This window comes from Pantoea rwandensis, from assembly GCF_002095475.1.
Taxonomy (GTDB): Bacteria; Pseudomonadota; Gammaproteobacteria; order Enterobacterales; family Enterobacteriaceae; genus Pantoea; species Pantoea rwandensis.
Map to the genome: position 1 here is coordinate 1 of NZ_MLFR01000021.1, position 57671 is coordinate 57671.

A 57671-nucleotide genomic window follows, 5' to 3' on the forward strand; every position below is an offset into this window, starting at 1 on the left:
ATCAAGTTTAAAGTTGTAAGCCGCTCCTCGAGCGGGTCGTTAGCTCAGTTGGTAGAGCAGTTGACTTTTAATCAATTGGTCGCAGGTTCGAATCCTGCACGACCCACCACTATGTAGAAAGGCGCCCTAAAGGCGCCTTTTTGCTTTTCTGCGTTTCTCAAATCTGTGACTCTCAAAATTTAGCCGTTATGGCTGCAGGTCCGTGCGTCAGCCCGTCAAGGCGGGACGGATCGCGCAGGAATCTCACATCCCTGTGGATCGGCCTCGCCATCCATGGCTCGGACGCTTCGCTCTTCCGCTCCCGCCTTAACTGGCTTATGAGGCTGATCGCTGCTTCATAAAAAGTGCATAGATGTGGCATGAAGGCGGTGATGAGGGGCGGTGGAGTAAAGCATCCGGCGCAGGGATGCGCTGGCTGAGCCTACAGGGATGTATTCACGGCGACTTTACGCAACCGCCCCTTATTGCCGACTGGAACGCTCAGGTTTATTTCTTGCCCGATTTATCCGGCGTCAAACTCTTCCAGATATGCAACACCGCATAGCTGCGCCACGGTCGCCATACCTGCGATAACTGTTCCGCCACTTTGGCACTTACCCCGCCGAGATTATTACGAATCGCAATATCCTCTTTAGGGAACGCATCCGGCCAACGTAGGGCGCGCATCGCAATATAACTCGCTGTCCATGGCCCCACGCCCTTTAATGCCAGCAGTTGCTGCTGCACCACGTCAGGATTCACCGCGCCATTAAAGCGCAGCGCACCGGAGGCGCAGGCCTGCGCGAGCGCCTGAATCGCCTGCGAGCGAGCACTCACGATGCCGAGGCTGGCAATATCATCAATGGTGGCTGTCGCGAGAGATTCCGCCGTAGGTGGTAAGCGAGAAAGCTCAGGCCATGGGGTTGCAAGTGGCTCACCAAAACGCTCCGCCACGCGGCTACTTAGGGTTGTGGCGGCTTTCACAGTCACCTGTTGACCAAGAATCGCTCGCACACCCAACTCAAAGCCGTCAAACGCTCCAGGAACGCGTAATCCTGGATAGCGTGCCAGACTGTCAGTTAACAACGGATCCTGGCTTAGCTGCTCGCTGATGCGCTGTGGTTGGGCATCCAGATCAAACAGGTCGCGCAGGCGACGCAGCAGGGCAGGCAGAACCGGTGTTAACGTCGTGGTGAACTGTACTTTGAGTGCCTGCTTCTCAGGCAGATGGCTGACGCGCACCCAGCCCCGACAGTTGCCTAGGGCCACGGTGCGGTGATAAGCCCCTTCGTTGACCCACTCCACCTCTTTCATCACACGCTGTTGCAGAAAATCGAGTATCGCATCCCAGTCATAGGGCGGACGATAGCTGAGACGCAGCTCAGCGCTCTCTTGCACCGTTGCCATACTCTCGGGCTGACTTTGCTTACGCAGGCGCGAGGGCGTCATACGATAGCGTGCCTGAAACACATCATTGAAACGGCGCAAACTGCGAAAACCACTGGCGTAGGCGATTTCGGTGACGGGTAGCGAGGTCTCGGTCAGTAACTGCTTCGCCAGTAGCATACGGCGCGTTTGCCGCAACTCGATTGGCGAGACGCCCAGCTCCTGTTGTACGACGCGGCGCAGTTGGCGCTCACTCAACGCAAACTCACTGGCAATCTCGGCAAGTGTCTCTTGCTCTTCCAACAAGCCCTCTTCAATACGTCGAATCAGGCGGTCGGCGATGCGGTGATGGCTGTCCACCGGCGCGAACCCTGGCGCTAATTCAGGGCGGCAACGCAGGCAAGGACGGAAGTGCGCTTTTTCAGCGGCTTCAGCGCTGGTGAAAAACAGGCAGTTTTTCTGCATCGGCGCTTTTACCGGGCAAATTGGTCGGCAGTAGATGCCCGTTGAGGTCACGCCGACGAAGAAGACGCCATCAAAGCGGCTATCGCGCGAGGTCAGCGCCTGGTAAGCAATGTCAGGATCAAACATCATCATCTCCAGCAAATAAAACGCATCGTCGCGCAAGTGGCTGAGCAAAACTCGCTGCTTTCGGACAGCTAACCAGTTTATGCTCATGGCCGAAAACAGCCAGTTTATCGTGGAAGAAGTGCGATAATGACGCACTGATTTACGCCGGAGGTGCACTATGTATCATGCCAAAATCATCCCCACACCCGTGGGCGAACTGACGCTGATCGCGACTGACAAAGGTTTGTCAGCGATTTTGTGGGAGAACGAAGGCTCCCAGCGCGTACCCTTGAAGCCGATTAGTCGCAACGACCTACACCCCATCTTGTGCGAGGCCGAGCGCCAGCTACGGGAGTATTTTGCGGGTGAACGCCAGCAGTTTGATATGCCCTATGACACGGTCGGCACCGAATTTCAGAAGCAAGTCTGGCAAGCGCTGCTCACGATTCCCTTTGGTGAAACACGTAGTTACCTGCAAATTGCGCAGCAGATCGGCAATCCTAAAGCGGTGCGCGCGGTTGGGGCGGCGAACGGTAAAAACCCGCTGTCGATAATGGCACCCTGCCATCGTGTGATTGGCAGTAACGGTAAGCTCACAGGTTTCGCGGGTGGTTTGGACGTCAAAGCCTTCCTGCTGGAGTTAGAAAGCCCGCAAAAAGCGTTAGGCGGCCTGTAAGTCGCATAAAAAAGAGACGACACTCTCGCGCATTTCCGCTATCGTGTTTAGCATATAAAACACGATAGCGGTTTTGATGCCGCATCATCGCTTTAATAGGCGATTTTGTTAAATTGAGAAAACGAGATCCGTGTCATGAGCCTAATGTTCGATCCTGAAAGCGCGATTTATCCTTTCCCGCCGAAACCGGCGCGTCTAAGTCAGGACGAAAAGTCCCATTACATCTCTGAAATCAAACGCTTACTAAAAGAGCGTGATGCGGTATTGGTCGCGCATTACTACACCGACCCTGAAATTCAGGCGCTGGCGGAAGAGACCGGCGGTTGTGTCTCGGACTCACTAGAAATGGCGCGCTTCGGCAGCAACCATCCGGCGAAAACGCTACTGGTGGCCGGGGTGCGTTTTATGGGCGAAACCGCGAAGATCCTCAGCCCAGAGAAAACCGTGCTGATGCCGACCTTACAAGCCGAATGTTCTCTGGATCTCGGTTGCCCGATCGAAGAGTTTAACCGTTTCTGTGACGAGCATCCGGATCGTACTGTCGTGGTGTATGCCAATACCTCCGCTGCCGTGAAAGCGCGTGCAGATTGGGTGGTGACTTCCAGCATTGCGGTGGAGCTGATCGAACATCTCGACAGCCTCGGAGAGAAAATCATCTGGGCGCCCGATCGCCATCTGGGCCGTTACGTCACCCAACAGACTAAAGCAGACGTTCTTTGCTGGCAGGGCGCGTGCATCGTGCATGATGAGTTCAAAACCCAAGCCTTGCAGCGCATGAAAACGCTCTATCCAGAAGCGGCAGTCCTCGTCCATCCTGAATCCCCGCAGGCCATCGTCGATTTGGCGGATGCGGTGGGTTCCACCAGCCAGCTGATTCAGGCAGCGAAAAACTTGCCGCATCCGCAAATGATCGTGGCGACCGATCGCGGCATCTTCTACAAAATGCAGCAGGCAGTGCCCGATAAAGAGCTACTGGAAGCGCCAACAGCGGGCGAGGGTGCCACCTGTCGTACCTGTGCGCACTGCCCGTGGATGGCGATGAATGGCCTGCAAGCAATAGCAGAAGGGTTGGAGCACGGTGGCAGCGAGCATGAAATTCATGTTGACGACGCACTGCGTGAAGCCGCATTGATACCGCTTAACCGCATGCTAGACTTTGCAGCACAACTCAAACTCAAGGTGAAAGGGAACGCGTAAGCGGCTTTCATACAGGTGCAGATCATGGACTTCTTCAGCACACAAAATATTCTGGTTCACATCCCTATTGGCGTCGGCGGCTACGACCTGTCGTGGATAGAAGCTGTGGGTACGATTGCGGGGCTGCTGTGTATCTGGCTCGCCAGCCAGGAAAAGATCATCAACTACTTCTTCGGGCTGATTAACGTCACGCTGTTTGCAGTGATCTTCTTCCAGATTCAGCTGTATGCCAGTTTATTGCTGCAGCTGTTCTTCTTTGTTGCCAACGTCTACGGCTGGTACGCGTGGAGCCGACAAAACACCGCCAATGAAGCAGCACTCAAAATTCGCTGGCTGCCGTTGCCAAAAGCGCTCGGTTGGGGCGCGGCGTGCGTCATCGCCATTGCGCTGATGACGCTGTATATCGATCCGGTATTCGCTTTTCTGACCAAAACCGCCGTCGGTATCATGCAGAGTCTCGGCCTTAACGTGACGATGCCACAACTGCAGCCGGATGCATTCCCGTTCTGGGATTCCTGCATGATGGTGTTATCGATTGTGGCGATGATCCTGATGACGCGTAAATACGTCGAAAATTGGCTGCTGTGGGTAGTGATCAACGTGATTAGCGTAATGATCTTTGCTCGCCAGGGCGTGTACGCGATGTCGCTGGAGTACGTAATTCTCACCTTGATTGCGCTTAACGGTTCGCGTCTGTGGATGCAAAGTGCGCGTGAGCACGGGTCACGCGCATTGTCGAATTAATGATGGTGGTGAGCGTGGCCTTCCAGCGCAGCATGTTCATGGTGATCGTGCTGCGCTGAACTATTTACAGCACAGAGTTCACAATCCGGTCCCACACATGGCTGATACTCCATCTGCACTGTGGCGTGGGCAATTTGATAATGTTGATGCAGATACTGGTGAATGCTGCGCAGCAACCCGTCATGATCGTATGGCGGAATTACCTGCACATGCAGCGTCAGCACCGGCTTCTCACCCACTTGCCAGACATGCACGTGATGCACATTGCGCACTTCCGCAATGTTGCGTGTCAACTCGCGCGCCAGCTTATCGACGTTAATGTTGCTCGGTGCGCCTTCCAGCAGTTCGTGCAAACTTTCGCGCAGCAGTGACCAGGCACTGCGTACCACCAACAAAGACACCAGCAAGGACAGAATCGGGTCAATCGGTGTCCAGCCGGTCAGCATAATGATCACCGCGGCGACAATCGCGCCCACAGAGCCAAGTAGATCGCCCAGCACATGCAGTGCCGCGGCGCGCACGTTAAGGTTCTTCTCTTCACTGCCTCGGTGCAGCAACCAGAACGACAGCAGGTTGGCCAACAAACCGGCGATGCCAATACCGAGCATCAATCCGCCAGCAACAGGCTGAGGCTGATAGAAACGGCGCAGCGCTTCCCAGACGATGAGCGCCGTGATCACCAGCAGCGCGATAGCATTGATGAATGCTGCTAGCGTGGTCAGCCGCAGTAAGCCAAATGTATGACGTGCGTTGGGCTTGCGCTGGGCAAATTGCACCGCCAACAGCGCCATCAATAACGCCGCTGCATCGGTGAGCATATGCCCGGCATCGGCCAGCAGCGCCAGTGAACCTGAAACCACGCCGCCAATCACTTCGACAACCATAAACAGTGCAGTGATGCCAAATGCTGCTGCTAAACGTGAACGGTTGCCGTTATGCTCGCTGTGAGAATGAGTGTGTGCCATAGCTTTCCAGTTGTTCCAGTAACCTGTTCGTTAATGATATCAGTAAATTGAGCGCATCAGCGTCCACCTGCTGCTGTTTCGCACGCTCGATCAGTTGCTGGCACGGCTCAGCGATGTGATCCATACCCAATAGCAACCAACTGCCTTTCATGCGATGCGCGGCGCTCTCCAGTGCCGCCCAGTCACCTTTCTCACTGGCATTGAGCAGCGCATCGCGATCCTGCTGTAATGTTCGTTGCAGCGTCTGGCAGATGCGGGGAATGAAGGCGTCATTATGCTGTGCCAGAATCTGTAGGCTTTCAGGTAAGCGACTGAGGGGATCGGCCACCGCACGCGCCAGCAGTGGCGCCAAATCCGTCAACGTAATCGGTTTCAGTAACAAAGCCTCATGCTGCTGCAGCGTGAATTTCAGCAGTTGCACATCAGCCGAACAGAGTATGCGCAATGCGGGGCTGAGGCGATGCCGCTGACGACGGCGCAATATACGCAGCAGTGATAAGCCATCCGGTCGAGGCATCATCTGATCGATCAGCAGCACATCAAAGGGCTGATGCGCATCGGCGCGCAACAAGCTGCGCCCTTCCTCAAACAATTCAGCGGTGATACCAAAATGGGCTAATTGCTGCTGCATCACCAACAAATTGGTGGGATGGTCATCGACAATCGCCACACGCAGATGGGGGTAACGCGGCCAGCTATCTCGATGATCGGCCGGAACGCTCTCGCACACCTCCAGCGGCAATTGAACGTTCACCTGAGTGCCTTTGCCAGGTTCTGAGGTGAGTGCCAGGCTTCCCCCCATACGCTGCACAATCTCGCGACAGATAAATAAGCCTAAACCGCTGCCCTGCACCGCATGGCTTCTGCCTGATGGAGCCTGATACCAAGGCTCGAACAGTTGCGCCTGCTCATTCAATGGGATCCCACTGCCGCTATCGGCGACGGTGAAGTAAATTTGATCATCCACCTGCAGTGTTAATCGCACTTCACCGCTACGCGTAAATTTGAGTGCATTCGCCACCAGATTGTTGACCACCTGCTGTAAACGGTCGCCATCCAACATCACCCAAGCGGGCAGCGGTGTTAGCGCTTCAACAATCAGCACCGGTCCTGCGTCGCGCATCAGTGGATGGTAGAGCTGTTGCTGCTGTTGCAGCCAGTGCGTCAGATTAAGCGGGCGCGGTGTCAGGCGGAAACTCTGATTCTCAATGCGCGCGTGATCTTGCAGATCGTTGAGCAGGGCCATCAGTGAGCGAGCGCTGCTGTGCATCAATGTCAGCCGCTCGCTGGGATGTTGCTGTTGCTCCAGCTCCAGCAGGCCCAAAATGGCCTGCATCGGTGTGCGTAGCTCATGGCTGGCTGTGGCAAGGAATTGGCTTTTGGCCGCGTTGGCGCGTTCGGCTTGTTCACGCTGTAGCCGATCTCGACGCTGTTGCAGGTAACGGCGTAGCAACAGAAACAGCAGCAGCAGGATAATCAGGCCAGAGGCGATCAGGATCATCAGCGGGATATTGCGCATTGCCATACTGGTGCCGGGCTGTGGCGGCTGCGACCAGCTGATGCGCATCTGATTTAGCGTATCCGGTGGAATTTGTTGTAGGGCATGATCCAGCAGCGCGCGCAGTTGCGGCTGATCGCCACTGACTTGGGGGGCGAGCGGCCACGCAATATCACTGGCGGCAAAGGCCAGATGAACGCGATTGTCGGTATGGCTGGCCATACGCCAGCGCGCCGACAGCACGTTATCCACCAGCGCATCGATTTGACCACTGTTGAGGGCTTGCCACAGTTGCGCACGATCATCGAACAGTTGTGGCGTAAGATTCGCAGGCAGCAAGCGCTGAGCTAAATCACCTCGTAACACACCCAATCGCCCACTCTGCAAAGATTGCCATCCCATGGGTTGCTGAGTATTCAGGGTATAAATCCCCCAAATGGCGCGCCAGACGGCAGGGTGTTGCTGCTGGCATCGTCGCCGTACAACGGCTGCAAAAGGTTGAGCATCACCTGATGTTGTTTTAACAGCACCTCAGCCTGTTGAGGACTGCTGACCCAGTGTGGTGTAAAGCGCAGGCCGGTGCTTTGGCTCAAAGCATTGAGTAGATCGATACCGAATCCTCGCGCATTACCGCTGCTATCTCGATAGCTCCAAGGCGCGTTATCCGCTTCGACAGCGAAGGGAATGGCTTGCTGCTGGGCCAGCCACTGTTTTTCGTCGCGAGTTAGTATCAGCGTTTGCGTATCTTGGTAACGCAACAGCGGCGGACTCCAGCGCTGTTGCACGCGATTGCTAAATTCAGCAGGCAGCAGTCGAAGTTGCGTGTTGAGCCAGTGAATCAAAGTGGGATCGCGTGCCAGCGCCCGCAAGGAGAGTTCACCAGCGCCGGGATCGGCGGTGATTTGGTAAATTTGCCCCTGTTGCAACTGACTTAACAGAAAACCCGCACTGGCTTCATCGGCAACCAGATAATCGCTCTGTTGGTTGAGCAGGGCATACATGGCCTGCAAATCGCCTGGCAGGCGGTGCCATTGATGGCTGCGCACAAAGGTATCGGGCAGCTGTGCCAGTGTCGCCTCGGCAATGGTGAGCTGTGCATTATCACTGTTGAACATCACGGCGCGCTGGTTTTCACGGTTACGGTAGATGCGTATTGGGCTGTTGTACCAGCTGTCGCTCAGCAAGAAGTCGTCAGGGAGTTGAGCGTGTTCGTTACTCAATACGAAATCGACTTTACCCTCCTTCAACGCGGCCAGTTGCTGGGTGCGATCGGGATAGCTTTGTAGGATAAAATGGGTGCCCGTGAGTTGGCTTAATGCACTGAGGTAATCTGCATCAATACCCCAGATACGATCCCCGATACGCATAGCCCAGGGCGCACTGTTTTGTGCCGGTACGGCAACCCGCAGCGTCGGGGACGGCCAGGGTTCAGCGTGCGGGGCTGGCATCATGGCGGGGAGCATTACGCTGCTGGCGGGTTGTAACTCGGCACGTGCGGCGATGCTAAACAGCAGCGCGCACAGCAGCATGATGACTTTCACTGTTGTGCTTTCCACAGTTCAGCCAGTTCAACCACCGACTGTACGCCGGTTTTCTCCAGGATGTTTTTCTTATGGGTGCTGACGGTTTTATTGCTGATATGCAGCTGTTCGCCAATCTGCAAATTCGACAATCCACGCACCAGCAGGGCGACAATTTGCTGTTCTTTCTCCGTGAGCGGCAGTTCGATAGGTCCCGGCAGCGGTGGGAAGGCCTGATGACCGCCCAGTACCGCCAGGATCGCGCTCAACAACTGCGCCATACTTTGACTCTTTACCACATAGCCCGATGCACCCAGCGATACCGCGCTCAGTAACGTATGGCGATTTTGTTGTGCTGAATAAATCAGCACTGGGCAGTGTTCATCGCGTGCGCGCAGCCGACGCAGTAGCTCTAATCCATCGCTATGCGGTAAGCCAATATCGAGCACGATAAGATCGATTTTATGCTGTTTCAGCAACTGCCTTGCCTGTGCCTCATCAGCCGCTGCGTGCAACTGCAAGGGAATGGGCGCATTTACGCAGGCCGCTTCCAGCGCGACTTCAACTAAGGGATGGTCGTCAATAAGCAATAGTGAAGCCATGAAACAGTTCCTGTGAAATTCATGGCTTTAGCATAGCGGAAAAGGGTGATTGAAAAAATAAAGGGAGAGCGAAAGCTCTCCCTTTGTGTGATTAGCGACACGCTTACTGCGTTGTGCCATCTGTTTTATGTTTAACGTGGCCGCCACCTTTTTTGGTTTCGACCTTTTTGTTCATATCCGGACATTTGCCGTCTTTGCACATTGTATTTTTGTGCACCTCATTAGCCGACATATTCCCACTGCTGGTCCCGGAGCTGGCTGCACTGTTGGTATTCATGCTGCCATTATTAATTTTGCTGTTATCCACTTTATTTGGTGGCAGATTTTGTTTTGCACCACCCGCTGCCGCGCCAGCCTCTGCTGAAGCATTAGCTTCACCGTTATTATCTGCAGCCATAGCTACGCCGCTGCCTAACGTCATCGCTGCCGTGAGAAAGATAATTGCAAACTTATTCATCATTATGCTCCTTTAATCGATGGAGAGTTGCCGTCTTACACCCGCTGGTGCTGAGCGACGCATGAAACTGGTGGTGACGGAATATAATTCCATCATTAACGCTTCGCTTAAAAATTTAATATCGAAAGTAAGCTATTCCTCAGTGCTTACGTTTAAAAAGCTTAGTCGATGACCGTATAAATGCAAATTTAACAAATGCATTTCCACGCGTGTGGAATTTACACCTGATGCCTGAAGGGATACATTTGACAGGTTGCGCCCGGCGAACGCTGGGCCAGAAATTTGAATGGAATTATGTATGGATTATCAGAACGACGATTTACGCATCAGAGAAATCAAAGAATTATTACCGCCTGTTGCTTTGCTCGAAAAATTCCCCGCTACCGATAAAGCCGCTGAAACCGTTGCTCAGGCACGTCAGGCTATTCACCGCATTCTGCACGGTCAGGACGACCGTCTGCTGGTGGTGATTGGACCATGCTCGATTCATGATACCGAAGCCGCAAAAGAGTACGCTGGCCGTCTGCTGACGCTACGCGATGAGCTGAAAGGCGAGCTAGAAGTGGTGATGCGCGTTTATTTCGAAAAGCCGCGCACCACAGTCGGTTGGAAAGGGCTGATCAACGATCCGTTTATGGACGGCAGTTTCCAGATCAACGATGGCCTGCGCCTGGCGCGTAAGCTGCTGGTCGATATCAATGACATCGGTCTGCCAGCTGCAGGCGAGTTCCTGGATATGATCACTCCGCAGTACATGGCGGATCTGATGAGTTGGGGCGCGATTGGCGCACGTACCACTGAATCACAGGTACACCGCGAACTCTCTTCTGGTCTCTCTTGCCCGGTTGGCTTTAAAAACGGCACCGATGGCACCATCAAAGTGGCCATTGATGCGATCGGGGCAGCCAGCGCACCGCACTGCTTCCTCTCCGTCACCAAATATGGTCATTCGGCGATTGTCGAAACCAGCGGTAACGAAGATTGCCATATCATTCTGCGCGGCGGTAAAGAGCCGAATTACAGTGCAGAGCATGTGGCAGCGGTAAAAACCGGTCTGGATAAAGCAGGATTGCGTCCGCAGGTCATGATCGATTTCAGCCATGCGAACAGCAGCAAGCAGTTCCAGCGTCAGATGGTGGTGGCAGAAGACGTTGCGCAGCAGATCGCAGGCGGTGAGCAGGCGATTACCGGCGTGATGATTGAGAGCCATCTGGTGGAAGGTAATCAGAGCCTCGACAGCGGTAAACCACTGGTTTACGGCCAGAGCGTGACCGATGCATGCATTGGCTGGGAAGATACTGAGAAAGCATTGCGTCAACTGGCGCTGGCGATCAAACAGCGTCGTGGCTAACCTCTTCCGCGCAATAAAAAAGGCCAGACTCGCGTCTGGCCTTTTTGTTTTCTAGCCGGGAATTACTTGGCTTTACCCTGGTTAGCAACGGCTGCAGCTTTCGCGGCAATCTCGTCTGCATCACCCAGGTAGTAACGCTTAAGCGGTTTGAAGTTCTCGTCGAACTCATACACCAACGGCACGCCGGTTGGGATGTTCAGTTCAAGAATCTCGTCTTCGCTCAGGTTATCAAGATATTTTACCAGTGCACGCAGTGAGTTACCGTGTGCAGCAACGATCACTTTCTCACCACTTTTGATGCGCGGCAGAATGTTTTCATTCCAGTAAGGAATCACGCGCTCAATGGTCAGTGCCAGGCTTTCGGTGGTTGGCAGCTGTGCATCGGTCAGTGATGCGTAACGTGGATCGTGGCCAGGGAAACGCTCGTCCGCACGGTCCAGCTCTGGTGGAGTGATGGCAAAGCCACGACGCCACTGTTTAACTTGCTCGTCACCGTATTTGGCAGCGGTTTCAGCTTTATCCAGACCCTGCAGCGCACCGTAGTGACGCTCGTTCAGACGCCAGGTTTTTTCAACCGGCAGCCAAGCCTGATCCAGCTCATCCAGCACGTTCCACAGGGTGTGGATGGCACGTTTCAGCACAGAGGTGTAGGCGAAATCAAACACGAAACCTTCGTTCTTCAGCAGCTGACCGGCTGCTTTGGCTTCGGTGCGACCTTTGTCAGACAGATCCACGTCATACCATCCGGTGAAGCGGTTTTCCTGGTTCCACTGGCTTTCGCCGTGTCGCACCAGAACCAGCTTAGTTACGGCCATAGCTTAACTCCTTAATACTTGATGTTTCGATGATTATAGAAACCGGCTGCGGCCACCTGAACAAGCGGCTCACTGATAGCGCCATACCATAGCGGAAAACAACGCACGGCGTAAGCCTGTCGGCAACGCAGTGCGCGTTTTTCATCCGGCGTCTTACTGCGGCGTAAAGCGATAACGCGTCTCAGACTGCCAGCGGTCGCCTGGTTGCAGCCAGCAATCAGGCTGCGGCCACTCGCTATGGTTGGGCGAATCCGGTAAAAATTCACTCTCCAACGCGATGCCCTGGAAAGCAGTATAGCTGCCCTGTTCACGGGCGCGTGTTCCATCCAGATAGTTGCCGGAGTAGAACTGCAGTGCCGGTGCAGCGGTAAACACGGTCAGCGCCAGCTTGCCATCGGCCGACCAGAGCTGGGCAGCGGGCTGAGTGCTGTCGCCCGCGGTGTTGAGCAGAAACGCATGGTCATAGCCTTTCACCGCTTTTTGATCGTCATCGGCGAGGAAGTCATCCATCACGCACTTCGGCTGATTGAAATCGAAGCTGGTGCCGGCCACCGCTTTCAGTGGTGCGTTAGGAATGCCTGCATTGTCGACGGGTAAATAACGATCCGCGTGCAGTTGTAAGCGATGCTGGCGTGCATCGCCATGATGCGCATCAAGATTGAAGTAAGCATGGTTGGTCAGGTTAACCGGGCAGGCTTGATCGGTCTGCGCTTCATAGCGGATCGATAGGCAGTTATCATCGTCCAGGTGGTACACCACATCGGCAATCAAATTTCCCGGGAAGCCCTGATCGCCATCCGGTGAATCGAGACGATAATGCACCTCAGTCTCGCTCTGGCTGACAATCTGCCAGCGGCGTTTATCAAAACCCTCAGGTCCGCCGTGCAACTGATGCGCGCCCTGATTGGCTGCCAGCAGCCGATTAATTGGCTTGAGCTCGGCGGAAGCAATGCGGTTGGCATAACGGCCAATCGTCGCCCCGAGATAGGCATCCTGATGCAAATAATCTGAAGGCGTGGCGCAGCCGAGTAACGCCTCACGCACGCTGTGATCCGGCATTGTTACGCGCGCAGAGAGCCAGGTTGCACCCCAATCCATAAACGTTGCCACCATGCCATTGCTGTTGCGCAGCACGGTGATACGCCACGGTTGCCCGTCTGGCGCATGCGAATTCACGTCACTTACCATTGGCCCGCTCCTGCTGAAGCTTTGCAAACGTAGAAGGTTTCTTTGATACCGGTTTGTGCTTGGTATTTTTCCGCGACCACGGCTTTCACCTGATCCACCAGATCGGTTGGCATCAGTGCCACGATACAGCCGCCGAAACCGCCGCCGGTCATACGCACGCCGCCGCGTGGTCCGATTTCTGCTTTAACGATCTCAACCAACTGATCGATCGGTGGCACGGTGATCTCGAAATCATCACGCATTGACGCGTGTGACTCCGCCATTAATTCGCCCATACGTTTCAGGTCACCTTTGCTCAATGCATCTGCGGCTTCCAGCGTACGAGCATTCTCGGTGATAACATGGCGCACGCGTTTCGCCACCAACGCATCCAACTGAGATTCCGACGCTTCGAATTCTTCTAACGTCACATCGCGCAGTGCCGGTTTGTTAAAGAAGCGCGCACCGGTTTCACACTGTTCGCGGCGGGTGTTGTATTCGCTGCCCACCAGTGTTCGACGGAAATTAGAGTTGATGATCACGACCGCGACATCTTCCGGCATTGAAACTGCGCGTGTACCCAGCGTACGGCAATCCAGCAGCATGGCGTGATCGGGCTGACCCAAGGCAGATATCAACTGATCCATGATGCCGCAGTTGCAGCCGACGAATTGGTTCTCCGCTTCCTGACCGTTAACCGCAATGGCGGCCCCATCCAGCTTCAGCTGATACAACTGCTGGAACACGGTGCCGACTGCCACTTCCAGTGATGCCGATGAACTCAGACCCGCGCCCTGAGGCACGTTGCCGCTGATCACCAGATCGGCACCGCCGAAACTCGCATCACGCTTCTGCAAATGTTTCACCACGCCGCGCACGTAGTTGGCCCACATCGGCTCTTTTAAGGCTTCAATCGGTGTATCCAGCGAGAAGCTATCCTGCTGGTTGTCATAATCAACCGCGACCACACGCACTTGGCGATCGTCGCGCTTGGCGCAGGCAATCACGGTTTGGTAGTCGATGGCACACGGCAGGACAAAACCGTCATTGTAGTCAGTGTGTTCGCCGATCAGGTTCACACGGCCTGGTGCCTGAATGCTGTGGGTGGGCTGATAGCCGAAAACGTCAGCGAATACCTGTTGAGTAATGGATTTTAATGACATTTATTGCGCCTCGCGGAAATGGATATCGCTGACAGAACGCAGACGTTCTGCTGCCTGTTCCGCCGTTAAATCGCGTTGGGTTTCGGCCAGCATTTCGTAGCCAACCATAAATTTACGCACCGTGGCTGAACGCAGCAGCGGCGGATAGAAATGGGCATGCAGCTGCCAGTGTTCGTTGGACTCGCCATTAAACGGCGCACCGTGCCAGCCCATTGAGTAGGGGAAGGAGCACTGGAACAGATTGTCGTAGCGACTGGTGAGCTGCTTGAGCGCCAGCGCCAGATCACTGCGCTGGGCCGGTGTGAGGTCGGTAATGCGTTTGATATGAGCTTTTGGCAGCAGCAGGGTTTCAAACGGCCACGCAGCCCACCACGGCACGACGGCGAGCCAGTGTTCGGTTTCCACTACGGTACGGCTGCCATCTTTCAACTCGCGCGCGACGTAATCCACCAGCATCGGCGAACCTTTTTCGTCAAAGTAGCGGCGCTGATTATCATCTTCTTTTTGCGCTTCATTTGGCAGAAAACTGTTGGCCCAGATCTGGCCGTGCGGATGCGGGTTCGAGCAGCCCATCGCCGCGCCTTTGTTCTCAAACACCTGCACCCACGGATAGTGCTGCCCAAGATCGGCGGTCTGCTCTTGCCAGGTGCGGACGATATCTTCCAGTCCACTCAGCGGCAGCTCCGGCAGCGTTTTGCTGTGATCAGGCGAGAAGCAGATCACGCGGCTGGTGCCACGTGCGCTTTCACAACGCATCAGAATGTCTTCGCTTTCTGGTGCATCAGGCGTATCGGTCATCAACGCGGCAAAGTCGTTGGTGAACACATAGGTGCTTTTGTAATCGGGATTTTTGTCACCGGTGATGCGCGTGTTCCCGGCACACAAGAAGCAGTCAGGATCGTGCGCGGGCAGTTGTTCTAAGGCAGGGGTTTCCTGCGCGCCTTGCCACGGACGTTTAGCACGATGCGGTGAGACCAGCACCCACTGATCGATCAATGGGTTATAACGGCGATGTGGGTGATCGACCGGATTAAATTTTTCCATAACAAGTCCTGGTAAACGGCAAACGGATCAAAATGACTGCGGTAAAAGTAGCACAAAGGCCAGTGTGAAAGCGTGATCCAGTCTGGATAAATGGTATCGTTTACACAAGGTGACGATTCTCATTTTGTGGGGTTATAGCGATTGTTTGCTGAAATACCAGGCAGGTAAATGGTAGCGGTTACATGTCCCGTTTGTTGAGGTGCGCATAAATGCGCACCCTACATATTGGGGCGCCATTTATGACGTCCGAATTATCGTATGGATGTGCATTCTAGGGTGTAGGGGCATCATTTATGACGCCCGAATTATCATATGGATGTGCATTCTAAAGTGTAGGGGCGCCATTTATGGCGCCCGGATCAACGCAGGTCATCCTGCTGATAGCCGTAACCCACATCCTGTTTCACAAAACTCAAGCGATGCGTAATACACTGCGGCGCATCTTCGGCGTGGTGTGAGACAAACAGCAGCTGTGTGCGGCCTTCACCAATCAGCACATCGACAAAGCGCCGCACCAACTGGCGGTTGATCGGATCCAACCCCTGAAGCGGTTCATCGAGGATCAGCAGAGTAGGGTGTTTCACCAACGCACGAGCAATCAACACTAATCGCTGCTGGCCCCATGAAAGGCTGTGGAACGGCGAATCGGCCAGATGATTATCCATGCCCAGCAGTGCCAGCCACTGGCGTGCCAGCGCTTTCTGACGGTCAGAAGCAGGTTGGTACAGGCCAATCGAATCGAAAAAGCCGGAAAGCACCACGGTGCGCACGTTACAACTCACGCGATAATCAAGGTGCAAGCTGCTACTGACATAACCGATATGTTGTTTGATGTCCCAAATGGTTTCACCGCTGCCGCGGCGAATGCCGAACAGCGTTAAATCGTTGCTGTAGCCCTGGGGATGATCGCCCGTCACCAGGCTGAGTAGGGTGGATTTACCCGCGCCGTTTGGACCAACAATCTGCCAGTGCTCACCGGGATTGACCTGCCAGCTCAGCCCATCTATCACTGCCACATCGTTATATGACACCACGCCGTTACGCAGTACCACACGCGGCGCATCATCAGCGAGATGCGGTAGCTGATCCGGCTCATCGGGTTCCGGCAACGCCATGCCTTCCAGTTTCTCACTGTGTGCCAGCTGGGCCACCAGCGCTTCGGCCAATATCGCCTTGCGTTCACCTACGTGGGTCAAGGTACATTCCGCTAGCACGCCCACCCGCTGCACAAAGTCAGGAATATCATCAAAGCGGTTAAGCACCAGCACCACCGAATAGCCGTGTTGATGCAGATCGCTCAACGTATCCGCCAGACTGGCGCGTGAGGCGACATCCAGTCCGTCGAAAGGCTCATCAAGAATTAACAAATCCGGTTGTGCCATCAGCGCCTGACACAGCAGCGTCTTGCGCGTCTCGCCAGTGGACAAGTATTTGAAGCGACGATCCAGCAAATAGGTGATGCCAAACTGCTGCGCCAGCGCCTGACAGCGCGCTTCGTCTTTCACTTCGTCCTGAATGATTTGCGCAGCGGTGCGGCCAGTATCGTCCTCACCTTCGCTCAGCATATCCGTGTTGTTGCGTTCCCACTCATCTCGGACCAGTTTTTGCAGCTGTTCAAGTGACAGGCGCGTGCGGCGTTGAAAGTCCTGCGTTACGCGGCCTTTGCCGGGCGCGAGTTCGCCGGAAAGTGCGCGCGCCAGCGACGATTTACCGCTGCCGTTCGCACCGACAAAGGCCCAACTTTCGCCGCTGTTGAGGGTGAGATCGTTAAGTGACAGTGCTCGAGTGTCGCTAAGGTGAAATATGCCTTGCGAAATTTGCAATGAAGCCATGATTCATTCCATTTTATGCATCGTGCACTCAGTTGTAGCGAGCGAAGCAGGTGAAGTCAAATCATGGCCTGGATTTCAGAGCAGTGTGGCGATGATGGCGTGTTCAGCATTAAAACTGGCGGTTACGCTGTCGCCTGGCTGTAGATTCTGCTGCTGTACTTGCGCATTGTTCACGGTGGCACACAGGGTTTCACCGCTTGGCAATGCCATCAGGATTTCGCTCACCTGATCACCCACCTCGATCGCGCTGATCGCCACCTTGAGCTGATTATCGCTCCCCGATGCCTCACGACTCACCTGAATCCACGGCGCTTTAATCAGCACTAATACCTCTTTACCGCTGTCGAGCTGTAGGCGTTCGGCGCTGCGTTCTGTAATTGCCACCTGCAATCGCGTCACGCCGTCCGCTAGCTGTACCTCAATATGCTGTTGTACCTGATGATGATCGCGCGCCATGACCTTACCAAAGAGCTGGTTTCGCGCACTGGTTTGCAATGAAAAACGCGCAATCGCCGCCAGCAAACTGTCGAGCGGCAGACTGTCATTTTGCAACGCATCATAGGCTTTTTGCTGAATCTGCTCCATCAGGTGGAACAGTTGAATCAGACGCTCACCATAACGCGTCAGCTGCGCACCGCCGCCGCCTTTGCCACCGGTTGCCCGATCAACTAAAGTTTGATCAGCCATCTGATTCATATCGTTGATGGCATCCCAGGCACTTTTGTAGCTGATGCCGGCTAATTTGGCCCCCTGACTGATGGAGCCGGTTTCCTGCACGCGTTTCAGCAGTTCGATGCGGCGAGGATCGGCAAACAGCTTCTGCTGAAGACGAATGTGGAGAGAAAGTTCTGCCTGCATGTCAGCTCCTTAGGTTATTCCGACAAGTGTAAGGCCAAAAGTAAAAGCACGAAAAGGGCAGTGCGTTTTTTTCCCTAACCGTTACAATCACTTTTTTATTTTCTGCGTGAGGTTTCCATGCTGGAACTGCTTAAAAGCCTGGCTGTGGCTGTGATCATGGTGCCAATTGTGATGGCCATTATGCTCGGTTTGATTTACGGCTTGGGTGAAGTTTTCAACGTCATCTCAAAATTTGGCCGCCGCGACGATCGTCCTGCCAACAGCTCACATCATTGATTTCTAAACGCCCGCACCCTGCGGCGTTTTATCCTTAACTTCCGTCAATTTCTGCCGATATAAAGCTCATGACAGCATTAATCCTCACGTTGTATTATCAAATATATAACGTAACAAGGAGTAAAAAATGCTGAAAATCAATTACCGCTGGGCTGCTGCAACTGTATTAAGTGTTTCCATGTCAGGCCACGCTGTGGCTGCTGAAAAGATTACCGTGTTCGCTGCGGCATCGTTAACCAATGCGATGCAGGATATTGCGGCGCAGTATCAGAAAAAGAGTGGCGTGGAAGTGGTCTCGTCCTTTGCCTCCTCTTCAACGCTGGCGCGACAGATTGAGCAGGGCGCACCCGCCGATCTGTTTATCTCTGCCGATCAGCAGTGGATGGATTATGCGGTGGATAAAAAGAGCGTAGTAGAGAACACACGCTACACGCTGCTGGGTAACGATTTAGTGCTGATTGCGCCGAAGAGTGACAGTGCAAAAGCCGTGACCATTAATGCACATACCGACTGGAAAAATCTGTTGAAGGGTGAGCGTCTGGCCGTGGGCGATCCGGACCATGTACCGGCTGGGATTTATGCCAAAGAGGCGCTGCAAAAACTGGGTGCATGGGACACTGTCTCGCCGCTGTTGGCACCGGCTAATAATGTCCGGGCTGCGCTGGCGCTGGTGGAACGTAACGAGTCGCCTTATGGCATTGTTTATGGCTCTGATGCGGTTGCCAGTGACAAAGTGCAGGTGGTAGGACATTTCCCGGCAGACAGCCATAAGCCAGTGGAATATCCGATGGCGGTAGTGAAAGAACATCAGAACGCAACGGTTGACGCCTTCTACAGTTATCTGCAGGGGCCGGACGCCGCTGCAGTGTTTAAACAGTATGGATTTACGCCGAAGAAATGATATTAAGCGATCCCGAATGGCAGGCGGTGTTTCTCAGCCTAAAAGTGTCCTGCGTTGCCGTGCTGTGCAGCTTGCCGTTTGGCATCATGATGGCCTGGATTCTGGCACGTTGCCGGTTTCCAGGCAAAACTCTGCTCGATAGTGTGATTCATCTCCCCTTGGTGTTACCACCGGTGGTGGTGGGTTACCTGCTGCTGATTGCTTTGGGCCGTCGCGGATTTATCGGCGAATGGTTATATGACTGGTTTGGTTTTACCTTCGCCTTTAGCTGGCGCGGTGCGGTGCTGGCCTCCGCAGTGATGGCTTTTCCGTTGATGGTGCGGGCCATTCGTTTGGCTCTTGAAGCTGTAGATACTAAATTGGAACAGGCGGCACGCACGCTAGGCGCAGGGCGCTGGCGCGTGTTCTTTACCATCACCATTCCGTTGACGCTGCCTGGCATTATTGTGGGTACGGTTCTGGCCTTTGCGCGCTCGCTCGGCGAATTTGGTGCCACCATCACCTTTGTCTCTAATATTCCTGGCGAAACGCGCACCATTCCCTCAGCCATGTTTACCCTGATTGAAACTCCTGGTGCGGAAGGCACGGCCGCGCGCTGTGTGCCGTGGCGATTGCGCTGGCACTGTTGTCGCTGGTGGCTTCTGAGCTGCTGGCACGCTGGGGCCGCAAGCGGTTAGGTGGGGCCTGATGCTAAATTTGAATATTTCCCAACTGCTGGGCGATCACCAGCTTGACGTGAATGTACAGATTCCCGGAAGTGGCATTACCGCGATTTTCGGCGTGTCGGGGGCAGGCAAAACTTCGCTGATTAACGCGATTGGTGGCCTGACGCAACCGCAGAGTGGACAGATACAGTTGAACGATCGTCTGCTGTTTGATTCCGCCAGTCGCGTGAATCTTCCACCAGAAAAACGCCGCATTGGTTATGTATTCCAGGACGCGCGCTTGTTCCCGCACTATCGGGTGCGTGGCAATTTGCAATACGGCATGGCGGCCTCGATGAAGTCGCAGTTCAACAGCTTGGTGGCATTACTTGGTTTGGAGCCGCTGCTGAACCGTTTTCCGGCCTCACTCTCTGGCGGTGAAAAGCAGCGGGTGGCGATTGGTCGTGCACTGCTCACCGCGCCAGACATTTTATTGATGGATGAGCCGCTGGCGTCACTGGATCTGCCGCGCAAGCGCGAGTTGATGCCGTATCTGCAAAAGCTGGCGAAACAGGTCGATATTCCTATCCTCTACGTTTCGCACAGTCTGGATGAGATCCTGCAACTGGCCGATAACGTGCTAGTGCTGGACAGTGGCAAAGTGAAAGCCTTTGGTTCGCTGGAAAAGGTGTGGAGCAGCGCGGCGATGCGCCCTTGGCTGCCGATTGCCGATCGCACCAGTGTGCTACGCGTGCAGGTGCTGGAGCAGCATCCCGATTATCCGATGACCGCATTGTCATTAGGCGATCAACACATCTGGGTAAGCCGAGTGAATCAACCGCTGAAAACAGCGTTGCGCATTCGCATCGCTTCCGGCGACGTTTCGCTGGCCTTACAACCGCCGCAAAACACCTCGGTGCGCAATATCCTTCCCGCGCAGGTGGTTGAACTGCTGGAGATTGACGATCAGGTTGAAGTGAAACTGCGCATTGGTATCAGTGAGCTTTGGGCGAGGATTTCACCGTGGGCACGTGACGAGCTCGGCATCCGCCCCGACCAGTGGTTGTATGCGCAAATCAAAAGCGTGGCGATCACGGCGTAGTTATCGGCATGATCAATAACAGCCAAGAGTCATTTGTAGGGTGCGCATTTATGCGCTAATGCTGGTCATTTAAGTGCGTTTCGGTCGCCATAAATGGCGACCCTACAAAGTTTGGTGCGGTTTTCGTAGGGTGCGTATTCATGCGTACCGGGTTAAATATGCACTCATTGGCTTAAGTTAGCGGCATCAACGCATTTATACGCGCCTTTTAAATCAGAGAGTTATAGAACCTCTTTGTAAATCACTTCTGCAATTCCGGGTTCCAGATTGGTGCCAATCACCTTTTTAGCGCGCGCTTTGATCGCGTCATCGGCATTGCCCATCGCGACACCTAACCCCACTTCTTCAAGCATGCTGAGGTCGTTGTAGTTGTCGCCGAATGCCAGCACATCTTGCATGCTGAAGCCCTGGCTCTCCACCCACTGCGCCAGACGTTTGCCTTTGCTGTTGCCTGCCTGAGCGATATCGACCTGATCGTGCCATGACCATTCACAGGCCAAACCCAGCTCCGCTTCGGTGCGCTCAGCGAACTGCTGTAACGCACGGGTGTCAGGATGAGAAAGAGCGAACTTCCAAATTGAGCGAGCATCCAGCGCCGCCTGCGCCAAATTGGGCACCTGTAAGAACAGTGGGCGCTGCGCTTCTGGCAGAGACTGTGCCCAGTTTAGCGTGCGCGTCACGTGGCCAGTGGGTTCCTGATACAGCATGGCATCATCCACATACAGCAGGCCGTGAATGTTTTCCTGATCGAGCATCTCAATCACACGCGTGGCCTGATTTTTTTCTAGCGGATCAGAAGCTAACACCTTTTTCGCTTGATAATCATACAAGTAGGTACCATTGCAGCAGATTGCGGGTGTATCCAGCTGCAGCGCCTGATAAAAAGGGTGGATAGCGCAGTGGTGGCGACCGGTGACGATCAGCACTTTGACACCCGCCTGTTGCGCGCGGGCCAGCGCTTCAATGGATTCAGGCAGAATGGTTTTATTGGGGGTCAGCAGGGTGCCGTCGAGGTCAAGGGCGATTACGCGGTAGCTCATTACACTTTCCATCCGGGAGTTAGCAAAGCGTTAAGTCTACACCCGGCAGCGGCCCTGAGACAAAAAACAGGGCACAAATGAATCCAGCGCGGCAAAATGAAACGCGCTACAGTTATCCCTTTCATCAGGCAGCGAATAAGGAAAAACGCATGAAACAAGTCGTGTATACCGCCAGTCCCGAGAGCCAGCAGATCCATGCATGGCAATTACAGGAAGATGGCGCACTGACGTTATTGCAGGTCACGGATGTGGCCGGCCAGGTGCAGCCGATGGTGGTGAGCCCGAAGAAAGATTTCCTCTATGTCGGCGTTCGTCCGAATTTTCGCGTGCTGGCCTATCGCATTGCGGCCGACGGTTCCCTGAGTCTGGCGGGAGAAGCGCCACTGCCAGGCAGCCCAACCCATATCTCCACTGACCGCCAAGGCAACTACATTTTCTGCGGTTCTTACAACGATGCGTGTGTCAGCATCAGCCCGATTGACAGCGAAGGTTTACCGCAAGCTCCAAGTCAGGTGATTGGCGGGATGGATGGCTGCCACTCAGCCAATATCGATCTCAGCAACCAAACGCTGTTTGTTCCGGCACTGAAGCAGGATCGTATTTGTCTTTTCCAACTGAACGCTGATGGCACGCTGTCTCCGCGCGAACAAGCGCAAGTCACCACGGTTGAAGGTGCAGGCCCGCGTCATATGGCGTTCCACCCGAACGGTGCTTATGGCTATGTGGTGAATGAACTGGATAGCACTGTCGATGTCTGGGCGTTAAACAACGTGCACGGGCAGGTCGAACGCGTACAGAGCCTGGATATGATGCCGAAAGACTTCAGCGATACGCGCTGGGCAGCGGATATTCATATCACGCCAGATGGCCGTTTCCTGTATGCCTGTGATCGCACCAGCAGCACCATTACCGCATTCAGCATCAGCGAAGATGGCTCAGTGCTGGCGATTGAAGGTTACCAGCCGACCGAAACCCAACCGCGCGGTTTCAATATCGACCACAGCGGTCAGTATCTGGTGGCGGCGGGACAGAAATCGCACCATATCGAAGTGTATAAGATTGCCGAGCGCGGTCTGTTGCAACCGCTGGCGCGTTACGCCGTGGGCCAAGGCCCGATGTGGGTAGTGATTCACGCGTTGGATTAATTGTTGCTTAATATAGAGTCGCCATTTTTGGCGACTCTATGTTGTTCGGTGCGGTTTTCGTAGGGTGCGCATTTATGCGTAACGGGTTAAATTCGCACTAATTAGCTTAGGTGAGCGGCATTACGCCATTTATTGCGGCCTCCATTCCAGGTGCGCATGAATGCGCACCCTACGCAGCTCAGCACATCAAGCGTATTTCACCGTTATCGACGCGCTCGCCAGTGCATGAAAATGCACGTTAAAGCCGACCATGGCGCCGCTCGCGCCTGCATCTACGTCAATCTTGTCAGTGTCCATCGCATGGACAGTAAAGATATAGCGATGCGATTCGCCCTGCGGAGGTGCCGCGCCGCCGTAACCAGTTTGGCCAAAATCGGTGCGCGTCTGAATCGCACTTTCTGGCAGCTCTGCCACGCCTGAACCCGCACCCTGCGGCAGCACTGTGACTTGTGCTGGAATGTTGGCGACCACCCAGTGCCACCAACCCGAACCGGTGGGCGCATCAGGATCGTAACAGGTCACCACAAAACTTTTGGTCCCGGCGGGCACATCATCCCAAGCCAGATGCGGTGACAGATTATCGCCTTGATATCCCATGCCATTGAAAACGTGTCGCTCTGGCATTTTGTCGCCATCGTTAAAGTCTTGGCTAAATACGCGCATGTTCTCTCCTTATCTCGATTGTACAGTGCCTTCCATCATGGTGGAAAATGGTCAGCACTGCCAGCGCACTCATGTCAGGAAATGTGCCTCGACATCCAGAGCTGCGCGCACCGCCTGGGTTAGCTGGGTCAATTCCGCAGCCGAAATCAGATAAGGTGGCATCAGATAGATCAGCTTGCCAAACGGACGGATCCACACGCCGCGCTCCACAAAGAACTGTTGGAGCGACGCCATGTTGACGGGAGAATGGGTCTCAATGACGCCAATCGCACCGAGCACACGGGCATCCGCTACCGCGTGATGCTCACGCAGCGGCAGCAACTCACGACGCAATTGCTGCTCAATTGACGCCACTTGCGTTGTCCAGTGTCCTTCATTAATCATCGTCAGACTTTCGACCGCGACCGCACAGGCCAGCGGATTACCCATAAAGGTGGGGCCATGCATAAAGCAACCTGCGGCACTGCGGCTGATGGTGTCGGCCACTTCACGTGTGGTGATCGTGGCAGAGAGCGTCATAGTGCCACCAGTGAGTGCTTTACCTAAGCAGAGAATATCCGGTGTGATGCCAGCATGTTCGCAGGCAAACAGCTTGCCGCTGCGGCCAAATCCAGTGGCAATCTCATCGGCAATCAACAAGATGCCGTAGCGATCGCACAGCTCGCGCACCTGTTGCAAATAACGTGGATGGTAGAAACGCATGCCGCCCGCGCCCTGCACGATGGGTTCGAGAATCACGGCGGCAATCTCACGGTGATGCGTCTCCGCTAACTGGGCGAAATCTGCAAAGTCAGCCTCATTCCACTCATCATCAAACCCACACTGTGGCGCAGCAGCGAACAGGTGCTCAGGCAGATAGCCACGCCATAAACTGTGCATGGAGTTCTCGGGATCGCACACCGACATGGCGGCAAAAGTGTCGCCGTGATAGCCGCGTTTCAACGTCAGGAATTTTTGTCGCGTTTCACCGCGCCCCAGCCAGTACTGCAATGCCATTTTCATCGACACTTCAACGGCGATCGATCCCGAATCGGCAAGGAACACGCACTCCAGCGCTTCAGGTGTCATCTCGACCAGTTGGCGGCTTAGTGCCACCGCCGCGGGATGAGTAATACCGCCAAACATCACATGCGACATCTGCGCCAACTGCTGCTGCAACGCTTGATTAAGGCGTGGATGATTGTAGCCATGAATCGCTGCCCACCACGAAGACATGCCATCCACCAGCTCGCGTCCATCGGCCAACTGCAACTGACAACCGTGCGCCGCCACAACCGGATAACAAGGCAGCGGATCGCGCATTGAGGTGTAGGGATGCCAGATGTGCTGGCGGTCAAAGTTGAGGTCGTCCTGAGTGAACATGTGCATTGTAAACCATTTTACAAAAATTTAGTTTACAAGTATAACCACGTTATTCGTCGGGATGAACCCTTTTTCTGGAGTAAGCAATGGCAAACCGCTGGACACTGACACAAGCTCAGGCACTGTTCGATAAACCTTTTCTTGAGCTGATGTTCGAAGCACAGCAAGTTCACCGTCAGCATTTTGACCCGCGTCAGGTGCAGGTCAGTACGCTGCTGTCGATCAAAACCGGTGCCTGTCCGGAAGACTGCAAATACTGTCCGCAGAGTGCACGTTACAAAACCGGGCTGGAGTCCGAGCGTCTGATGGAAGTGGATGCAGTAATGGAATCGGCGCGTAAAGCGAAAGCGGCCGGATCGAGCCGTTTTTGTATGGGCGCAGCGTGGAAAAACCCGCATGAGCGCGACATGCCGTATCTGGAGCAGATGGTGCAGGGCGTCAAAGCCATGGGCATGGAAACCTGCATGACATTGGGCACGCTGGACAATACGCAAGCAGCGCGTCTGGCCAGCGCCGGGCTGGATTTCTACAACCATAACCTTGATACCTCGCCAGAATTCTACGGCAGCATCATCACCACCCGCAGCTATCAGGAACGATTGGATACGCTGGATAAAGTGCGCGGTGCGGGCATTAAAGTGTGTTCAGGCGGCATCGTGGGATTGGGCGAAACCGTGAAAGATCGCGCCGGATTGCTGGTGCAGCTGGCGAATCTGCCTACGCCGCCGGAGAGTGTGCCAATCAACATGCTGGTCAAGGTCAAAGGCACGCCGCTAGCGGATAACGATGACGTTGAGCCGTTTGATTTTATCCGTACCATCGCGGTGGCACGCATCATGATGCCATCGTCACACGTGCGCCTTTCTGCGGGTCGTGAGCAGATGAGTGAGCAGACGCAGGCGATGTGCTTTATGGCGGGTGCCAACTCGATCTTCTACGGCTGCAAGCTCCTCACCACGCCGAACCCAGAAGAAGATAAAGATTTAATCCTGTTCCGCAAACTTGGCCTTAATCCAGAACATACCGCCACGACCGCCGGTGATAATGAGCAGCAGTATCAGCTTAGCGAACAGCTGGTGCACGCGGACACTGAACAGTTCTACAACGCGGCGGTGTGATGGGCTGGTCGCAACGTATCGAACAGGCGCTGGCCGCACGGCGCGATGCCGATGGCTGGCGTCTGCGTCGCCGTGTTGAACACAACAGCGTGCGAGAAATTACGTTGGAGGGGCAACGCTATTGTCACTTCTCCAGCAATGATTATCTCGGGTTGAGCCAGCATCCGACGGTGATTGCGGCCTGGCAGCAGGGCGCCGCCGAGGCGGGTGCCGGTGCGGGGGCCTCTGGTCACGTCACTGGTTACAGCCGCCATCATGCCCAGTTGGAAGAGCAGTTAGCTGACTGGTTAGGCTACAAACGTGCGCTGCTGTTTATTTCTGGTTTTGCCGCCAATCAGGCGGTGATCCACCTGCTGGCGGAGAAGCAGGATCGTATCCTCGCGGATAAACTGGCGCATGCCTCTTTACTGGATGCCGCCAGTCACAGCCCAGCGACGTTACGCCGCTTTGCTCACAACCAACCCGCTAGTCTGGCGAAATTATTGGCGACACCGACAGACGGCGGCACGTTGGTAGTGACGGAAGGGGTATTCAGTATGGATGGCGACAGCGCACCGCTCGCCGCCCTTGCTGAGGAGACACGACGCGCCAACGGTTGGCTGCTGGTGGATGATGCACATGGCATTGGCGTGTGCGGTGAGCAAGGACGCGGCAGTTGCTGGCAGCAGGGCGTGAAGCCAGAATTGTTGATTGTCACCTTTGGCAAAGGGTTTGGCGTCAGCGGTGCGGCGTTGTTGTGCAATGACGCCACGGCTGATTACGTTGAACAGTTTTCTCGCCATCTGATCTATTCCACCGCCATGCCGCCCGCCCAGTGCTGTGCGTTGCTGGCCTCGTTGCAGCAGATTCAGCAGGGCGATGAACTCCGCGAGCGGCTTCACAGCCATATCGCACGTTTCCGCGCGGGAGCCGCCAATCTGCCGTGGCAGCTGATGCCATCGACCAGTGCGATTCAGCCGCTGATTGTCGGCGAAAACAGGGCAGCACTGGCATTATCGCAGCGTCTGGCTCAGGCGGGCTGCTGGGTCAGTGCAATCCGGCCGCCAACGGTTCCACCGGGTACGGCGCGGCTGCGCATTACCCTCACCGCTGCACATCACACCGATGATATTGATCGTCTGCTGGAGGCGCTGTATGACGCTGCAGGTTAATAAGCAGGCGGTGGCGCAGGCGTTTGGCCGTGCCGCGCAGCATTATGAACAGCATGCGGAGCTGCAACGCCAAAGCGGTGATGCGTTGCTGGCGCTGGCACCCGCAGGATTTGGCCCTCATCTGCTGGATGCCGGCTGCGGGACGGGCTGGTACAGCCGTTGCTGGCGCGATCGTGGCCGCACACTCACCGCACTCGATCTCTCTGACAGCATGCTGGCAGCCGCGCGAGAGCAGCACTCCGCGCATCACTATTTACAAGGCGATATCGATGACCTGCCGCTGGCAGATAACAGCGTAGACGGCGTCTGGAGCAACCTGGCGGTGCAATGGAGCAGCGATTTACGCCTCGCCTTGCAGCAGTTCCTGCGTGTGACGCGGCCTGGTGGCACGGTATTGTTTTCGACCCTGCTCAATGGCTCGCTGCACGAGGTGCATCAGGCGTGGTCGCAGTTGGATAGTCGTCAGCATGCCAATCGTTTTCTCAGCGCAGCACAGGTGACATCAGCCGCGGCTGGTTTGGCCTTGCGCAGCGAGCAGCAGATGATCACGCTGCATTTTTCCAGTGCATTGAGCGCCATGCGCTCGCTGAAAGGCATTGGCGCCACGCATCTGCACAGTGGACGTGGCGCGAGTGTCCTGACGCGTAAACAGCTGGCACAGCTTGAGCAACACTGGCCGCAGGATGAGCACGGTTATCAATTGAGTTACCACCTGATGTATGGAGTTTTAAGCAAATGACACGCTGGTTTATTACTGGAACGGATACTGAAGTTGGCAAAACCGTTGCCAGCGGCGCATTGCTGCAGGCGGCAAGCGCCGCGGGTTTGCGTACCGCAGGCTATAAGCCGGTGGCATCGGGATGTGACATCACTCCCGCAGGCATCCGCAACAGCGATGCGCTGGCCTTGCAGCGCTACAGCAGCCTTGAACTGAGCTATGAGCAGGTAAATCCGCTGGCGTTTGTTGAGCCAACGTCACCACATATCATCAGCGCAGAAGAGGGCAGACCGATTGAGTTCGCCACCTTATCCGCGGGATTACGTGCGCTGGAGCAGCAGGCCGAATGGGTATTGGTAGAAGGCGCGGGCGGCTGGTTTACGCCCCTGTCAGAGACCCAGACTTACGCTGATTGGGTTGAAGCTGAGCAACTGCCGGTGATTCTGGTCGTGGGTGTGAAGCTGGGCTGTATCAATCACGCGATGTTAACGGCAGCAGCGGTGAAAGCGCGCGGGTTGCGTCTGGCAGGATGGATTGCTAACGATATTCAGCCGCCAGGCAAACGGCATGCCGAGTATATGGCTTCGCTGCGTCAGCGCATTGACGCGCCGTTCCTTGGTGAGATTCCCTATCTCGATAATGACGCGCAGCAGGCCGAATGCGGCCGCTATTTGACCCTACCTCAATAGCCTTGTTATTTTCAGGTACGCGTAAATGCGCACCCTACGAAAACCGCGCACGATCATCGTAGGGTTGCCATTTATGGCGACCGCAAAATGCCTGCTCGCTAAGTTGCCGTTAACCACTTGCTTACCGTGATATCGTCCAATTGCGCGACGCGGCCTTGGGCCACATTGCGCCCGCGGTGCAGCAGCAGGAAATAATCCGCCACGCGGCGAATAAACGACACGTGCTGTTCCAGCAGCAGCACCGTCAAGCCGTAGTCGCGGTTGAGACGACGAATCAGGTTCCCCATCTCCTCTTCTAACCAAGGCGACATGCCTTCCGTTGGCTCATCCAAAATCAACAATTTCGGCTGTAAAACCAGCGCACGCGCGAGTGCCAAATGCTGCTGCTGATCCATCGGTAATTCGCCGCTGCGTTGATGACGTAATGAATAGAGCGCTGGAAACAGATCGAACACCATCTCAGGTATGGCGCGACTGCGGCCGTCTTGCGCCGCCATCAAAGCAATCAGAAGGTTATCCTCCACGCTCATTTGCGAGAAAATATGGCGACCTTGTGGCACATAGCCAATACCCATACGCGCACGCTGCTCGGCCGGTTGCAGCAGTAAATCCTCAGGCGGCGAGCCATCCTCCTGCCAGGTCATTGAGCCGCTATTTATGGGCAAACGGCCCATAATGCAGTTCACTAAAGTGGTTTTGCCCATACCGGGACTGCCGAGCACACCGGTACAAGTGCCGGGCGGCAGATCGAGATCCACATCCCACAGGATATGGTTATGACCGTAAAACTGATTCACCGAACGTAAACTCAGCATCTGACATACTCCTTCCAGATTATTTGCCTGAATGCTCCCGCTCTGTGTCGTATGGCATACAGTCGTGCACGATTGATAGTGGACACTGCTGTTTCAGGTCTGCGCAGCAGACCCGATGGACTCGTCACCCCATGGTGATACTCCTGCAATTCCCAGGCCAGGTTAGGGCTACAGGGGGAACTTAGGCAGAATCGCGGTAAGACGCCGATAAAAGATGAGTAATGCTTAATAATTCCATCCAGAAATAAACGGCTTGCACTTTGACGGTGCTGATCGCTTAACGTTTCTGGTGCATCTGATCCTTCGTAAGGCAATGACTGAAGAAATAAATGGTCTTAACATGCAGTTTTTACAAAAAGAGTGCTTGCTTAAGCTGTAAAAAGAATAGTTAACGCTGATTGAGGTGGGGGGAAAATAATCGCAAAAAAAATATTTCGCACGCTTGGACATGCTCGGGGAAAATTATACACAGCTGATGGACTCGGGGCTGGATCCAGTTATCCACTATTCCTGTGGATAACCCTGTGCATTAGCGACTTAAAACCGGGGGGAAGCGAGGAAATACGCGGCTTGCATACATTATGCTGAGAAACTGGACTTTAACATCATTATCAACAAATTCAGTATGTTAATTAAAAGCAAGCCTGAGATTTTTCTGTCTTGTCATCGGACTGCAATTTAATGACGGTCTCTTGACAAATGTTAAAAGCATCTTGGCTCTGGGGATAACCTTGCGCAACAGCATTTCGTCTTTTGCCGCTTAAATTGCACTGAAGCGAAACAGTGACTTTCACCGCCATCGTGCAAGATATCTGTAAATATATCCAGTATTTTTTTCTGGCAAATTCGCTATAGCAGAGTAGAATTAGCAGCCTGCCCGTCGACTTCTTCCGCAGGAACCGCAAAACCATGAGTAAAGCCTTTAAACTCAACTCTGATTTCAAACCTTCAGGTGACCAACCTGAGGCGATTCGTCGTCTTGAGGAGGGGCTGGTCGATGGGCTGGCGCATCAAACCTTGTTAGGGGTCACCGGTTCGGGAAAAACCTTTACCATTGCCAATGTGATTGCCGATCTTAACCGACCGACCATGGTGATGGCACCCAACAAGACGCTGGCTGCCCAGTTGTATGGCGAGATGAAAGAGTTCTTTCCGGATAACGCGGTAGAGTTTTTTGTCTCTTACTACGACTACTATCAGCCTGAAGCTTATGTTCCCAGCTCCGACACCTTTATCGAGAAGGATGCGGCGGTCAACGAACACATTGAGCAGATGCGCCTGTCAGCCACCAAGGCGATGTTAGAGCGCCGCGATGTGATCGTCGTGGCGTCGGTTTCCGCCATCTACGGTTTGGGCGATCCTGATCTTTATCTGAAAATGATGCTGCACTTAACGCGCGGCATGATTATCGATCAGCGCAGCATTCTGCGCCGTCTGGCTGAACTGCAATACACGCGTAATGATCAAGTTTTCCAGCGCGGCACCTTCCGCGTACGCGGTGAGGTGATCGACATCTTCCCGGCGGAATCCGACGACATTGGATTGCGCGTTGAGCTGTTCGATGAGGAAGTGGAGCGCTTATCGCTGTTTGATCCGCTGACCGGCCAAGTCGAGTCGGTGATCCCACGCTTCACCATCTATCCCAAAACACACTATGTCACGCCGCGCGAGCGCATCCTGCAAGCGATGGAAGAGATTAAAGATGAGCTGGTGGTGCGCAAAAAGGTGCTGCTGGAAAATAATAAGCTGTTGGAAGAGCAGCGTATTAGCCAGCGTACCCAGTTTGACCTGGAAATGATGAATGAGCTGGGTTACTGCTCGGGTATCGAAAACTACTCGCGCTACCTTTCAGGGCGCGGGCCTGGCGAGCCACCTCCTACCTTGTTTGATTATCTCCCTGCGGATGGTCTGCTGGTGGTTGATGAATCACACGTTACCATTCCACAGATTGGTGGCATGTATCGCGGTGACCGCGCGCGTAAGGAGACATTGGTTGAGTACGGCTTCCGTCTGCCGTCAGCGTTGGATAATCGCCCAATGCGCTTTGAAGAATTTGAAGCGTTGGCACCGCAGACCATTTATGTTTCAGCAACGCCGGGCAAATATGAGCTGGAGAAATCCGGCGACGACGTGATCGATCAGGTGGTGCGTCCGACTGGATTGTTGGATCCGATTCTGGAAGTGCGTCCTGTCGCTACCCAAGTCGATGATCTGCTGTCGGAGATCCGTAAACGCGTGGAGGTCAACGAACGTGTGCTGGTCACGACACTGACCAAACGCATGGCGGAAGATCTCACGGAGTATCTGGTGGAGCACGGCGAGAAGGTGCGCTATCTGCACTCCGATATCGATACCGTAGAGCGTATGGAGATCATTCGTGATTTGCGCTTGGGTGAATTCGATGTGCTGGTCGGTATCAACTTACTGCGTGAAGGCCTGGATATGCCAGAAGTGTCGCTGGTGGCGATTCTGGATGCTGATAAAGAGGGCTTCCTTCGCTCCGAACGCTCGCTGATTCAGACCATTGGCCGTGCGGCGCGTAACATCAACGGTAGAGCGATCCTTTACGCCGATAAGATCACGCCCTCCATGGAGCGTGCGATGGGTGAAACCGAACGCCGACGTGAGAAGCAGCAGCGCCATAACGAAGAGAATGGCATCGTGCCACAAGGGCTCAACAAGAAAATCACCGATATTCTTGAGTTGGGCAAAAACGTGGTGAAAACGCGTGGTAAAGGTAAAACGGCTTCACGTATAGCGGCGGAAGAAGAGGCTAACTATCTGTCGCTGACCCCGCAGGCGATGCAGAAGAAGATTCGCGAGCTGGAAACCCAGATGCAGCAGCATGCGCAGAATCTGGAGTTTGAAGAAGCCGCCAATGTGCGCGACCAGTTGCATCAACTGCGCGAGCTGTTTATTGCCGCCTCCTGATAGAGGAGCGATGGTTTTGGTCGCCATTAATGGCGACCCTACAGGGTTCGGTGCGGTTTTCGTCGGGTACACATTTATGCGCACTGCCTTTGCGAGCTTAAAATGCCTGAATCGCCTGTTCCAGCGCAATGCGCAGCAGCTGGCGATCGTGGCGATATTTGATATCAGCCGCTTCCAGCGGTTCGCGCACAATCAGGCGGCCTTCCACATCACGAATGTCTGCGGACGGGCTAACCACTACGGCATCGATCACCCGCTTACCAATCGCTTTTTCCATCATGGCCAGCTTATCTGCCACCGTTAAACTGGCAGCGGCGGGGCTTAACTCTCGGCCCAAATTGCCAATAAATACCATGGTGGCAGGTGTGCGGCGTAGCGCGCGCGTCATCTCTTCCATCAACAGGATCGGCATCAGGCTGGTGTAAAAACTGCCGGGACCGATCAAAATCAAATCGGCTTCGGCAATCGCGTCCAGCGCTTCCTTGGTGGGGATCACGTTAGGATGAAGCATCAACTCTTGCGGCGGCTGCTTCATCTCATCAATCGCAGTCTCACCGTACACCATGTTGCCTTCGCCATCCTGCGCCACCAGATCGACCGGTTGTTCTGACATCGGAATCAAAAACGCGTCGACTTTGAGCAGATTGCGGATGATGTTGATGGCTTCTAAGGGACGCACGCTGAGGTGATCAAGCGCTTTGAGGATCAGGTTGCCAAGATTATGTCCGGCTAACTCTCCGTTTCCGGCAAAGCGATACTCAAACATCGCCGATGCCACACTGGGTTCGGTGATGAGCTGATTAATGCAATTGCGCATATCGCCCCAGGCAATGCCGCCTTCCGAGCGGCGAATGCGCCCGGTGGATCCGCCATTATCGGTGGTGGTAACGATACCGGTGAGGCGCGAACCCAGCGGCGCCAGTGCCGACATCACACGGCCAAGGCCATGTCCGCCGCCCAGCGCCACCACGCGATCTAAATCTGCCAAGGTACGATTCATGCTTTTCCTTTTAACGGACAACCGCACATTGAGGCGCAGTTGAAGTGATGTGTATCAATATCTGTCGCGCATTTTAACGTATCCTGCACCGAAAATGCGGTGAAAAAACGTTATGTATCAGTATATATAGCGAAATTCACTGATGGATGCGAGGGGCAAATCGCGCTACCATTCGTATTAACCGTGTTGTCGAAATCGGCAACAAACTCCCAAGCCTTGCATACCTAAGTCGTCAAGATAAGGTTGCCTGGCCGTAGCGTAAGCTGCCAGGGTGCAGAAAGAAATGACTGCATCTCCCGTATTTGGAAAGGTGTTCAGGTGCCACAATTTACAGATGCCTATGCGCGCAGCTTTTATTATCTGCGCCTGTCGGTCACGGACGTGTGTAACTTCCGGTGTACATACTGCCTGCCTGACGGTTACAAGCCGAACGGTACGCACAACAAAAGTTTTCTCTCGCTAGACGAGATCCGCCGCGTGACGCGTGCCTTTGCGGCCGCGGGCACTGAAAAAGTGCGCCTGACCGGCGGCGAACCCTCTATGCGTCGCGATTTCACCGATATCATCGCTGCGGTGCGTGAAAATGCCGCCATTCGCCAGATTGCGGTTACCACTAACGGTTATCGTCTGGCACGTGACGTACGCGCGTGGCGTGACGCAGGGCTCACCAACATTAACGTCAGTGTTGATAGCCTCGATGCGCGTCAGTTCCATGCGATCACCGGCCAAGACAAATTCGCCGAAGTCATGGCCGGGATCGATGCTGCATTTGATGCCGGTTTCGAAAAGGTCAAAATCAATAGCGTGCTGATGCGCGATCTCAACAGCCACAGTCTGAGCACCTTCCTAGACTGGATTCGCACGCGTCCGATTCAACTGCGCTTTATCGAATTGATGGAAACCGGCGAGGGCGGCGATCTGTTCCGTCGTCATCACATCTCGGGCGAAGTCATTCGCGATCAGCTGATTAAGCAGGGTTGGCAGCGCCAGCCGCGCGGTCGCAGTGATGGCCCGGCACAGGTGTTCTGCCATCCTGACTATCAGGGTGAAGTTGGCCTGATCATGCCTTACGAAAAAGATTTTTGCGCCAGCTGCAACCGCCTGCGCGTCTCAGCGATCGGCAATCTGCATCTGTGCCTGTTTGGCGACAACGGTGTGCCGCTGCGCGATCTGTTGGCTTCAGATGCGCAACAAAGTGAGCTGCAAGCGCGCATCGCCCACAGTCTCGGCCAGAAAAAGCAGACGCACTTTCTGCATCAGGGCAACACCGGCATTACACAAAATCTCTCCTTCATTGGTGGCTAAACACAGGAGTTACAGCCATGGGTAAACCTACCGGCGAATTTGTCGCCTTGAATGTGGCGGTGATGACCGTCTCGGACAGTCGCGATGCCAGCAATGACAGCTCAGGGGATTATCTGCGTGAGGCGCTGGCGGAAGCCGGGCATCAGGTGGTGGATCGTGCGATTGTGCCTGACAACCGCTATCGCATTCGCGCTACGGTGTCGCGCTGGATTGCCAGTGAAGATGTGCAGGTTGTCATTATCAACGGCGGCACCGGCTTTAACAGCAAAAACAGTACGCCAGAAGCGCTACTGCCGCTGTTTGACCGTGAAATTGACGGCTTTGGTGAACTGTTCCGCATGTTCTCCTACGAAGAGATTGGCAGCTCAACGCTGCAATCACGCGCAGTGGCAGGACTGGCTAATCAGACGCTGATTTTCGCCGTGCCAGGTTCCACTAATGCTTGCCGTAGCGCCTGGGAACGTATCATTGAAGAACAGCTGGATGCCCGCACGCGTCCCTGTAATTTTGTCTCTCATTTGAAGAAGTTGTAAGCATGTCATCACTCACTCATATCAATGCCGCTGGCGAAGCCCATATGGTTGACGTCTCCGGCAAAACTGAAACGGTTCGCGAAGCCCAGGCCGAAGCGCTGGTGCTGATGAGCGCGGAAACGCTGCAGATGATCATCGACGGCAGCCATCACAAAGGCGATGTGTTCGCTACGGCACGCATTGCCGGTATTCAGGCCGCGAAACGCACCTGGGAGCTGATCCCGCTGTGCCATCCGCTGATGTTAAGCAAGGTGGAAGTCACGTTGGTCGCAGAGCCCGAACACAGCCGCGTGCGCGTCACCTCCCGCTGCCGTCTGACCGGTAAAACTGGCGTCGAGATGGAAGCGCTGACTGCCGCGTCGGTGGCCGCGCTGACTATTTACGACATGTGCAAAGCGGTGCAGAAAGACATCGTCATCGATCAATTACGCTTGCTCACCAAGAGCGGCGGTAAATCCGGCGATTTTCAGGCGGTGACGCATGATTAAAGTGCTGTTTTTTGCGCAAGTGCGCGAGCTCACCGGCACCAGCGCATTAGAGCTGGCGCCAGAATACCAGGATGTCGCCACCCTACGTGCGGCACTGGCTGAGAAGAACGATCGCTGGGCGCTGGCGCTGGAATCCGGCAAGTTGTTGGCGGCAGTGAATCAAACACTGGTGCCGATGAGTCATCCATTGCGCGCTGGCGATGAAGTGGCGTTTTTCCCGCCGGTCACCGGAGGATGAGCATGACCACTCGCATTCGCGTCGGCGTTGACCCTTTCGATGTCGGTGAAGAATATCGGCAGCTTGCTGAGCATGACAGTGACGGCGCGGTCGTCACCTTCACCGGCAAAGTGCGCAATCACAATCTGGGTGACAGCGTGGCCGCTTTAACGCTGGAACATTATCCGGGCATGACGGAAAAGGCGCTGGCAGAGATTGTCGAAGAGGCGCGTCAGCGCTGGGCATTGCAACAGGTGACGGTGATCCATCGCGTGGGCGAACTGTTTCCTGGCGATGAAATCGTGTTTGTCGGCGTCAGCAGCGCACACCGCAGCAGCGCCTTTGCAGCGACGGAATTCATTATGGATTACCTGAAAACCCGCGCCCCTTTCTGGAAACGTGAAGCGACGGAGCAGGGCGAACGCTGGGTCGATGCGCGTGACAGTGACCATCAAGCCGCCGAACGCTGGAAGTAGCGCGTAAAATCCTCCCGCTCTGATAGCCGCAGCCCACTGAAAACGTTAAGGTACGGTTTTTGCTGGCATGTCAGGGAACAGGATGAAAACCATTAGAATGCTGAAAGGCGCAGCGCTGCTCACCGCGCTGATACTGGCCGGTTGTAGTACCAAAAAAGAGCCGCAGGCACCCGCGCGTCAACCCGCTGACGTCAAAAGCCAAATTCAGCAGCTATTGCCCAGTGATGTGACGCAAAAGAGCGTGTGGGCGAATGACATTTACACGGCGTTTCGCGTCCAGCAAATCGATCCCAGCGCCAGCAATGTGTGCGCAGTGATCGCGGTGGCCGATCAAGAATCCAATTTCAATGCCGATGCCCCGGTACCCGGTTTGCCGAAAATCGCGTGGGGCGAAATCGATCGCCGTGCCGCAAAGGTGCACGTTCCCGCCTTTTTAGTGCGTACCGCATTACTGATCAAATCCCCAACCGGTGAAAGCTATGCTGCACGCCTTGATAAAGTGCGCAGCGAGAAAGAGTTGAGCGCCATCTTTGATGACTTTATCGATATGGTGCCGATGGGGCAGAAGCTGTTTGGCAATCTCAACCCGATTCATACTGGCGGCCCAATGCAGGTCAGCATTGAATTTGCCGAAGCGCATGCCAAAGGCTATCCCTATTCGATTGACGGTTCGATTCGTCGCGAAGTGTTTACCCGTCGCGGCGGTATCTACTTTGGTACTTTGCACCTGCTGGGCTATCCGGCAGATTACAGTCAAATGCTGTACCGCTTCGCTGACTTCAACGCCGGATGGTATGCCAGCCGCAACGCCGCGTTCCAGGCCGCCGTGGCGCGTGCCAGTGGCATCAAATTAGCGCTAGATGGTGACTTAATCATGTACGGTAGCGAGCAAGCCGGTTCGACTGAGCTGGCGGTGCGCACCCTGAGCAAGCAACTGGATATGAGTAACCGGGAAATTCGCCGCGATCTGGAAAAGGGGGATAGCGAAAGTTTCAGCAACAGCACATTATGGAAGCAGACGTTTATCCTGGCCGGTAAAATGGCCGGTAAACGCCTGCCGCGCGAGATGCTGCCGGGTATCAAACTGGAAAGCCCGAAAATCACCCGCAACCTGACCACCGCGTGGTTTGCTCAACGCGTGAATGGCCGATATCAACAGTGCTTGACGCGCCGTTGACGCAGCGAAGTGTAGACTCCACACTTAGAGCGTTTGTCTAACTTAATGAGGTGCATCATGGACCGATATCCACGTAATGATTCAATTGTGCAGCAGGCAACCACCGGGCTGCAAACGTATATGGCGCAGGTCTATGGCTGGATGACCTGTGGTTTGCTGTTAACGGCATTTGTTTCTTGGTTTGCAGCGCGTACGCCTGCCATCATGGAGCTGGTGTTCGCTAACCGCATAACCTTTTTTGGGCTGATCATTGCGCAATTGGCTGTGGTGTTTGTGCTTTCAGGTATGGTGCATCGCCTGAGTAGTGCGCTCGCAACCGGCCTGTTTATGCTCTATTCAGCGCTAACCGGGCTGACGCTGGCGAGTATTTTCCTCGTCTACACCTATTCATCTATTGCCAGCACCTTCTTTGTGACGGCAGGTATGTTTGGTGCCATGAGCTTCTACGGTTACACCACTAAGCGTGACCTAAGCCGCTTCGGTAGTCTGCTGTTTATGGCGCTGATCGGTATTGTGCTGGCCTCGCTGGTGAACTTCTGGCTGAAAAGCCCCGCGCTGATGTGGGCCATTACCTATATTGGTGTGGTGGTGTTTGTCGGTCTGACGGCCTATGACACCCAGAAGCTGAAATCGATTGGTGAGAACATCAACGTTAATGATAAAGAGAACCTGCGTCGTTACTCCATCATGGGTGCGCTGACGCTGTATCTCGACTTCATCAACCTGTTCCTGATGCTGCTGCGTATTTTCGGCAACCGCCGATAATTACAGCATATTTGTTTACAGCACATTTGTAGCGGCGCGATTTATCGCGCGCATCTGCAGCGATGGTCATGCTGAACGATGGGCAACGAATCGCGCCGCTTTTCTTCAATACGAATATTCACCGCAACAAGCGGCTCATCTCATCAACGTGCCGCCATCTTGCGCTCATTTTTTTGCCGCAACTGTTTCGCGCGACTCTCCAGCAGTAAATACAGCACCAGTGCCAGCAACAGCGGCAAAATGAAATACAGCACACGATACGCCAGTAGCGCGGCGATAATGGTGCCGTGCGACACCTGCTCTCCGCTCAGGAGTGCGAGAAACACCGCTTCCAACACGCCAATTCCCGCCGGAATATGGATGATCACCCCCGCGATACTGCTGATCAATAACACGCCCAGTACCTGCGGGTAATCCACCTGCCGGGCCAATAGTAGCCAGATAATGGCACCCATCACCAACCAGTTCGCGCTTGAAACAGCAAATTGCAGTAACGCCATGCGCAGCGACGGCAACTGCAGATGCTGGCCTTTCACCGTCCATTGGCGTTTTTTGGCGAAGGTACAGGCCCACAAATAAATAGCCACCAGCACCAGCAACACTGCACCAATAATGCGCAGGGTGTTTTCGCCGATAAACCAGCGCGGTGGAATCGGCACCATCCCCGCCACAAACACCACGCCGGCCAGCAGAAGATAGCCCAGCCAGTTGGTGGCGATACTCATGGAAAAGATCCGTGTGATGGTGCCGCCGGGCAGTCCAAGGCGCGAATAGAGTCGATAGCGCATCGCTACGCCGCCAACCCACGTACTGAGCGTCAGATTAAAGGCGTAGCAAATAAACGACACCAGCATCACCTGGCGTTTAGCCAGCTTGTGGCCGCAATACGCTCGGCCAATTAAGTCATAGACGCCATAAGTCAGGTAACTCACCACCACCAGCGCTGCCGCGCCGAGCACCACATAGCGGTTGTAACCGACGATCACCTGATAGACGTCTTGCCAGTACACTTTGCGGGCGTAAATCACCAGCAGCACAATCACTGCGATGAAAAACAGCCAGGTCAGGATTTTCTTCACCCATTGCCAGCGCGAATGTCTCTTGCTCATCAGGGTTTGGCTCCTTGATTGTCTGTTTCGACCCGGTCCTGCGTCTCCATTTCCGGCTGTACCGGCGCTTCAACCTGGCTCAGTAGCGGTGTGTGCGCGGGTAACCATCCGGCAATCGCAGGAAAATGGCGTAGGAAGTGAAATACAATCACGCTTTTGGTCAGATGCCACCAGGTGCGCGGCGGTAATTTGTCATCTTGTACGCGTTCGCAATCCTGCTGGATCAGGGCTTCAAGATTATCGCGCAGCCTGTGGTTGAAGGCACGATCGTGCACCATCAGGTTGGCTTCAAGGTTAAGTGACAGGCTAAGGGGATCGAGGTTGCTGGAACCCACTGTAGACCAGTGTTGATCCTGCACCGCTATCTTGCCGTGCAGCGGACGGCGGCAATACTCATACACTTCCACGCCGGCATCGACCAAATAGTTGTAGAGCATCTCCGCGCCCACTTTCACAATCGGCATGTCCGGTTCGCCTTGCACAATCAGCCGCACGCGCACCCCGCGTTGTGCTGCGCTGCGCATTTCGCGCAACAGTCGGTAACCTGGAAAGAAATAGGCATTGGCGATGATGACGTCGTGCTTTGCTTTACGCAGCATATCCAGGTAATGCTGCTCAATGTCGTCGCGGTGCTGGTCATTATCACGATAGACAAACAGCACCTGCGCATCCCCCGGCATGGCATTGACTGCCACGCGCTGCGAACGACCTCCCCACCAGCGGCGGGTCACCTGTTCACTGCCCATGGCTTGTTGCACATAGCGCGCAATATCCAGCACCACCGGTCCTGTCACTTCAACCGCGTAATCCTGTTTCGCTTGCGGACCATAAGTGGTGTTGTGCTCGTCAGAGAAGTTGATACCGCCAACGAAGGCGAGGGCATCGTCCACTACCACAATTTTGCGGTGCAGGCGCCGGAACACATTGGTGCGCATGCCTAACACCAGCGGGCGCGGATCGTAATAGAGAAAGCGCACGCCGGCTTCGGTCAGGCTATTAACAAAATGGTCTGAAAGATCGGGTGAGCCATAACCATCAACCATCACTTCAACCTTGACGCCACGCTGAGCCGCAGCCAGCAAATCAGCGTGCAGTGACGTGCCCACCTCATCCTCAAACAGGATAAACGTCTCCAGCAACAGCGTGCGCTCGGCGCGTTGAATAGCGGCTGAAACGCGTGGGAAAAACTGATCGCCATTTTCCAATAGCTGCAGCTGGTTACCTTCACGCCAGCTAAAATTCATAGAAATATCTCCACCGCCAACGGCGCATGATCGGATAAATGTGACCAGGGTTTCACCGGCAATGCCCACGGATGGCTGACCGTAGCATTGCGGATGTAAATTCGGTCGAGGCGCAGCAGCGGAAAGCGCGCAGGGAAGGTGCGTGCCGGGCGGCCGGTCTTCATGCTGAACACCTCTTCCAGGCCCGCGCTACGCTTTAGGAAGCGGTTAGCACGCACCTGCCAGTCATTGAAATCGCCGGCCACCACTAGCGGAGCATCGTGCGGCAGCGTATCGATGCGCTCACTCATCATTTTCATTTGCGCCTCGCGATGTTGCGCTTTTAACCCTAGATGAACACACATCACGTGCAGCGGCTGTGCACGATCGGGGAGGCTTATTTGGCAGTGCAACATGCCGCGCTTTTCGGTTCCAGCGACAGAAATATCGAGGTTTTCATATTCAATAATGGGAAAACGTGACAATATCGCGTTCCCGTGATGACCCTCGGGATATACCGCGTTACGGCCATAGGCGAAATCATGCCACATGGTATCGGCCAGATACTCGTAGTGAGAGTTTTCCGGCCAGTTCTCAATGTGCAGCGAATGGATAGCGTGAGTGCCCATCACCTCTTGCAGGAAGACAATATCCGCCGATGTCGCCCGAACAGCATCGCGCAATTCCGGCAGGATAAAACGGCGGTTAAAGCTGGTGAAACCCTTGTGGGTATTGATCGTGAGGACTTTAAATGAAAACCCTTGCGTGATTTGTGGCATACTGCGACGCGCTCCTTTTCATCATCAACAGCACAAAGTGTAGTCTTTGTCACAAATGGATGGTAAGCGGGGCAGAAAATTAGGGCGTTATCCGAAATTTGCTTTACATTGAGGAAATCCGTCTGGCCGCAGCCAGATACACTTGGGCGACCTGTTGGGTCTGCCAGGAGAAAAGAATGAAATGGTCTAATCGTGTTCAGATTGTTACCGGTCAAACTTGTCTGCACATTGCGATGCACCTGCTGGTGATCGCGGCGCTGGTTTGGGGTTGGAAGCATAAGGCACTGGTTGAAGTGAGCAGTACCCTGGTAGCAGCTTATGCGCTGGTGTTTATCGCCATGCTGGCTCTACAGCGTAGTGCCCGTTTACGCAGAATGGGTGACTCTCTGGAAGAAGTCACGACAACGTACTACTTCGGCGCGGCAATGCTGACGCTGTTCTTGATCTCCCGCTTCATCCATAACAACCTGCTGATTGGTTGTTTAGGCGTGGTGATGCTGGTAGGACCCGCGCTGGTGTCATTGTTGGCGAAAGAGCCCACGCACCGCATCGAGAAGAAGCGCAGCTAAGCTCGCGTGACGTTGTGAAGAGAAAGGAGCCGAATCAGGCTCCTTTTTTATTGCGCGCAATAAATTGGAGCACCAGGGCAGATGCGATTCATCACGTGGCGCTTTGTTACAGAACAGCGACTATTGGGATTCGCAGTCACTTCTGAAACCTGCTAAACTCTCGCCCTTACGCATGGTAGTTTGTGCCCTTTTCACACGTGAGCCTCAGGCTTGCGTCATAGTACCCCCTGAAAAACTACATCGCTCACGGCGAACAGGGCGGTTCGGAGTAATACACCTGCATGTCATTTGACTCTCTCGGCTTAAGTGCCGATATTTTGCGTGCGGTAGCGGAACAGGGCTACCAAGAACCGACGCCAATTCAGCGTCAGGCAATTCCAGTAGTACTGGCCGGTCGTGACCTGCTGGCGAGTGCTCAAACCGGTACCGGTAAGACCGCCGGTTTCACGCTGCCACTGCTGCAGCGTCTGACGGCAAATCCTTCACCTGCGCGTGGCCGTCGCCCGGTACGTGCACTGATCCTCACCCCAACCCGTGAACTGGCGGCGCAGGTGGGCGAGAACGTTCGTGAATACAGTCAGTACCTCAACATCCGTTCGCTGGTGGTCTTCGGCGGCGTGAGCATTAATCCGCAGATGATGAAACTGCGTGGTGGTGTTGATGTGTTGGTCGCGACACCGGGCCGTTTGCTCGATTTAGCGCATCAGAATGCGGTTGATCTGTCACAGGTTGAAATTCTGGTGCTGGACGAAGCGGACCGCATGCTCGATATGGGCTTCATCCACGATATCCGTCGTGTGCTGGCGCGTCTGCCGGCCAAACGCCAGAACCTGCTGTTCTCTGCTACCTTCTCGGATGAGATCAAAACCCTGGCGGAAAAACTGCTGACCAACCCAGAACAGGTTGAAGTGGCGCGTCGTAACACCGCGTCTGAGCAGGTTTCTCAGCAGGTGCATTTCGTTGATAAGAAGCGCAAGCGGGAACTGCTGTCGCTGATGATCGGTCGCGACAACTGGCAACAAGTGCTGGTGTTCACCCGTACCAAACACGGCGCGAACCATTTGGCAGAACAGTTGAACAAAGATGGCATCACTGCCGCCGCCATCCACGGCAACAAAAGCCAGGGCGCGCGTACCCGTGCGTTAGCAGACTTTAAGTCCGGTGGGATTCGTGTGCTGGTTGCTACCGATATCGCCGCACGCGGTCTGGATATCGAAGAGCTGCCACACGTAGTGAACTACGAGCTGCCAAATGTCGCTGAGGATTACGTACACCGTATCGGTCGTACGGGTCGTGCTGCGGCCACAGGCGCGGCGTTGTCACTGGTGTGTGTTGATGAACACAAACTGCTGCGTGACATCGAGCGTCTGCTGAAGCGTGAGATCCCACGCATTGAGCTGGAAGGTTTCGAAGTCGACCCAAGCATCAAAGCTGAGCCGATTCAAAACGGCCGTCAGCAGCAAGGTCGTGGTCAAGGCCAAGGTCGCGGTCAAAGCCAGGGACGTGGGCAGGGCGCTAACGTTTCTCGCCCACACACGGGTAACGGCCAGCGTCCGCAAGGCGGAAGTGGTGCACGTCCACAAGGTGAAGCCCGTCCAGCACGTCGTCCAAGTGCGAGTGCCGGTCAGTCTGCGCCAGCCGCTAACAGCGGTCGTCGTCGCCCGGCAGCGAAAAAGAGCGGGAACGTATAACGCGATGAGGGTGTTACTGGCGCCGATGGAGGGCGTGCTGGATTCGCTTGTACGCGAGCTGCTCTCCAGTGTGAATGATTATGATCTGTGCGTGACGGAGTTTTTGCGCGTGGTCGATCAGTTGCTGCCAGTAAAATCCTTTTGGCGTTTATGTCCTGAGCTGCATAACAGCAGCCGCACGCCTTCCGGTACGCGTGTGCGTATGCAACTGCTCGGGCAATATCCCGAGTGGTTAGCTGAAAACGCCGCGCGTGCGGTGGAGCTTGGCTCCTGGGGCGTCGATCTCAACTGCGGTTGCCCGTCAAAGCTGGTTAACGGCAGTGGCGGCGGTGCAACGCTGCTGAAAGATCCTGAACTGATCTATCGCGGCGCGAAAGCGATGCGTGAAGCGGTTCCGGCTCATCTACCGGTGACGGTAAAAGTCCGTCTCGGCTGGGATTCCGGCGAGCGTCGTTTTGAGATTGCCGATGCGGTGCAGCAGGCCGGTGCCAGCGAACTGGTGGTGCACGGTCGCACCAAAGAAGATGGCTACCGCGCAGAAAGCATTAACTGGCAGGCGATTGGCGAAATTCGCCAGCGCTTGACGATTCCGGTGATCGCTAACGGTGAGATCTGGAGCTGGCAGGATGCACAGGAGTGCATGCGCATTACCGGATGTGATGCGGTGATGCTAGGGCGCGGTGCGCTCAATATCCCCAATCTCGGCCGTGTCGTGAAGTACAACGAAGCACCGATGCCATGGTCAGACGTGGTTGAACTGCTGCTGAAGTATACTCAGCTGGAAAAGCAAGGCGACACGGGCATGTATCATGTGGCGCGCATCAAACAGTGGCTCGGGTATTTGCGTAAAGCCTATAACGAAGCCGATGGTCTGTTCAGCGAAATCCGCACCTTACGCGTTTCAGCCGAAATCGCCACTGCGATTGAACGCCATGCGCATCAGCTAGCCGCACACGCATAGCCCCCCTCATTTAAACGCCGTGGTATATTGCGTCTGCTTACTGGATGAATAAAAGCGGACCAGCTGCTCGCTGAATTTCTCCGGATCATGTTGTTCTGCAATTCTCTTCAGTGATTGTGCCGAGTACTGCGTTATCATCCCCGGGTTGCGCAAAATATCCACGATATGTGTTTTCAGTTGCTGGACGATTTGCTGGCGAATGTGCTTTTTCTTCTCATCTGAATCCACCACATACTCAAATTCATCGTTAAGCGGTTGATGGATAAGCCAGCCACTCCCTTCAGGGTTAATCTCCGGTAGTGCGCGCACGTTGGTGGTGATCACGGGGCAGCCGCTGGCCTGCATTTCCAACACTGAGAAGCCGTAGGTATCCTGCCAGCTTGGCAATAATCCCACATGAGTGCTTTGGAGTAATGCCAGCACCTGAGCGTTAGGCATGGTGGTGGAATGCTGAATATGTGGCGAGGTTTTGATCAAATGCTCAATTCGGGCGTAAAACGCTTCATCATCCTGGAATTGTCGATGGGCAATATTATGTCTCAGCGCCAGATCACCAATCAGCGTCACCTGAATCTGGCTACGGGTAAAAACATCCTCTTCTGTCAGTTGTGAAATGGCCAGCACCACTTCTGCCCCCCCTTTGCGATAAAACTCACTGCCAATAAAAGTGAAGTGAATTTTCCCCGGTGTGATTAAACGTGGTTTTGTACAGAGTAGGGCTTGAGGCGGATGCAGCATAATCAGCTTATGCGCCACCGCCTTTTTGATTACTGGAAAAGCCTCCAGCAATTTCAGTTGAATGTTCAACGTGGCCTGCGAGATGGCAATCAAATAGAGGCACTCGCTTCTGGCGATGAGCTGAAGCTGCGAGTGCAGTTCAGGATTAGCGGTCTTTGCAACGCCCGGCACAGGCAATACACGCGGGATTTCTGTTTCAAAGGTCGCAATCCAGTTTCTATTGGTATGGGCAACTTCATTAAAGAGATGGATAACATCTGCGTCATTTGGCAGCGTGCCAGGCAAGGGATGGAAGATGAACTTTTTATTTTTATGCAGGATTTTCGATCTTACGGCGTTGAGATAGAAATAAACATTCTTTTTCCGACAATCTACATAGTTATGGTGGGATTGGGTCATGATATTTCTTCTTTCAGGATATCCGCTTCCACTGATGATTATCTTCATAATCTCTCCAGACCGGTAAGGAACAGATTGAAATAAAGCAGGTCAACTGACTCGCCGCTTCACTGATATTGGGGGATGTTAAGTGCTGAGTGTAGTGAACTCGGGTTGGTTTAATAATGGCTAAGCTAAAGCCAGAACACCGTAGAATCTATGTTTTAATGCAGGGCTAAAATATTAATCATAATAATGATTGAAAAGGCCGAGCGTTACTGATTGGTTTTATTGTGTATTTTTATCATTCGATTTTTTAATATTAGGAGGAGGTGAGTACTTTTTCAGATTTGTGAGGGTGATGGTTTAATATCGCTGAATTGAACATCGTTATTAAAGTGAATTTATGATGATTTTCAGTGAAGCTATATATCTATAACGCTATTTAATCTGTGATATACAGAATTATGCTATTACACAGTTCCCTGCAAAGTCAGGTTCAAGCTGAACGCTATTTGCGCTATAGTAGCGATTCACATTCATTTGTAATGCCATCACTTATGTCTGACGCCGCTGTACTGAGTCATGCTCAGTTAAATAAACGAATCATCTCCGTCATCGTCTTCACCTTTTTCTGCTACCTCTCGGTGGGATTGCCACTGGCAGTACTACCAGGATTTGTGCATAACCAACTCGGTTTTAGCTCGTTTATCGCAGGATTAATTATCAGCCTGCAATACTTTGCCACTTTGTTGAGCCGCCCGCATTCGGGCCGCCTCGCCGACCGCTACGGTCCAAAGCGCGTGGTAATGATGGGATTGGTATGCTGTGGTATGAGCGGCGTGCTATCCATCATCGCGGCGCTGTTCAGTGGAATACCGCTGTTAAGTCTGGCACTGCTGGCCGCAGGGCGCTTGTTTTTAGGCGTGGGTGAAAGCTTTAGCAGTACCGGTTCCACGCTGTGGGGCATGAATATCGTCGGGCCGTTACAGACCGCCCGGGTGATTTCGTGGAACGGCGTGGCAACGTATTTTGCCATGGCGATCGGCGCGCCGCTGGGCGTATTACTTAACCAGGTGTTTGGGATCAGCGGCTTTGCCGGTTTGGTGGCGCTGATGGGTATCGTCGGTTTTTATATGGCAAGCCGTAAAGCACCCGTTCGCGTCACTGCGGGTGTACGTATTCCGTTTCACCGTGTGGTCAGCCGCGTCTGGATGTTTGGTCTGGCGCTAGGTTTTGGCACCATCGGCTTTGGCGTGATCTCTACCTTCATTACCCTTTATTTTGCCAGTCGTGACTGGAGCGGGGCGGCGTTTGCGTTGACCTTGTTCAGCCTGGGTTTCGTCATAGTGCGACTGGCAGGTGGCCGCTATATCACCCGGTTCGGCGGGATAAAAGTGTCGCTGGTATCCTTTGTGCTTGAGTGCGCGGGCTTGTTACTGATCTGGCAGGCTGACAGCAGTTGGCTGGTGGATATCGGTGCGTTCCTCACCGGTGGCGGCTTCTCTCTGGTGTTCCCTGCATTGGGTGTAGAAGCGGTTAAGCGTGTACAGCAGCAGGATCAAGGCTCAGCCCTTGGGACATACTCAGCATTTCTTGATTTAGGATTGGGATTAACCGGTCCGGTGGCGGGGTTGTTGATTGGTCACTGGGGCATGCAGTCAGTGTATCTTGCGGCGGCCCTGATGGTGCTGGGGGCATTTGTGATCACTTTGCGCTTGCAACAGCAGCACGGCCGACAGGCAGCCGTGCGAACTGTTCATTAATACTTCTCTGGCACCACCATGTTTTCTGGCACTGGCGCGCGGCGATAATCTTCATGACGTTCGCGCGTCGGTAACATGATCGACTTCGATTCACTCTCTTCGTATGGCACCTGTTGCAACAGATGGCTGATGCAGTTCAGACGTGCGCGCTTCTTATCCACACCTTGCACCACCCACCACGGCGCCTCAGGGATGTGGGTGCGCTCCAGCATCTCTTCTTTCGCTTCGGTGTAATCTTCCCAGCGACGACGGCTTTCAAGGTCCATCGGACTCAGTTTCCACTGTTTCAATGGATCATGAATACGGCTGAGGAAGCGAAGTTCCTGCTCTTCGTCGGTGATTGAGAACCAGTATTTGACGATCTGAATACCACTGCGCGTCAGCATCTTTTCGAATTCAGGCACGCTGCGGTAAAACTCTTCCACTTCGGCTTCGTTACAGAAGCCCATGACGCGCTCAACGCCAGCACGGTTATACCAGCTGCGGTCAAACATCACGATCTCACCCGCAGCAGGCAGATGCGCGATGTAGCGCTGGAAATACCACTGCGTTTTCTCACGATCGTTTGGCGCGGGCAGGGCAGCGACACGGCAGGTGCGCGGGTTCAGGCGTTGGGTGATTCGTTTGATCACGCCACCTTTACCGGCTGCGTCACGGCCTTCAAACAGAATCACGATGCGGTGACCGGTGCGCATTACCCAATCCTGCATCTTCACCAGCTCGCCCTGCAGATGCAACAGCTCGCGGAAATAGTGACGGCGGAAGGCTTTATCACCTTCTTCCTGAGGTTCACCGTTATCCTTGAAGCGCAGATCATCCAACTCCATTTCCAGCTCTTCGTCGTAGCTGTCATAAAACTCCTGCAGCAGCCGTGCATTAAACGTCTCGCTGCGGAAGCTATTGTCGTGTATCGCCATGACTTTTCCCCGTTACAGATGAATAAACAGAGCGTAAAGCAGCCCTGAAAGTAAGACTGAGACCGGCAGCGTCAGCACCCACGCTAAGGCGAGGTTACGGATAGTAGAGAGCTGCAGGCCAGATTTATTGGCTGCCATAGAACCGGCAACGCCTGATGAGAGGACGTGCGTGGTGGAGACCGGTAAACCGAAGACGTCAGCGGCGCCGATGGTTGCCATCGCCACTAATTCAGCACTGGCACCTTGCGCGTAAGTCAGATGCGTTTTGCCGATGCGTTCACCCACGGTAACCACAATACGGCGCCAGCCCACCATGGTGCCGAGACCCAGGGCAATCGCCACCACCACTTTCACCCACATCGGAATAAAGCGTGTTGCCGCATCCAGCTCTTTTTTCACCGCGGTCAGATTGCTGGCAATCTCTTCCGGCAGCGCCACTTTGGCCGACTGTAAGTGTTTGATGGTTTCTGAAGCGAGATACATGTCGTTACGGGTGTTGGTTACGGCTTGAGCGGGAATATTCTCTACCGCGCCATAGCGGCGAATCTGATCGCCGATATCACCCAGCATCATGCCCAGCGCTGGCAGTACCTGCGGTCGGTTCTGGCTGGTACGCACGAATTCTGTCAACACTTCACGCGGTGCTGGCATTGCGGCGGGAGCGGGTTGCAACGTCAACAATTGCTGCTCAGTCACCTGGGTTAACGCCGCCACGCGTGGGATTTGGTCCGGCGGCAGAGAGCGGTTGAGTGCGTAAGCAATCGGCATGGTGCCGACCAGAATCAGCATAATTAAGCCCATGCCTTTTTGGCCGTCGTTTGAGCCATGTGCAAAAGAGACGCCAGTACAGGTCAGGATCAGCAGGCCACGAATCCACGGTGGTGGGGGCTGGTTGCCTTTCGGTGCTTCATACAGCTGACGGTTGCGAATAAGGGCTTTCATCGCCAGCAGCAGCAGAGCGGCACAGATAAAGCCCACCACCGGTGACAATAACAGGGCGTAACCCACTTTAATCGCCTGGTCCCAATCTACACCGCTGGTGCCGCTACGACCGTGCAGCAAGGCGTTTGCCACACCTACACCGATGATTGAGCCAATCAGCGTATGCGAGGAAGAAGCCGGCAGTCCGAAATACCAGGTGCCGAGGTTCCAGATGATCGCGGAGAACAGCAGGGCATAGACCATGGCAAAACCGTTGCCGCTGCCTGCTTGCAGAATCAGTTCCACCGGCAGCAGCGAAATAATGCCAAACGCCACCACGCCGCTGGAGAGCAACACGCCGAGGAAGTTACAGAAGCCAGACCACACCACGGCCACACCCGGTGACAGTGAGTGGGTATAAATCACGGTAGCCACCGCGTTGGCGGTATCGTGGAAACCGTTAACAAACTCAAAGCCAAGTGCAATGACCAGCGCCACGCCGAGTAGCAGGAATGGGGTATAGCTGGTGACCGGTGCGCCGGTGTCTTGAACGTCATTGAAGAGGTTGATGGCGGTAAACAACAGACCGCCACACAACAGCACCAAAAAAATGATGCGTGAGATTTTTCCATTGCCTTGGTTAAGATTCGGACGTCCGCTAGGGGACGATGATGTAGATGTTGATGCAGGTAAACTGTTTTCAGCCATAACACACCCCGGTGTGGATTGACGATGCTCGAATGGCATCCGTTACCCACAGTGTGATACGGAGTTTGTATGACAGAATGATGATGGCGATCACGCTTTGTCATCGTGCTGTAACACGCCTGTCGCAGGCTGTGGATCTGACCGCTTCGGGATCATCACGCTAACATGTTACAGCCCGTCTTGCCGTTTGCCTCCCTGCCTGACTTCAATAACGAAGTCGCCGGACTTATTCATGGTTACTTGTTCACACCGGAAGCCACCCCACAGCGGTTAAACGCGCGTGAAGCTTCCCAGCTGGCGAAACAAGACCTGCCCGAGTCATACTTTCTTTGGCTACACATCAACCTCAATCACGCCCGTGCAGAACGCTGGGTTCAGGACCACTTTAGTGTAGATAATGATTTTTTCGACGAGATTCATTCTGCCTCACCGCGCACCCGCTTAGCCCATCAAAACGATGCACTGTTAGCGGTGCTGAATGATGTGAGTTTCAGTAAAGAAGAACGCAGCACCCAAAATGCCACGTTGTGGATATGGTGCTGTGCGCATGTCATCGTCACTGCACGCTATCGGCCGGTGGGCATGATCGAACGTATGCATCAGCAGATTGACCATCTCACTTTCGCAGAGCCTGACGCCATGCTGCTATGGCTGCTGGGTGAGCAGGAAGCGCAGCTGGAGCAAGTGGTGCGTCGCTCCAGTCAGGCGGTGGATGCGATTGAGGAGCGGCTGCTCAGTGCGGCGATAAAAACCAACCGCAGAGAGCTGGGCCATCTGCGGCGCATGTTGTTGCGCGTGCAGCGGTTGCTGGCACCTGAGCCCGCAGCCCTGTTCCGTTTGCTGAATCGCCCACCTAAGTGGCTAAAGCGCGAGCCACTGAGCGAACTGCGCATCTTTACCGAAGAATTTAGCGTGGCGCTCAGTGATCTAGCCGGGCTGATGGAGCGCATCCGACTGCTGCAAGAAGAGATCGCCGCCAGCCTGATGGAGCAGAGCAACCGCACACTGTTTTTACTGACGGTAATTACGGTACTGGCGCTGCCGATCAACATCGTGGCCGGTTTTTTCGGGATGAACGTGGGAGGAATTCCGCTGGCGAACAATCCGCACGGTTTCCTGCTGCTGGTGATAGTGGTGTTGGTATTTACGCTGGGGGCCGGTTGGCTGGCGCTTAAGCGGCGGCGGGAATAACCCTGTAGATGAGCCAATGAGTGCGTATTTAACCTGGTACGCATGAATGCGCCCCCTACGAAATCCGTACTGAACGTTGTAGGGTCGCCATTGATGACGTAATGCCGCTCACTTAAGGCAAGGAGTGCGTATTTAACCTGGTAAGCATAAATGCCCCCTACGAAAACCGCACCGAACGTTGTAGGGTCGCCATTGATGGCGACCGGGCAAAAAAAAGCCAGCCGCAATGGGCTGGCTTTTTTACTGCATGGCTAACTAATTAGCGATTACAGGCTGTTGCCGGTCGCTGGTGCGGCCTGAGCAGCAGGCGCTGCATCAGTCTGCGGTGCAACTGCATTCGCGCCTTGCGGGGTCATCGGCTCTTCTTTCGGCGTTGCGTCAGAAGACTCCTGCACCGGTACCGGCGCTGGCATCACTTCACCCTGCGGACCGTTGATCTTGGTTGGCATGCCGTTACGCGCCTGGATTGCGTTGTTCACCGCATCCTGGTTGGTGCTGGCATCAGCAATCACTTTGGTCACGGCAGCGGTCAGCGTAATCGGCACCACTTCACGCGAGTTGAACTGCTCTTCGGTCGTCGACAGTGGATTGTGCACTTCAACATAACGAGAACCGTCTGGCTCAACGGTGGCTTTCACCGGCTGATCAATGAACTGCACGCGCGTGCCGACTGGCACGTTGTCGAACAGCCATTTGATATCATCCGCACGCAGACGCACACAGCCGTGGCTCACGCGCAGGCCGATACCGAAGTTGGCGTTGGTGCCGTGAACCGCATACAGACGACCGATGTACAGCGCATACAGGCCCATTGGGTTGTCTGGACCAGCAGGGAACACTGCCGGAATGGTTTCACCGCGCGCAGCATAATCCGCGTGCATGCCTTTGGTCGGCGTCCAGGTTGGACCGGCTTTTTTACGCTGAACCGTGGTGGTCCAGTTAACCGGCGTGTCTTTACCTAACTCGCCGATACCAATTGGCAGCACGACCACGGTCTTGGTGCCTTTCGGGTAGTAGTAAAGACGCATTTCCGCACTGTTGATCACGATGCCGTCACGCGGTGCGTCAGGCAGAATCAGCTGCTGTGGGATCACCATCTTGGTGCCTGCTTTTGGCAGATACACGTCAACGCCCGGATTGGCTTCCAGCATGTTGCTGAGGCCCATCTGGTACTGTGCAGCGAAGGCTTCCAAAGGAAGTCGGCTGTCATCAGGTACGGTGATTTCAAGGTTTTCGCCGATCAAACGGCTGTTAGCCGCTGGCAGCGGATACACTACTGCGAATGCCGACTGGCTGAAAGCCGCCAGTACCAAGGCGAGTGAAGCGAACGCGCGAATGCTCATTTTCATGTTTTTCAAGTCGTTATGGCCATTTTTCAGGCTTGTCAGTGTGTCGAATCCATCTCGGTCAGCATGACCGGCTGCGCATTATATGTTCATAGGCGTCAGGATGGGAATCATGATTTTCACTAGCTGATGATACTTTACCCAATTAGCACGATTTACCCGACCCATCTCGTTATGATACCGCCCAAAATGTGAATTTTCTTAAGGTTGCCACAGCGTCACTTCGTTGCTCAATTTACGATTGAGGAAAAAAGCGGCACTGATTAATGCCAGATGTGACAACGCCTGCGGCATATTACCTAACGCTTCACCATGAGTGGTAAATTCCTCGGCATACAATCCCAATGGGTTGGCATAACTCAATAGCTTTTCAAACTCAAAATGCGCCTCATGCACGCGCCCGGCTCGTGCCAGACACTCCACATACCAGAAGGAACAGGCGGCAAACGAACCTTCTCCTCCGGTTAACGCATCGGCAGGCGTTTCGCTAATGTTATAGCGGCGCACTAAACCATCGCTCACCAAGTGGGTTTTGATCGCATCCAGCGTGGCAATCCAGTCGGGATCGGTTGAGCTAACAAAGCGCACCAGCGGCATCAACAGCATTGAAGCATCGAGGTATTTACCGCCGCGCGTGGCGGTAAAGTGGCCCAGTTCCGGGTTCCAAAAGTTTTGCCAAATATCCTCGCGGATTTCACTGCGCACGCGGTCCCAGCGCTCATAAGGCATCGGCAATGAACGTTTCAGGCCAAGGCGCAGGGCGCGGTCCAGCGCCACCCAGCACATCAGGCGTGAGTGCAGGAAGTGTTCTGGCTCGCCGCGCATCTCCCAAATGCCCGCATCAGGTTGATTCCAGTTAGCGCAGACGTAGTCAATCATGTTGGAAACGTGTCGCCAGCCGCGCTCAGAAATGGCTTCACCGTATTTGTTGGCCAGATAAACCGCGTCCATCAACTCGCCATAAATATCGAGCTGAGTTTGTCGCCACGCATCGTTGCCGATACGCACCGGACGCGAATTGGCATAGCCAGAGAGATTGAGCAGCTCGGTTTCATGCAATTCTGTACCACTGTCCAGACGATACATCACTTGTAAATGGGGCGTGTCGTCATGGCTGTGCTCAACGCAGCGGCCCACCCAATGCGTAAAATCGCGGGCCTCTTCCACATAGCCCAGGCGCATCAGCGCATACATACTGAACGAGGCATCACGGATCCACGATGCGCGATAATCCCAGTTGCGTTCGCCACCCAGCTCTTCCGGCAAACCAAAAGTGGCCGCGGCGGCAATCGAACCGTGCTGTTTTGAGGTCAAGAGTTTGAGTGCCAGAGCGGATCGCGTCACCATTTCCTGCCAGCGGCCGCGATAGGTGCTGTGGCTACTCCAGTGACGCCAGTATTGCAGCGTGTCGCTAAAGCATTGCTCGGTGGCGATGTGGGCAACGAAGGGATCCTCATCGCTGCCAAAGACAAACTCAGCAGAGTCACCGGCTTTGAGGGAAAATTCAGCCACCGCACTGTGGTTTTCACGGGTCATCACCACCGTGGCGCTGAGTCGTAACGTCGGTTGTCCTTCGGCAATAAATGCGATGCCGCCGGGGCGCAATTCGGTGCTTGTTTCGGCACGCGCATAGTCATGGCGCGGGGCGCACAGCAGGTGAAAAGTTGCGGAGCCGCGCACCATTTTTACCCGACGCACCAGGCGTGGCACCTTATTGGGTTGATCGCAGATGGGCATGTAGTCGGTGATTTCCGCTACCCCCGCATCACCCAGCCAGCGAGTTTGTAAAATGTTGGTATCGGGCAGATACAGCTGCTGCTGGCGGGCGTTTTTCCAGTCGGGTGCGAGTGAAAACAGGCCTGCCTCGTCACCGTCGAGCAGGGCGGCAAACACGGAGGGGCTATCGAGCTCAGGCCAGCAGAGATAATCAATGGTGCCGTCGTTAGCAATCAGGGCACAAGTACGTAAATCACCGATTACGCCATGGTCATCTATTCTGCGTTTAATTTTGCTCATCCTGCCTCCTTGACTGCATCTGATTGTTAACTATAGACGAAAAGGTTTTTTCGGCTGGCGCGAGGCACAGAACGATAACTTCTATACTGTGAGGACACCCTTAACGCAGGAGAATGTTATGGCACTCGGAAAACAGAAAGTGGCTGTCGTGACCGCATCGGATTCCGGCATTGGTCGCGCTTGTGCACTGATGCTGGCGGAAGCAGGTTACACCCTCGGCATTACCTGGCGCTCAGACGAAGAGGGCGCGCAGGAAACGGCGCGGCTCGTGGAGAGCAAAGGTCAAACGGCACAAGTTCGCCAACTGGACCTGTCCGATCCTGAAGCCGGGGGCAAACAGCTGGCGCAATTGATTAATTCGTTGGGGCGTATCGACGTCCTGGTCAACAACGCGGGCGTGATGCTCAAAGCCGATTTCCTCGACGTTACCTTTGAGGATTGGCGTAAGACGTTCAGCGTGGATGTGGATGGTTCCTTTATTTGTGGGCAAATAGCGGCACGCCATATGGTCGATCAGGGCGATGGCGGGCGCATCATCAACATTACCTCGGTGCATGAGCATACGCCGCTGCCGGATGCCACCGCGTATACGGCGGCGAAACATGCGCTGGGTGGCTTAACCAAATCGATGGCGCTTAGCTTGCTACCGCATAACATTCTGGTGAATGCGGTGGCGCCAGGCGCCATCGCGACGGCCATGAACCATTTAACCAACGACCAGGCGCGCAGCACGCGTATGCCGGAAATCCCGATTGGCCGTCCTGGCGATACGCGTGAAGTGGCGAGTTTAGTGGCGTGGCTCTGTTCGGAATGGGCGACCTACACCACGGGGCAATCCTTTATTGTGGATGGCGGCTTTATGCTCGCTAATCCACAGTTTAAAGGCTACCACCACTAGCCCGCGCGGCGGTGGTTCCAGCGGCGAATGACGTAACGCAGCACGATGCCGAACACAATCGCCGCCACTAACCACAGCAGATGTTTTAGATGCTGATCCAGTTTATGCAGCCACGGCGTAATGATTTCCCCGGCAAAATAGCCCAGGGTGACAAATATCACTGACCAAAGCGCAGCGCCGATCACATTGAGCACAAAGAAACGCAGCGGTTTCAAACGACTGGTGCCAATGATAATGGGCCCGACGATACGAAAGCCGTACATAAAGCGCACGCCAATCACGAACAGGCTGGGGCGCTTTTGAATCAGATGGTTGGCTTTACGTATGGTGTCCTGATGTTTACGAAAACGGCGCAGAATACGCGTACCGTAACGACGGCCGAGCCAGAACAGTAGCTGGTCGCCAATAATCCCGCCAATCATGGCGGCCAGCACTACGCCGCCGAAATGCAGCAAGCCTTCATGCGCCGCGACACCGCCCAGTAAAGTGAAGGTTTCCCCTTCGGCAATACAGCCAATCAGCAGGGCCAGATAGCCGTACTGCGTAATTAATCCATTGATATCGATGTGCAAATTTTCCTCCCTGTGGCGAGTGGCTCAGCTAACAGTTTATACGCCAACGGCTTTTTTTGTGCCGCTGTCCGCAAAAACAGCAGCGCCGATTATACTTGAAGGGAAGCTGCCTGAGTGAGCCAGCCTGATCGCTGAAGTGGCAGCCCGTCGCATCAGAGGAGTGATTTTATGAATCATGTCTGGGGTCTACTGGCGCATCCAAACCAGGAAATGCGCGATATCAAGCAAGAGAACGAGAGCGTTTCGCACCACTACACCCACCATGTTTTGATGATGGCCGCGATCCCAGTGATCTGCGCGTTTATCGGTACAACACAACTGGGCTGGAATCTGGGCGAAGGGCAGTTTGTTCAACTCAACCTGCTGACCGGCATCGGTCTTGGCATCCTGTTTTATCTGATTATCTTAGGCGGCGTGGCGGTGATGGGCCGTGTCATTCACTGGATGGCGCGTGATTATCCACAACGGCCAAGCGTTGCGCGTTGTACGGTATTCGCCGGTTATGTGGCAACGCCGCTGTTTATCAGTGGCTTAGTTGCACTCTATCCGCTGGTGTGGCTGTGTGTATTAGCAGGCGCTGCGGCGTTGCTTTACACCGGCTATTTACTCTACGTCGGCATACCGGTGTTCCTTAATATCGATCGCCAAGAGAGCTTGCGTTTTTCTGGATCAACCTTAGCGATTGGTGTTCTGGTGTTTGAGGTGCTGCTGGCGTTAACGGTGGTGCTGTGGGGGTATGGACCGCGTCTTTTTTAGGATGGAATAAAACAGCAAACGGGAGGCCTTTTGGCCTCCCTGTTTTTTAACGCCCGGAAACAATCTACCTAAGAAATTTCGTAGGGAAATGGGTATGATGCTGCTGCCAGCCCGCATCCCGTCTGGTTTGATGCGCGCGGCCTGTGTGATTCACACAGCGCAAAACTCCTCACCGGATTTTTTTGACACGATGTCTGTAAAAATGCGTATTTCTTTGCTGTCGCTGGCGCTGTTTGTCGCTGCGCCGGCTGTTACAACACCGGCACTGGCCGCGCCTGCTGCGCTGTCTAATTTGGCGCCGATTGCTCAACCGCAAATCGCCTCCGGTAGTGCCATGATTGTCGATCTCGAAACCAACAAAGTGCTGTTCTCTAGCCATCCCGATCGCGTGCGTCCGATTGCGTCACTGACCAAGCTGATGACCGCCATGGTGGTGCTGGATGCCAAGCTGCCAATGGATGAGATGCTGTCTGTGGACACTAGCCACACACCTGAAATGCGTGGCGTGTTTTCTCGCGTCAAATTGAACAGTGAAATCAGTCGCCGCAATATGCTGTTGCTGGCGCTGATGTCGTCGGAAAACCGTGCTGCAGCCAGCCTGGCGCATCACTATCCAGGTGGTTATGATGCGTTTATCCGCGCGATGAACGCCAAAGCGCGCGCACTGGGCATGACGCATACCCACTATGTTGAACCGACCGGATTGTCGATTCAAAACGTCTCGAATGCGGAAGATCTGATCAAACTGGTTAAAGCCACGCGCCAGTATCCATTGATTGGTGAACTGAGTAC

Annotated in this window: 52 protein-coding genes, 1 tRNA gene, 2 pseudogenes and 1 riboswitch (1 of these 56 running past the window's edge); of the genes and pseudogenes, 30 read left to right on the forward strand and 25 right to left on the reverse strand. The window is 54.5% G+C overall.

Features of this window, described 5'->3' with window-relative positions:
• Positions 1-33 precede the first annotated feature (33 nt).
• Positions 34-109, forward strand: a tRNA-Lys gene (locus HA51_RS18010).
• Between the two features lie 377 nt (positions 110-486).
• On the opposite strand, the gene HA51_RS18015 is transcribed toward HA51_RS18010, so the two are convergent.
• Positions 487-1956 (reverse strand): AlkA N-terminal domain-containing protein, encoded by a 1470-nt coding sequence (locus HA51_RS18015; RefSeq protein WP_084936054.1) that lies wholly within the window; start codon positions 1954-1956, stop codon positions 487-489.
• Between the two features lie 157 nt (positions 1957-2113).
• Here HA51_RS18015 and HA51_RS18020 point away from each other — a divergent pair, with 157 nt between their 5' ends.
• The 3 genes from HA51_RS18020 to pnuC all read left to right on the forward strand — a co-directional run bounded on the left by HA51_RS18020 (position 2114) and on the right by pnuC (position 4552).
• Positions 2114-2611: a methylated-DNA--[protein]-cysteine S-methyltransferase gene (locus tag HA51_RS18020; RefSeq protein ID WP_084935972.1), complete on the forward strand. Its 498-nt coding sequence runs from the start codon at positions 2114-2116 to the stop codon at positions 2609-2611.
• Positions 2612-2746: 135 nt separating this feature from the next.
• The gene (nadA, locus tag HA51_RS18025; protein WP_084935973.1) at positions 2747-3808 is read left to right on the forward strand and encodes a quinolinate synthase NadA; all 1062 of its coding nucleotides are present in this window, start codon (positions 2747-2749) and stop codon (positions 3806-3808) included.
• Between the two features lie 24 nt (positions 3809-3832).
• Positions 3833-4552 carry a nicotinamide riboside transporter PnuC gene (gene pnuC / locus HA51_RS18030; RefSeq protein WP_084935974.1) on the forward strand — a complete coding sequence of 240 codons (720 nt, stop codon included), beginning with the start codon at positions 3833-3835 and terminating at the stop codon, positions 4550-4552.
• On the opposite strand, the gene zitB is transcribed toward pnuC, so the two are convergent.
• The 4 genes and pseudogenes from zitB to HA51_RS18050 form a co-directional block, all read right to left on the reverse strand.
• Positions 4549-5517, reverse strand: coding sequence for a CDF family zinc transporter ZitB (gene zitB / locus HA51_RS18035; RefSeq protein WP_084935975.1), 969 nt, complete (start codon positions 5515-5517; stop codon positions 4549-4551). The two genes, pnuC and zitB, sit on opposite strands and share 4 nt — an antisense overlap.
• A pseudogene (locus tag HA51_RS18040) lies at positions 5486-8544 on the reverse strand (ATP-binding protein). Before HA51_RS18040 ends, zitB begins: the two are co-directional and overlap by 32 nt.
• 8 nt (positions 8545-8552) lie before the next feature.
• On the reverse strand, positions 8553-9137 hold the full coding sequence (locus tag HA51_RS18045) for a response regulator transcription factor (RefSeq protein WP_084935976.1): 585 nt from the start codon (positions 9135-9137) through the stop codon (positions 8553-8555).
• Between the two features lie 103 nt (positions 9138-9240).
• Positions 9241-9594 (reverse strand): YbgS-like family protein, encoded by a 354-nt coding sequence (locus tag HA51_RS18050; protein ID WP_211282965.1) that lies wholly within the window; start codon positions 9592-9594, stop codon positions 9241-9243.
• Between the two features lie 298 nt (positions 9595-9892).
• Between HA51_RS18050 and aroG the strand changes: the two genes are divergently transcribed.
• Positions 9893-10945, forward strand: a complete 1053-nt coding sequence (gene aroG / locus HA51_RS18055; protein WP_084935978.1) for a 3-deoxy-7-phosphoheptulonate synthase AroG — start codon at positions 9893-9895, stop codon at positions 10943-10945.
• Between the two features lie 62 nt (positions 10946-11007).
• On the opposite strand, the gene gpmA is transcribed toward aroG, so the two are convergent.
• The 6 genes from gpmA to modE form a co-directional block, all read right to left on the reverse strand.
• Positions 11008-11760: a 2,3-diphosphoglycerate-dependent phosphoglycerate mutase gene (gene gpmA / locus HA51_RS18060; RefSeq protein WP_084935979.1), complete on the reverse strand. Its 753-nt coding sequence runs from the start codon at positions 11758-11760 to the stop codon at positions 11008-11010.
• A gap of 153 nt (positions 11761-11913) precedes the next feature.
• Complete coding sequence (galM, locus tag HA51_RS18065) at positions 11914-12948, reverse strand: galactose-1-epimerase (protein WP_084935980.1); 1035 nt, start codon at positions 12946-12948, stop codon at positions 11914-11916.
• Complete coding sequence (gene galK, locus HA51_RS18070) at positions 12942-14090, reverse strand: galactokinase (protein ID WP_084935981.1); 1149 nt, start codon at positions 14088-14090, stop codon at positions 12942-12944. Before galK ends, galM begins: the two co-directional genes overlap by 7 nt.
• Complete coding sequence (galT, locus tag HA51_RS18075) at positions 14091-15134, reverse strand: galactose-1-phosphate uridylyltransferase (RefSeq protein WP_084935982.1); 1044 nt, start codon at positions 15132-15134, stop codon at positions 14091-14093. It abuts the gene before it with no gap.
• Between the two features lie 359 nt (positions 15135-15493).
• The gene (gene modF, locus HA51_RS18080) at positions 15494-16966 is read right to left on the reverse strand and encodes a molybdate ABC transporter ATP-binding protein ModF (RefSeq protein ID WP_084935983.1); all 1473 of its coding nucleotides are present in this window, start codon (positions 16964-16966) and stop codon (positions 15494-15496) included.
• 75 nt (positions 16967-17041) lie between these two features.
• Positions 17042-17824, reverse strand: a complete 783-nt coding sequence (gene modE / locus HA51_RS18085; protein WP_084935984.1) for a molybdenum-dependent transcriptional regulator — start codon at positions 17822-17824, stop codon at positions 17042-17044.
• Between the two features lie 117 nt (positions 17825-17941).
• On the opposite strand from modE, the gene HA51_RS18090 reads away from it, so the two are divergent.
• The 4 genes and pseudogenes from HA51_RS18090 (at position 17942) to modC (ending at position 20747) form a co-directional block, all read left to right on the forward strand.
• On the forward strand, positions 17942-18100 hold the full coding sequence (locus HA51_RS18090) for an AcrZ family multidrug efflux pump-associated protein (protein WP_039336632.1): 159 nt from the start codon (positions 17942-17944) through the stop codon (positions 18098-18100).
• A gap of 127 nt (positions 18101-18227) precedes the next feature.
• The gene (gene modA / locus HA51_RS18095; protein WP_084935985.1) at positions 18228-19001 is read left to right on the forward strand and encodes a molybdate ABC transporter substrate-binding protein; all 774 of its coding nucleotides are present in this window, start codon (positions 18228-18230) and stop codon (positions 18999-19001) included.
• Positions 18998-19689 (forward strand): annotated as a pseudogene (modB, locus tag HA51_RS18100) (molybdate ABC transporter permease subunit). Before modA ends, modB begins: the two are co-directional and overlap by 4 nt.
• On the forward strand, positions 19689-20747 hold the full coding sequence (modC, locus tag HA51_RS18105) for a molybdenum ABC transporter ATP-binding protein ModC (protein ID WP_084935986.1): 1059 nt from the start codon (positions 19689-19691) through the stop codon (positions 20745-20747). Before modB ends, modC begins: the two are co-directional and overlap by 1 nt.
• Before the next feature lie 221 nt (positions 20748-20968).
• On the opposite strand, the gene HA51_RS18110 is transcribed toward modC, so the two are convergent.
• A complete protein-coding gene (locus HA51_RS18110) occupies positions 20969-21787 on the reverse strand; it encodes a pyridoxal phosphatase (RefSeq protein ID WP_084935987.1) in 819 nt (272 codons plus the stop codon).
• 149 nt (positions 21788-21936) lie between these two features.
• On the opposite strand from HA51_RS18110, the gene pgl reads away from it, so the two are divergent.
• Positions 21937-22932 carry a 6-phosphogluconolactonase gene (gene pgl, locus HA51_RS18115; RefSeq protein ID WP_084936055.1) on the forward strand — a complete coding sequence of 332 codons (996 nt, stop codon included), beginning with the start codon at positions 21937-21939 and terminating at the stop codon, positions 22930-22932.
• A 186-nt stretch (positions 22933-23118) separates the two neighbouring features.
• Here the strand turns inward: pgl and HA51_RS18120 are convergent, their stop codons facing one another.
• Positions 23119-23595 carry a kinase inhibitor gene (locus HA51_RS18120; RefSeq protein ID WP_084935988.1) on the reverse strand — a complete coding sequence of 159 codons (477 nt, stop codon included), beginning with the start codon at positions 23593-23595 and terminating at the stop codon, positions 23119-23121.
• Positions 23596-23664: 69 nt separating this feature from the next.
• Positions 23665-24957 (reverse strand): adenosylmethionine--8-amino-7-oxononanoate transaminase, encoded by a 1293-nt coding sequence (gene bioA, locus HA51_RS18125; protein WP_084936056.1) that lies wholly within the window; start codon positions 24955-24957, stop codon positions 23665-23667.
• Between the two features lie 86 nt (positions 24958-25043).
• Between bioA and bioB the strand changes: the two genes are divergently transcribed.
• Genes bioB through bioD form a run of 4 tightly spaced genes read left to right on the forward strand, consistent with a single transcriptional unit; the run spans position 25044 to position 28633 of the window.
• Entirely contained in the window at positions 25044-26075 is a 1032-nt protein-coding gene (bioB, locus tag HA51_RS18130; RefSeq protein ID WP_084935989.1) for a biotin synthase BioB, read from the forward strand.
• A complete protein-coding gene (bioF, locus tag HA51_RS18135; protein ID WP_084935990.1) occupies positions 26075-27226 on the forward strand; it encodes an 8-amino-7-oxononanoate synthase in 1152 nt (383 codons plus the stop codon). The genes bioB and bioF overlap by 1 nt, the downstream gene beginning before the upstream one ends.
• Complete coding sequence (gene bioC, locus HA51_RS18140) at positions 27210-27965, forward strand: malonyl-ACP O-methyltransferase BioC (protein ID WP_084935991.1); 756 nt, start codon at positions 27210-27212, stop codon at positions 27963-27965. The genes bioF and bioC overlap by 17 nt, the downstream gene beginning before the upstream one ends.
• The gene (gene bioD / locus HA51_RS18145) at positions 27962-28633 is read left to right on the forward strand and encodes a dethiobiotin synthase (protein WP_084935992.1); all 672 of its coding nucleotides are present in this window, start codon (positions 27962-27964) and stop codon (positions 28631-28633) included. Before bioC ends, bioD begins: the two co-directional genes overlap by 4 nt.
• Before the next feature lie 98 nt (positions 28634-28731).
• Here the strand turns inward: bioD and HA51_RS18150 are convergent, their stop codons facing one another.
• Positions 28732-29448: an ABC transporter ATP-binding protein gene (locus HA51_RS18150; protein WP_084935993.1), complete on the reverse strand. Its 717-nt coding sequence runs from the start codon at positions 29446-29448 to the stop codon at positions 28732-28734.
• 909 nt (positions 29449-30357) lie between these two features.
• Between HA51_RS18150 and uvrB the strand changes: the two genes are divergently transcribed.
• Positions 30358-32379 (forward strand): excinuclease ABC subunit UvrB, encoded by a 2022-nt coding sequence (gene uvrB / locus HA51_RS18160; RefSeq protein WP_084935995.1) that lies wholly within the window; start codon positions 30358-30360, stop codon positions 32377-32379.
• A 97-nt stretch (positions 32380-32476) separates the two neighbouring features.
• Here the strand turns inward: uvrB and HA51_RS18165 are convergent, their stop codons facing one another.
• Positions 32477-33379 carry a gluconeogenesis factor YvcK family protein gene (locus HA51_RS18165; RefSeq protein ID WP_084935996.1) on the reverse strand — a complete coding sequence of 301 codons (903 nt, stop codon included), beginning with the start codon at positions 33377-33379 and terminating at the stop codon, positions 32477-32479.
• A gap of 195 nt (positions 33380-33574) precedes the next feature.
• A riboswitch (molybdenum cofactor riboswitch) is annotated at positions 33575-33708 on the forward strand.
• On the opposite strand from HA51_RS18165, the gene moaA reads away from it, so the two are divergent.
• From moaA to HA51_RS18200, 7 genes are all read left to right on the forward strand, one after another.
• The gene (gene moaA, locus HA51_RS18170; protein WP_084935997.1) at positions 33698-34684 is read left to right on the forward strand and encodes a GTP 3',8-cyclase MoaA; all 987 of its coding nucleotides are present in this window, start codon (positions 33698-33700) and stop codon (positions 34682-34684) included. (Overlaps the previous riboswitch by 11 nt.)
• Positions 34685-34701: 17 nt before the next feature.
• Positions 34702-35217 (forward strand): molybdenum cofactor biosynthesis protein B, encoded by a 516-nt coding sequence (gene moaB / locus HA51_RS18175; protein ID WP_084935998.1) that lies wholly within the window; start codon positions 34702-34704, stop codon positions 35215-35217.
• Between the two features lie 2 nt (positions 35218-35219).
• Positions 35220-35705, forward strand: coding sequence for a cyclic pyranopterin monophosphate synthase MoaC (gene moaC / locus HA51_RS18180; protein ID WP_084935999.1), 486 nt, complete (start codon positions 35220-35222; stop codon positions 35703-35705).
• Positions 35698-35943, forward strand: coding sequence for a molybdopterin synthase sulfur carrier subunit (gene moaD / locus HA51_RS18185; protein ID WP_084936000.1), 246 nt, complete (start codon positions 35698-35700; stop codon positions 35941-35943). The genes moaC and moaD overlap by 8 nt, the downstream gene beginning before the upstream one ends.
• A gap of 2 nt (positions 35944-35945) precedes the next feature.
• Positions 35946-36398 (forward strand): molybdopterin synthase catalytic subunit MoaE, encoded by a 453-nt coding sequence (gene moaE / locus HA51_RS18190; RefSeq protein ID WP_084936001.1) that lies wholly within the window; start codon positions 35946-35948, stop codon positions 36396-36398.
• Between the two features lie 82 nt (positions 36399-36480).
• Positions 36481-37575, forward strand: a complete 1095-nt coding sequence (locus tag HA51_RS18195) for a DUF1615 domain-containing protein (protein ID WP_084936002.1) — start codon at positions 36481-36483, stop codon at positions 37573-37575.
• 57 nt (positions 37576-37632) lie between these two features.
• Entirely contained in the window at positions 37633-38340 is a 708-nt protein-coding gene (locus HA51_RS18200; protein WP_084936003.1) for a Bax inhibitor-1/YccA family protein, read from the forward strand.
• A 143-nt stretch (positions 38341-38483) separates the two neighbouring features.
• Here the strand turns inward: HA51_RS18200 and HA51_RS18205 are convergent, their stop codons facing one another.
• From HA51_RS18205 to HA51_RS18215, 3 genes are read right to left on the reverse strand one after another with little or no spacing between them, the layout of a single operon-like run.
• Positions 38484-39449 (reverse strand): lysylphosphatidylglycerol synthase domain-containing protein, encoded by a 966-nt coding sequence (locus tag HA51_RS18205; protein WP_084936004.1) that lies wholly within the window; start codon positions 39447-39449, stop codon positions 38484-38486.
• On the reverse strand, positions 39449-40693 hold the full coding sequence (gene clsB, locus HA51_RS18210) for a cardiolipin synthase ClsB (protein WP_084936005.1): 1245 nt from the start codon (positions 40691-40693) through the stop codon (positions 39449-39451). Before clsB ends, HA51_RS18205 begins: the two co-directional genes overlap by 1 nt.
• Complete coding sequence (locus HA51_RS18215; RefSeq protein WP_084936006.1) at positions 40690-41451, reverse strand: endonuclease/exonuclease/phosphatase family protein; 762 nt, start codon at positions 41449-41451, stop codon at positions 40690-40692. Before HA51_RS18215 ends, clsB begins: the two co-directional genes overlap by 4 nt.
• A gap of 176 nt (positions 41452-41627) precedes the next feature.
• Between HA51_RS18215 and HA51_RS18220 the strand changes: the two genes are divergently transcribed.
• The 3 genes from HA51_RS18220 (at position 41628) to dusC (ending at position 44672) form a co-directional block, all read left to right on the forward strand.
• Entirely contained in the window at positions 41628-42020 is a 393-nt protein-coding gene (locus HA51_RS18220; RefSeq protein WP_084936007.1) for a YbhQ family protein, read from the forward strand.
• 281 nt (positions 42021-42301) lie between these two features.
• Positions 42302-43711 (forward strand): ATP-dependent RNA helicase RhlE, encoded by a 1410-nt coding sequence (rhlE, locus tag HA51_RS18225; protein WP_084936008.1) that lies wholly within the window; start codon positions 42302-42304, stop codon positions 43709-43711.
• A gap of 4 nt (positions 43712-43715) precedes the next feature.
• Positions 43716-44672 carry a tRNA dihydrouridine(16) synthase DusC gene (dusC, locus tag HA51_RS18230; protein WP_084936009.1) on the forward strand — a complete coding sequence of 319 codons (957 nt, stop codon included), beginning with the start codon at positions 43716-43718 and terminating at the stop codon, positions 44670-44672.
• 6 nt (positions 44673-44678) lie between these two features.
• Here the strand turns inward: dusC and HA51_RS18235 are convergent, their stop codons facing one another.
• Positions 44679-45857, reverse strand: a complete 1179-nt coding sequence (locus tag HA51_RS18235; RefSeq protein WP_084936010.1) for a glycosyltransferase family 4 protein — start codon at positions 45855-45857, stop codon at positions 44679-44681.
• Positions 45858-46348: 491 nt separating this feature from the next.
• Between HA51_RS18235 and HA51_RS18240 the strand changes: the two genes are divergently transcribed.
• Positions 46349-47554 (forward strand): MFS transporter, encoded by a 1206-nt coding sequence (locus tag HA51_RS18240; RefSeq protein ID WP_084936011.1) that lies wholly within the window; start codon positions 46349-46351, stop codon positions 47552-47554.
• Here HA51_RS18240 and ppk2 read toward each other — a convergent pair.
• Both ppk2 and HA51_RS18250 read right to left on the reverse strand, forming a co-directional pair.
• The gene (gene ppk2 / locus HA51_RS18245; RefSeq protein ID WP_084936012.1) at positions 47551-48471 is read right to left on the reverse strand and encodes a polyphosphate kinase 2; all 921 of its coding nucleotides are present in this window, start codon (positions 48469-48471) and stop codon (positions 47551-47553) included. The genes HA51_RS18240 and ppk2 overlap by 4 nt on opposite strands.
• A 12-nt stretch (positions 48472-48483) precedes the next feature.
• Positions 48484-50100, reverse strand: coding sequence for an inorganic phosphate transporter (locus HA51_RS18250; RefSeq protein ID WP_084936013.1), 1617 nt, complete (start codon positions 50098-50100; stop codon positions 48484-48486).
• Between the two features lie 165 nt (positions 50101-50265).
• On the opposite strand from HA51_RS18250, the gene HA51_RS18255 reads away from it, so the two are divergent.
• The gene (locus HA51_RS18255; RefSeq protein ID WP_084936014.1) at positions 50266-51291 is read left to right on the forward strand and encodes a transporter; all 1026 of its coding nucleotides are present in this window, start codon (positions 50266-50268) and stop codon (positions 51289-51291) included.
• Positions 51292-51557: 266 nt separating this feature from the next.
• Here the strand turns inward: HA51_RS18255 and HA51_RS18260 are convergent, their stop codons facing one another.
• On the reverse strand, positions 51558-52640 hold the full coding sequence (locus HA51_RS18260; RefSeq protein WP_084936015.1) for a L,D-transpeptidase family protein: 1083 nt from the start codon (positions 52638-52640) through the stop codon (positions 51558-51560).
• Between the two features lie 198 nt (positions 52641-52838).
• Complete coding sequence (locus HA51_RS18265; protein WP_084936016.1) at positions 52839-54653, reverse strand: glycoside hydrolase family 15 protein; 1815 nt, start codon at positions 54651-54653, stop codon at positions 52839-52841.
• 118 nt (positions 54654-54771) lie between these two features.
• On the opposite strand from HA51_RS18265, the gene HA51_RS18270 reads away from it, so the two are divergent.
• Positions 54772-55551: an SDR family oxidoreductase gene (locus HA51_RS18270; RefSeq protein WP_084936017.1), complete on the forward strand. Its 780-nt coding sequence runs from the start codon at positions 54772-54774 to the stop codon at positions 55549-55551.
• Here HA51_RS18270 and HA51_RS18275 read toward each other — a convergent pair.
• Positions 55548-56123 (reverse strand): DedA family protein, encoded by a 576-nt coding sequence (locus tag HA51_RS18275; protein WP_084936018.1) that lies wholly within the window; start codon positions 56121-56123, stop codon positions 55548-55550. The genes HA51_RS18270 and HA51_RS18275 overlap by 4 nt on opposite strands.
• 168 nt (positions 56124-56291) lie before the next feature.
• Here HA51_RS18275 and HA51_RS18280 point away from each other — a divergent pair, with 168 nt between their 5' ends.
• Together HA51_RS18280 and pbpG are read left to right on the forward strand one after the other, a co-directional pair.
• Positions 56292-56879 (forward strand): Yip1 family protein, encoded by a 588-nt coding sequence (locus HA51_RS18280; protein ID WP_084936019.1) that lies wholly within the window; start codon positions 56292-56294, stop codon positions 56877-56879.
• Positions 56880-57069: 190 nt separating this feature from the next.
• On the forward strand, positions 57070-57671 hold the 5' portion of the coding sequence (gene pbpG, locus HA51_RS18285) for a D-alanyl-D-alanine endopeptidase (protein ID WP_084936057.1). Its footprint extends 328 nt past the window's final position; only the first 602 of its 930 coding nucleotides appear in the window; its start codon is at positions 57070-57072; its stop codon lies off the right edge, out of view.

Excerpts from the sequence above, each read along its gene's own strand:
- HA51_RS18015 (WP_084936054.1), bottom strand. The coding sequence starts at position 1,956 with ATGTTTGATCCTGACATTGCTTACCAGGCGCTGACCTCGCGCGATAGC.
- HA51_RS18020 (WP_084935972.1), top strand. The coding sequence starts at position 2,114 with ATGTATCATGCCAAAATCATCCCCACACCCGTGGGCGAACTGACGCTG.
- nadA (WP_084935973.1), top strand. The coding sequence starts at position 2,747 with ATGAGCCTAATGTTCGATCCTGAAAGCGCGATTTATCCTTTCCCGCCG.
- pnuC (WP_084935974.1), top strand. The coding sequence starts at position 3,833 with ATGGACTTCTTCAGCACACAAAATATTCTGGTTCACATCCCTATTGGC.
- zitB (WP_084935975.1), bottom strand. The coding sequence starts at position 5,517 with ATGGCACACACTCATTCTCACAGCGAGCATAACGGCAACCGTTCACGT.
- HA51_RS18045 (WP_084935976.1), bottom strand. The coding sequence starts at position 9,137 with ATGGCTTCACTATTGCTTATTGACGACCATCCCTTAGTTGAAGTCGCG.
- HA51_RS18050 (WP_211282965.1), bottom strand. The coding sequence starts at position 9,594 with ATGAATAAGTTTGCAATTATCTTTCTCACGGCAGCGATGACGTTAGGC.
- aroG (WP_084935978.1), top strand. The coding sequence starts at position 9,893 with ATGGATTATCAGAACGACGATTTACGCATCAGAGAAATCAAAGAATTA.
- gpmA (WP_084935979.1), bottom strand. The coding sequence starts at position 11,760 with ATGGCCGTAACTAAGCTGGTTCTGGTGCGACACGGCGAAAGCCAGTGG.
- galM (WP_084935980.1), bottom strand. The coding sequence starts at position 12,948 with ATGGTAAGTGACGTGAATTCGCATGCGCCAGACGGGCAACCGTGGCGT.
- galK (WP_084935981.1), bottom strand. The coding sequence starts at position 14,090 with ATGTCATTAAAATCCATTACTCAACAGGTATTCGCTGACGTTTTCGGC.
- galT (WP_084935982.1), bottom strand. The coding sequence starts at position 15,134 with ATGGAAAAATTTAATCCGGTCGATCACCCACATCGCCGTTATAACCCA.
- modF (WP_084935983.1), bottom strand. The coding sequence starts at position 16,966 with ATGGCTTCATTGCAAATTTCGCAAGGCATATTTCACCTTAGCGACACT.
- modE (WP_084935984.1), bottom strand. The coding sequence starts at position 17,824 with ATGCAGGCAGAACTTTCTCTCCACATTCGTCTTCAGCAGAAGCTGTTT.
- HA51_RS18090 (WP_039336632.1), top strand. The coding sequence starts at position 17,942 with ATGCTGGAACTGCTTAAAAGCCTGGCTGTGGCTGTGATCATGGTGCCA.
- modA (WP_084935985.1), top strand. The coding sequence starts at position 18,228 with ATGCTGAAAATCAATTACCGCTGGGCTGCTGCAACTGTATTAAGTGTT.
- modC (WP_084935986.1), top strand. The coding sequence starts at position 19,689 with ATGCTAAATTTGAATATTTCCCAACTGCTGGGCGATCACCAGCTTGAC.
- HA51_RS18110 (WP_084935987.1), bottom strand. The coding sequence starts at position 21,787 with ATGAGCTACCGCGTAATCGCCCTTGACCTCGACGGCACCCTGCTGACC.
- pgl (WP_084936055.1), top strand. The coding sequence starts at position 21,937 with ATGAAACAAGTCGTGTATACCGCCAGTCCCGAGAGCCAGCAGATCCAT.
- HA51_RS18120 (WP_084935988.1), bottom strand. The coding sequence starts at position 23,595 with ATGCGCGTATTTAGCCAAGACTTTAACGATGGCGACAAAATGCCAGAG.
- bioA (WP_084936056.1), bottom strand. The coding sequence starts at position 24,957 with ATGTTCACTCAGGACGACCTCAACTTTGACCGCCAGCACATCTGGCAT.
- bioB (WP_084935989.1), top strand. The coding sequence starts at position 25,044 with ATGGCAAACCGCTGGACACTGACACAAGCTCAGGCACTGTTCGATAAA.
- bioF (WP_084935990.1), top strand. The coding sequence starts at position 26,075 with ATGGGCTGGTCGCAACGTATCGAACAGGCGCTGGCCGCACGGCGCGAT.
- bioC (WP_084935991.1), top strand. The coding sequence starts at position 27,210 with ATGACGCTGCAGGTTAATAAGCAGGCGGTGGCGCAGGCGTTTGGCCGT.
- bioD (WP_084935992.1), top strand. The coding sequence starts at position 27,962 with ATGACACGCTGGTTTATTACTGGAACGGATACTGAAGTTGGCAAAACC.
- HA51_RS18150 (WP_084935993.1), bottom strand. The coding sequence starts at position 29,448 with ATGCTGAGTTTACGTTCGGTGAATCAGTTTTACGGTCATAACCATATC.
- uvrB (WP_084935995.1), top strand. The coding sequence starts at position 30,358 with ATGAGTAAAGCCTTTAAACTCAACTCTGATTTCAAACCTTCAGGTGAC.
- HA51_RS18165 (WP_084935996.1), bottom strand. The coding sequence starts at position 33,379 with ATGAATCGTACCTTGGCAGATTTAGATCGCGTGGTGGCGCTGGGCGGC.
- moaB (WP_084935998.1), top strand. The coding sequence starts at position 34,702 with ATGGGTAAACCTACCGGCGAATTTGTCGCCTTGAATGTGGCGGTGATG.
- moaC (WP_084935999.1), top strand. The coding sequence starts at position 35,220 with ATGTCATCACTCACTCATATCAATGCCGCTGGCGAAGCCCATATGGTT.
- moaD (WP_084936000.1), top strand. The coding sequence starts at position 35,698 with ATGATTAAAGTGCTGTTTTTTGCGCAAGTGCGCGAGCTCACCGGCACC.
- moaE (WP_084936001.1), top strand. The coding sequence starts at position 35,946 with ATGACCACTCGCATTCGCGTCGGCGTTGACCCTTTCGATGTCGGTGAA.
- HA51_RS18195 (WP_084936002.1), top strand. The coding sequence starts at position 36,481 with ATGAAAACCATTAGAATGCTGAAAGGCGCAGCGCTGCTCACCGCGCTG.
- HA51_RS18200 (WP_084936003.1), top strand. The coding sequence starts at position 37,633 with ATGGACCGATATCCACGTAATGATTCAATTGTGCAGCAGGCAACCACC.
- HA51_RS18205 (WP_084936004.1), bottom strand. The coding sequence starts at position 39,449 with ATGAGCAAGAGACATTCGCGCTGGCAATGGGTGAAGAAAATCCTGACC.
- clsB (WP_084936005.1), bottom strand. The coding sequence starts at position 40,693 with ATGAATTTTAGCTGGCGTGAAGGTAACCAGCTGCAGCTATTGGAAAAT.
- HA51_RS18215 (WP_084936006.1), bottom strand. The coding sequence starts at position 41,451 with ATGCCACAAATCACGCAAGGGTTTTCATTTAAAGTCCTCACGATCAAT.
- HA51_RS18220 (WP_084936007.1), top strand. The coding sequence starts at position 41,628 with ATGAAATGGTCTAATCGTGTTCAGATTGTTACCGGTCAAACTTGTCTG.
- rhlE (WP_084936008.1), top strand. The coding sequence starts at position 42,302 with ATGTCATTTGACTCTCTCGGCTTAAGTGCCGATATTTTGCGTGCGGTA.
- dusC (WP_084936009.1), top strand. The coding sequence starts at position 43,716 with ATGAGGGTGTTACTGGCGCCGATGGAGGGCGTGCTGGATTCGCTTGTA.
- HA51_RS18235 (WP_084936010.1), bottom strand. The coding sequence starts at position 45,857 with ATGAAGATAATCATCAGTGGAAGCGGATATCCTGAAAGAAGAAATATC.
- HA51_RS18240 (WP_084936011.1), top strand. The coding sequence starts at position 46,349 with ATGTCTGACGCCGCTGTACTGAGTCATGCTCAGTTAAATAAACGAATC.
- ppk2 (WP_084936012.1), bottom strand. The coding sequence starts at position 48,471 with ATGGCGATACACGACAATAGCTTCCGCAGCGAGACGTTTAATGCACGG.
- HA51_RS18250 (WP_084936013.1), bottom strand. The coding sequence starts at position 50,100 with ATGGCTGAAAACAGTTTACCTGCATCAACATCTACATCATCGTCCCCT.
- HA51_RS18255 (WP_084936014.1), top strand. The coding sequence starts at position 50,266 with ATGTTACAGCCCGTCTTGCCGTTTGCCTCCCTGCCTGACTTCAATAAC.
- HA51_RS18260 (WP_084936015.1), bottom strand. The coding sequence starts at position 52,640 with ATGAAAATGAGCATTCGCGCGTTCGCTTCACTCGCCTTGGTACTGGCG.
- HA51_RS18265 (WP_084936016.1), bottom strand. The coding sequence starts at position 54,653 with ATGAGCAAAATTAAACGCAGAATAGATGACCATGGCGTAATCGGTGAT.
- HA51_RS18270 (WP_084936017.1), top strand. The coding sequence starts at position 54,772 with ATGGCACTCGGAAAACAGAAAGTGGCTGTCGTGACCGCATCGGATTCC.
- HA51_RS18280 (WP_084936019.1), top strand. The coding sequence starts at position 56,292 with ATGAATCATGTCTGGGGTCTACTGGCGCATCCAAACCAGGAAATGCGC.